Origin of the sequence: Oceanobacillus oncorhynchi, from assembly GCF_000821065.1 — a bacterium.
Lineage (GTDB): Bacteria > Bacillota > Bacilli > Bacillales > Amphibacillaceae > Oceanobacillus > Oceanobacillus oncorhynchi.
In genome coordinates this window covers 2,591,570-2,649,240 of the sequence record NZ_CDGG01000001.1, presented here as the reverse complement: position 1 = coordinate 2,649,240, position 57,671 = coordinate 2,591,570, and the positions used below count along the sequence as shown (strand labels likewise).

The 57,671-nt window shown below is 38.4% G+C and carries 60 protein-coding genes and 5 pseudogenes (2 of these 65 running past the window's edge); 28 read left to right on the top strand and 37 right to left on the bottom strand.

All coding sequences use genetic code 11. The annotated features are described in order from the left end of the window. Positions 1 to 1,760 carry the 5' portion of a heavy metal translocating P-type ATPase gene (locus tag BN997_RS12670; RefSeq protein ID WP_042532735.1) on the bottom strand. Its footprint begins 124 nt before the window's first position, so the window shows 1,760 of its 1,884 coding nt (coding positions 1-1,760); it begins with the start codon at positions 1,758 to 1,760; its stop codon lies off the left edge, out of view. Between the two features lie 223 nt (positions 1,761 to 1,983). Between BN997_RS12670 and BN997_RS12665 the strand changes: the two genes are divergently transcribed. After that, complete coding sequence (locus tag BN997_RS12665; RefSeq protein ID WP_042532734.1) at positions 1,984 to 2,175, top strand: DUF6366 family protein; 192 nt, start codon at positions 1,984 to 1,986, stop codon at positions 2,173 to 2,175. 588 nt (positions 2,176 to 2,763) lie between these two features. Here BN997_RS12665 and BN997_RS12655 read toward each other — a convergent pair. The 7 genes from BN997_RS12655 to BN997_RS12625 all read right to left on the bottom strand — a co-directional run bounded on the left by BN997_RS12655 (position 2,764) and on the right by BN997_RS12625 (position 7,485). After that, positions 2,764 to 3,312 carry a DUF2812 domain-containing protein gene (locus BN997_RS12655; RefSeq protein ID WP_052485004.1) on the bottom strand — a complete coding sequence of 183 codons (549 nt, stop codon included), beginning with the start codon at positions 3,310 to 3,312 and terminating at the stop codon, positions 2,764 to 2,766. Continuing rightward, the gene (locus BN997_RS12650) at positions 3,296 to 3,637 is read right to left on the bottom strand and encodes a PadR family transcriptional regulator (protein ID WP_042532730.1); all 342 of its coding nucleotides are present in this window, start codon (positions 3,635 to 3,637) and stop codon (positions 3,296 to 3,298) included. The genes BN997_RS12655 and BN997_RS12650 overlap by 17 nt, the downstream gene beginning before the upstream one ends. Positions 3,638 to 3,831: 194 nt before the next feature. Then, positions 3,832 to 4,509, bottom strand: coding sequence for a hypothetical protein (locus tag BN997_RS12645; protein ID WP_139089088.1), 678 nt, complete (start codon positions 4,507 to 4,509; stop codon positions 3,832 to 3,834). A gap of 218 nt (positions 4,510 to 4,727) precedes the next feature. Further along, positions 4,728 to 5,096, bottom strand: a complete 369-nt coding sequence (locus tag BN997_RS12640; RefSeq protein ID WP_276325315.1) for a ferredoxin--NADP reductase — start codon at positions 5,094 to 5,096, stop codon at positions 4,728 to 4,730. 56 nt (positions 5,097 to 5,152) lie between these two features. Then, a complete protein-coding gene (locus tag BN997_RS12635; protein ID WP_042532726.1) occupies positions 5,153 to 6,094 on the bottom strand; it encodes an LCP family protein in 942 nt (313 codons plus the stop codon). Positions 6,095 to 6,118: 24 nt separating this feature from the next. Then, on the bottom strand, positions 6,119 to 6,748 hold the full coding sequence (locus BN997_RS12630) for a DUF1232 domain-containing protein (protein WP_042532724.1): 630 nt from the start codon (positions 6,746 to 6,748) through the stop codon (positions 6,119 to 6,121). Between the two features lie 275 nt (positions 6,749 to 7,023). Continuing rightward, complete coding sequence (locus BN997_RS12625) at positions 7,024 to 7,485, bottom strand: GNAT family N-acetyltransferase (protein WP_042536088.1); 462 nt, start codon at positions 7,483 to 7,485, stop codon at positions 7,024 to 7,026. A gap of 184 nt (positions 7,486 to 7,669) precedes the next feature. On the opposite strand from BN997_RS12625, the gene BN997_RS12620 reads away from it, so the two are divergent. The 3 genes from BN997_RS12620 (at position 7,670) to BN997_RS12610 (ending at position 10,183) form a co-directional block, all read left to right on the top strand. Then, positions 7,670 to 8,182: a cupin domain-containing protein gene (locus BN997_RS12620; protein WP_042532722.1), complete on the top strand. Its 513-nt coding sequence runs from the start codon at positions 7,670 to 7,672 to the stop codon at positions 8,180 to 8,182. Between the two features lie 355 nt (positions 8,183 to 8,537). Then, positions 8,538 to 9,002 carry a hypothetical protein gene (locus tag BN997_RS12615; protein ID WP_042532720.1) on the top strand — a complete coding sequence of 155 codons (465 nt, stop codon included), beginning with the start codon at positions 8,538 to 8,540 and terminating at the stop codon, positions 9,000 to 9,002. A gap of 20 nt (positions 9,003 to 9,022) precedes the next feature. Next, a complete protein-coding gene (locus BN997_RS12610) occupies positions 9,023 to 10,183 on the top strand; it encodes a DUF418 domain-containing protein (protein ID WP_042532718.1) in 1,161 nt (386 codons plus the stop codon). A gap of 185 nt (positions 10,184 to 10,368) precedes the next feature. Here BN997_RS12610 and BN997_RS12605 read toward each other — a convergent pair whose 3' ends face one another. The 5 genes from BN997_RS12605 to BN997_RS12585 form a co-directional block, all read right to left on the bottom strand. Further along, positions 10,369 to 12,342 carry a TRAP transporter permease gene (locus BN997_RS12605; protein WP_042536086.1) on the bottom strand — a complete coding sequence of 658 codons (1,974 nt, stop codon included), beginning with the start codon at positions 12,340 to 12,342 and terminating at the stop codon, positions 10,369 to 10,371. A gap of 35 nt (positions 12,343 to 12,377) precedes the next feature. Further along, positions 12,378 to 12,887: a DUF1850 domain-containing protein gene (locus tag BN997_RS12600; protein WP_052485003.1), complete on the bottom strand. Its 510-nt coding sequence runs from the start codon at positions 12,885 to 12,887 to the stop codon at positions 12,378 to 12,380. Then, a complete protein-coding gene (locus BN997_RS12595; protein ID WP_042532716.1) occupies positions 12,841 to 13,815 on the bottom strand; it encodes a TAXI family TRAP transporter solute-binding subunit in 975 nt (324 codons plus the stop codon). Before BN997_RS12595 ends, BN997_RS12600 begins: the two co-directional genes overlap by 47 nt. Positions 13,816 to 13,936: 121 nt before the next feature. Beyond that, the gene (locus tag BN997_RS12590; protein ID WP_042532714.1) at positions 13,937 to 14,524 is read right to left on the bottom strand and encodes a hypothetical protein; all 588 of its coding nucleotides are present in this window, start codon (positions 14,522 to 14,524) and stop codon (positions 13,937 to 13,939) included. Positions 14,525 to 14,632: 108 nt separating this feature from the next. Next, positions 14,633 to 15,481 carry a helix-turn-helix transcriptional regulator gene (locus tag BN997_RS12585; protein ID WP_042536083.1) on the bottom strand — a complete coding sequence of 283 codons (849 nt, stop codon included), beginning with the start codon at positions 15,479 to 15,481 and terminating at the stop codon, positions 14,633 to 14,635. Between the two features lie 244 nt (positions 15,482 to 15,725). Between BN997_RS12585 and BN997_RS12580 the strand changes: the two genes are divergently transcribed. Beyond that, a complete protein-coding gene (locus BN997_RS12580; RefSeq protein WP_042532712.1) occupies positions 15,726 to 16,166 on the top strand; it encodes a cell wall hydrolase in 441 nt (146 codons plus the stop codon). A gap of 459 nt (positions 16,167 to 16,625) precedes the next feature. On the opposite strand, the gene BN997_RS12575 is transcribed toward BN997_RS12580, so the two are convergent. Then, complete coding sequence (locus tag BN997_RS12575) at positions 16,626 to 16,982, bottom strand: MmcQ/YjbR family DNA-binding protein (RefSeq protein WP_042532710.1); 357 nt, start codon at positions 16,980 to 16,982, stop codon at positions 16,626 to 16,628. A 157-nt stretch (positions 16,983 to 17,139) separates the two neighbouring features. Next, complete coding sequence (locus BN997_RS12570; protein ID WP_084612935.1) at positions 17,140 to 18,006, bottom strand: aldo/keto reductase; 867 nt, start codon at positions 18,004 to 18,006, stop codon at positions 17,140 to 17,142. 416 nt (positions 18,007 to 18,422) lie between these two features. Between BN997_RS12570 and BN997_RS12565 the strand changes: the two genes are divergently transcribed. The 4 genes from BN997_RS12565 (at position 18,423) to BN997_RS12550 (ending at position 22,172) form a co-directional block, all read left to right on the top strand. Beyond that, a complete protein-coding gene (locus BN997_RS12565) occupies positions 18,423 to 19,040 on the top strand; it encodes a DUF47 domain-containing protein (RefSeq protein WP_042532709.1) in 618 nt (205 codons plus the stop codon). 15 nt (positions 19,041 to 19,055) lie between these two features. Then, entirely contained in the window at positions 19,056 to 20,054 is a 999-nt protein-coding gene (locus BN997_RS12560; RefSeq protein WP_042532707.1) for an inorganic phosphate transporter, read from the top strand. A gap of 277 nt (positions 20,055 to 20,331) precedes the next feature. Continuing rightward, positions 20,332 to 21,537, top strand: a complete 1,206-nt coding sequence (locus BN997_RS12555; protein WP_042529866.1) for an ISL3 family transposase — start codon at positions 20,332 to 20,334, stop codon at positions 21,535 to 21,537. 257 nt (positions 21,538 to 21,794) lie between these two features. Then, a complete protein-coding gene (locus tag BN997_RS12550) occupies positions 21,795 to 22,172 on the top strand; it encodes an FAS1-like dehydratase domain-containing protein (protein WP_042532705.1) in 378 nt (125 codons plus the stop codon). Between the two features lie 151 nt (positions 22,173 to 22,323). Here BN997_RS12550 and BN997_RS12545 read toward each other — a convergent pair whose 3' ends face one another. Together BN997_RS12545 and BN997_RS12540 are read right to left on the bottom strand one after the other, a co-directional pair. Then, positions 22,324 to 23,028, bottom strand: a complete 705-nt coding sequence (locus BN997_RS12545) for an SDR family NAD(P)-dependent oxidoreductase (RefSeq protein ID WP_244882423.1) — start codon at positions 23,026 to 23,028, stop codon at positions 22,324 to 22,326. Positions 23,029 to 23,314: 286 nt separating this feature from the next. Beyond that, a complete protein-coding gene (locus tag BN997_RS12540) occupies positions 23,315 to 24,400 on the bottom strand; it encodes an NAD(P)H-dependent flavin oxidoreductase (protein WP_042536077.1) in 1,086 nt (361 codons plus the stop codon). 196 nt (positions 24,401 to 24,596) lie between these two features. Between BN997_RS12540 and BN997_RS12535 the strand changes: the two genes are divergently transcribed. Then, complete coding sequence (locus tag BN997_RS12535) at positions 24,597 to 25,469, top strand: LysR family transcriptional regulator (RefSeq protein ID WP_042532702.1); 873 nt, start codon at positions 24,597 to 24,599, stop codon at positions 25,467 to 25,469. Between the two features lie 46 nt (positions 25,470 to 25,515). On the opposite strand, the gene BN997_RS12530 is transcribed toward BN997_RS12535, so the two are convergent. From BN997_RS12530 to BN997_RS23530, 3 genes are all read right to left on the bottom strand, one after another. Beyond that, on the bottom strand, positions 25,516 to 26,112 hold the full coding sequence (locus BN997_RS12530) for a sugar O-acetyltransferase (protein ID WP_042532700.1): 597 nt from the start codon (positions 26,110 to 26,112) through the stop codon (positions 25,516 to 25,518). Between the two features lie 149 nt (positions 26,113 to 26,261). After that, on the bottom strand, positions 26,262 to 26,642 hold the full coding sequence (locus tag BN997_RS12525) for a VOC family protein (RefSeq protein ID WP_042532698.1): 381 nt from the start codon (positions 26,640 to 26,642) through the stop codon (positions 26,262 to 26,264). A 185-nt stretch (positions 26,643 to 26,827) separates the two neighbouring features. Then, entirely contained in the window at positions 26,828 to 27,058 is a 231-nt protein-coding gene (locus tag BN997_RS23530) for a DapH/DapD/GlmU-related protein (protein WP_052485002.1), read from the bottom strand. 389 nt (positions 27,059 to 27,447) lie between these two features. Between BN997_RS23530 and BN997_RS12515 the strand changes: the two genes are divergently transcribed. Continuing rightward, a complete protein-coding gene (locus BN997_RS12515) occupies positions 27,448 to 28,143 on the top strand; it encodes a hypothetical protein (RefSeq protein WP_042532696.1) in 696 nt (231 codons plus the stop codon). A 131-nt stretch (positions 28,144 to 28,274) separates the two neighbouring features. Here BN997_RS12515 and BN997_RS23240 read toward each other — a convergent pair whose 3' ends face one another. Both BN997_RS23240 and BN997_RS22945 read right to left on the bottom strand, forming a co-directional pair. Then, positions 28,275 to 28,547: a carboxymuconolactone decarboxylase family protein gene (locus BN997_RS23240; protein WP_042536075.1), complete on the bottom strand. Its 273-nt coding sequence runs from the start codon at positions 28,545 to 28,547 to the stop codon at positions 28,275 to 28,277. Then, positions 28,533 to 28,819, bottom strand: a pseudogene (locus BN997_RS22945) (cupin domain-containing protein); the annotation flags it as partial. The pseudogene BN997_RS22945 and the gene BN997_RS23240, both read right to left, overlap by 15 nt. A gap of 413 nt (positions 28,820 to 29,232) precedes the next feature. Between BN997_RS22945 and BN997_RS12505 the strand changes: the two are divergent. Further along, a complete protein-coding gene (locus BN997_RS12505; protein WP_052485001.1) occupies positions 29,233 to 30,342 on the top strand; it encodes a multidrug effflux MFS transporter in 1,110 nt (369 codons plus the stop codon). Between the two features lie 162 nt (positions 30,343 to 30,504). Here BN997_RS12505 and BN997_RS12500 read toward each other — a convergent pair whose 3' ends face one another. From BN997_RS12500 to aceB, 3 genes are all read right to left on the bottom strand, one after another. After that, the gene (locus BN997_RS12500) at positions 30,505 to 30,834 is read right to left on the bottom strand and encodes a hypothetical protein (protein ID WP_226894790.1); all 330 of its coding nucleotides are present in this window, start codon (positions 30,832 to 30,834) and stop codon (positions 30,505 to 30,507) included. Between the two features lie 384 nt (positions 30,835 to 31,218). Next, a complete protein-coding gene (gene aceA / locus BN997_RS12495) occupies positions 31,219 to 32,496 on the bottom strand; it encodes an isocitrate lyase (RefSeq protein ID WP_042532694.1) in 1,278 nt (425 codons plus the stop codon). Further along, the gene (gene aceB / locus BN997_RS12490) at positions 32,496 to 34,097 is read right to left on the bottom strand and encodes a malate synthase A (protein WP_042532692.1); all 1,602 of its coding nucleotides are present in this window, start codon (positions 34,095 to 34,097) and stop codon (positions 32,496 to 32,498) included. The genes aceA and aceB overlap by 1 nt, the downstream gene beginning before the upstream one ends. Before the next feature lie 1,205 nt (positions 34,098 to 35,302). Between aceB and BN997_RS12485 the strand changes: the two genes are divergently transcribed. After that, positions 35,303 to 35,887 carry an N-acetylmuramoyl-L-alanine amidase family protein gene (locus BN997_RS12485; RefSeq protein WP_042536071.1) on the top strand — a complete coding sequence of 195 codons (585 nt, stop codon included), beginning with the start codon at positions 35,303 to 35,305 and terminating at the stop codon, positions 35,885 to 35,887. Positions 35,888 to 36,187: 300 nt separating this feature from the next. On the opposite strand, the gene tnpC (BN997_RS12480) is transcribed toward BN997_RS12485, so the two are convergent. The 4 genes from tnpC (BN997_RS12480) to BN997_RS12470 all read right to left on the bottom strand — a co-directional run bounded on the left by tnpC (BN997_RS12480) (position 36,188) and on the right by BN997_RS12470 (position 39,406). Then, on the bottom strand, positions 36,188 to 37,744 hold the full coding sequence (tnpC, locus tag BN997_RS12480; protein ID WP_052484999.1) for an IS66 family transposase: 1,557 nt from the start codon (positions 37,742 to 37,744) through the stop codon (positions 36,188 to 36,190). Positions 37,745 to 37,841: 97 nt separating this feature from the next. Continuing rightward, a complete protein-coding gene (gene tnpB, locus BN997_RS12475) occupies positions 37,842 to 38,198 on the bottom strand; it encodes an IS66 family insertion sequence element accessory protein TnpB (protein ID WP_042528993.1) in 357 nt (118 codons plus the stop codon). Continuing rightward, positions 38,188 to 38,358: a hypothetical protein gene (locus BN997_RS23235; protein WP_175296996.1), complete on the bottom strand. Its 171-nt coding sequence runs from the start codon at positions 38,356 to 38,358 to the stop codon at positions 38,188 to 38,190. The genes tnpB (BN997_RS12475) and BN997_RS23235 overlap by 11 nt, the downstream gene beginning before the upstream one ends. 85 nt (positions 38,359 to 38,443) lie before the next feature. Next, a complete protein-coding gene (locus BN997_RS12470) occupies positions 38,444 to 39,406 on the bottom strand; it encodes a phosphotransferase (protein ID WP_042532690.1) in 963 nt (320 codons plus the stop codon). A 676-nt stretch (positions 39,407 to 40,082) separates the two neighbouring features. Here BN997_RS12470 and BN997_RS12465 point away from each other — a divergent pair. Beyond that, positions 40,083 to 41,160: pseudogene (locus BN997_RS12465) on the top strand (DNA alkylation repair protein). Positions 41,161 to 41,426: 266 nt separating this feature from the next. Here BN997_RS12465 and BN997_RS12460 read toward each other — a convergent pair. After that, positions 41,427 to 41,624 (bottom strand): cold-shock protein, encoded by a 198-nt coding sequence (locus BN997_RS12460; protein WP_042532689.1) that lies wholly within the window; start codon positions 41,622 to 41,624, stop codon positions 41,427 to 41,429. Between the two features lie 196 nt (positions 41,625 to 41,820). Then, positions 41,821 to 42,273: pseudogene (locus BN997_RS12455) on the bottom strand (IS4 family transposase); the annotation flags it as partial. A 4-nt stretch (positions 42,274 to 42,277) separates the two neighbouring features. Between BN997_RS12455 and BN997_RS23520 the strand changes: the two are divergent. Both BN997_RS23520 and BN997_RS23515 read left to right on the top strand, forming a co-directional pair. After that, positions 42,278 to 42,463 (top strand): annotated as a pseudogene (locus BN997_RS23520) (helix-turn-helix transcriptional regulator); the annotation flags it as partial. 32 nt (positions 42,464 to 42,495) lie between these two features. Next, a complete protein-coding gene (locus tag BN997_RS23515; protein ID WP_244882378.1) occupies positions 42,496 to 42,753 on the top strand; it encodes a WCX domain-containing protein in 258 nt (85 codons plus the stop codon). A gap of 219 nt (positions 42,754 to 42,972) precedes the next feature. Here the strand turns inward: BN997_RS23515 and BN997_RS12445 are convergent, their stop codons facing one another. From BN997_RS12445 to BN997_RS12435, 3 genes are read right to left on the bottom strand one after another with little or no spacing between them, the layout of a single operon-like run. Then, positions 42,973 to 43,536, bottom strand: coding sequence for an NAD(P)-binding domain-containing protein (locus BN997_RS12445; protein WP_175297042.1), 564 nt, complete (start codon positions 43,534 to 43,536; stop codon positions 42,973 to 42,975). 8 nt (positions 43,537 to 43,544) lie between these two features. Continuing rightward, positions 43,545 to 45,668, bottom strand: a complete 2,124-nt coding sequence (locus tag BN997_RS12440) for a heavy metal translocating P-type ATPase (RefSeq protein WP_042532687.1) — start codon at positions 45,666 to 45,668, stop codon at positions 43,545 to 43,547. After that, entirely contained in the window at positions 45,661 to 46,029 is a 369-nt protein-coding gene (locus BN997_RS12435; protein ID WP_042532685.1) for an ArsR/SmtB family transcription factor, read from the bottom strand. The genes BN997_RS12440 and BN997_RS12435 overlap by 8 nt, the downstream gene beginning before the upstream one ends. 659 nt (positions 46,030 to 46,688) lie before the next feature. Between BN997_RS12435 and BN997_RS22575 the strand changes: the two are divergent. The 5 genes and pseudogenes from BN997_RS22575 to BN997_RS12410 form a co-directional block, all read left to right on the top strand. Beyond that, positions 46,689 to 46,966: pseudogene (locus tag BN997_RS22575) on the top strand (ATP-binding protein); the annotation flags it as partial. A gap of 128 nt (positions 46,967 to 47,094) precedes the next feature. Then, complete coding sequence (locus tag BN997_RS22935; protein ID WP_175297041.1) at positions 47,095 to 47,553, top strand: DUF4183 domain-containing protein; 459 nt, start codon at positions 47,095 to 47,097, stop codon at positions 47,551 to 47,553. 145 nt (positions 47,554 to 47,698) lie between these two features. Beyond that, positions 47,699 to 48,082, top strand: a complete 384-nt coding sequence (locus BN997_RS12425) for a DUF4183 domain-containing protein (RefSeq protein ID WP_042536064.1) — start codon at positions 47,699 to 47,701, stop codon at positions 48,080 to 48,082. Between the two features lie 250 nt (positions 48,083 to 48,332). Then, entirely contained in the window at positions 48,333 to 48,647 is a 315-nt protein-coding gene (locus BN997_RS12420; protein WP_226894787.1) for a hypothetical protein, read from the top strand. A gap of 368 nt (positions 48,648 to 49,015) precedes the next feature. Then, positions 49,016 to 50,377, top strand: coding sequence for an IS1182 family transposase (locus BN997_RS12410; RefSeq protein ID WP_042532681.1), 1,362 nt, complete (start codon positions 49,016 to 49,018; stop codon positions 50,375 to 50,377). Positions 50,378 to 50,802: 425 nt separating this feature from the next. Here the strand turns inward: BN997_RS12410 and BN997_RS12405 are convergent, their stop codons facing one another. Then, complete coding sequence (locus BN997_RS12405; RefSeq protein WP_042532680.1) at positions 50,803 to 51,408, bottom strand: TetR/AcrR family transcriptional regulator; 606 nt, start codon at positions 51,406 to 51,408, stop codon at positions 50,803 to 50,805. A gap of 96 nt (positions 51,409 to 51,504) precedes the next feature. On the opposite strand from BN997_RS12405, the gene BN997_RS12400 reads away from it, so the two are divergent. The 7 genes from BN997_RS12400 to tnpC (BN997_RS12375) all read left to right on the top strand — a co-directional run bounded on the left by BN997_RS12400 (position 51,505) and on the right by tnpC (BN997_RS12375) (position 56,026). Next, positions 51,505 to 52,218, top strand: coding sequence for a GAP family protein (locus BN997_RS12400; protein WP_042532678.1), 714 nt, complete (start codon positions 51,505 to 51,507; stop codon positions 52,216 to 52,218). 24 nt (positions 52,219 to 52,242) lie between these two features. Then, complete coding sequence (locus BN997_RS12395) at positions 52,243 to 52,464, top strand: hypothetical protein (protein WP_042532676.1); 222 nt, start codon at positions 52,243 to 52,245, stop codon at positions 52,462 to 52,464. Positions 52,465 to 52,567: 103 nt separating this feature from the next. Then, the gene (locus tag BN997_RS12390; RefSeq protein ID WP_042532674.1) at positions 52,568 to 53,719 is read left to right on the top strand and encodes an acyltransferase family protein; all 1,152 of its coding nucleotides are present in this window, start codon (positions 52,568 to 52,570) and stop codon (positions 53,717 to 53,719) included. A 504-nt stretch (positions 53,720 to 54,223) separates the two neighbouring features. Continuing rightward, a complete protein-coding gene (locus BN997_RS23230; protein WP_175296996.1) occupies positions 54,224 to 54,394 on the top strand; it encodes a hypothetical protein in 171 nt (56 codons plus the stop codon). Continuing rightward, positions 54,384 to 54,740: an IS66 family insertion sequence element accessory protein TnpB gene (tnpB, locus tag BN997_RS12385; protein ID WP_042528993.1), complete on the top strand. Its 357-nt coding sequence runs from the start codon at positions 54,384 to 54,386 to the stop codon at positions 54,738 to 54,740. Before BN997_RS23230 ends, tnpB (BN997_RS12385) begins: the two co-directional genes overlap by 11 nt. A 97-nt stretch (positions 54,741 to 54,837) precedes the next feature. Beyond that, positions 54,838 to 55,350 carry an IS66 family transposase zinc-finger binding domain-containing protein gene (locus BN997_RS12380; RefSeq protein ID WP_042532672.1) on the top strand — a complete coding sequence of 171 codons (513 nt, stop codon included), beginning with the start codon at positions 54,838 to 54,840 and terminating at the stop codon, positions 55,348 to 55,350. Next, positions 55,319 to 56,026, top strand: coding sequence for an IS66 family transposase (gene tnpC, locus BN997_RS12375; RefSeq protein WP_139089084.1), 708 nt, complete (start codon positions 55,319 to 55,321; stop codon positions 56,024 to 56,026). The genes BN997_RS12380 and tnpC (BN997_RS12375) overlap by 32 nt, the downstream gene beginning before the upstream one ends. 242 nt (positions 56,027 to 56,268) lie before the next feature. On the opposite strand, the gene BN997_RS12370 is transcribed toward tnpC (BN997_RS12375), so the two are convergent. After that, a complete protein-coding gene (locus BN997_RS12370) occupies positions 56,269 to 56,919 on the bottom strand; it encodes a Vat family streptogramin A O-acetyltransferase (protein WP_042532670.1) in 651 nt (216 codons plus the stop codon). A 20-nt stretch (positions 56,920 to 56,939) separates the two neighbouring features. After that, a protein-coding gene (locus BN997_RS12365) for a Vgb family protein (RefSeq protein ID WP_042532668.1) crosses the window boundary here: on the bottom strand, positions 56,940 to 57,671 show its 3' portion. It continues 159 nt past the right edge of the window; the window shows 732 of its 891 coding nt (coding positions 160-891); the start codon falls outside the window, past its right edge; its stop codon occupies positions 56,940 to 56,942.

Below are 57,671 nucleotides of genomic sequence, written 5' to 3'. Positions count from 1 at the left end.
ACAGCAAGAGAAAAAATAATATTCTGTTTTACAATGGCATTCATTTTTTTCGAAATCCGAATCGCGTTAACCATTTTTGCTAAATTATTTTTCATCAGCACAACGTTTGCTGTCTCCAAAGCAATATCGCTTCCTGCGCCCATCGCCACACCAATGTTAGCTGTCGCCAGGGCCGGCGCATCATTTACACCGTCGCCAATCATTGCTGTCTGCTGGTTGTGCGCTCTCAGCTGCTTTAAATAATTTACCTTATCCTCCGGCAAGCAATTGGCATGGAATTCTGTAATTCCAGCTTCCTGAGCAATGCTTGCTGCAGTTGCTTGATTATCACCTGTCAGCATAATCGTTCTTAAACCAAGCTTATTCAGCTCTTGTATTGCTTCAACAGCATCTTGCCGGAGAGTATCCTTCAGCAAAAATACAGCAATAATCTCCGCATCTTTTCGCACAAATATATTGGTCGTCGCTTGTTCTTGTGGAGTAAAGACTTGCAGGAACTGATCTGCGTCCTGCTTTCCAACCAATTCTGCATTACCAATCCACCAAGACACTCCATCCAATTCAGCTGACAGCCCTTTTCCGTTATGGTGCTTGACAGCTGCAGATAACTCTCTTAGACCTCCCCGGGATACGCTCGCCCATTGTTTCATAGCCTGAGCCAGCGGATGAATGGATTCACTTTCCATCGTATAAATAACATTTGCCAAGGATTCGCTATTCTCTCCTTGCTTTATAAAATAATCAACGACGGCAGGTTCTCCTTTGGTCAACGTCCCTGTCTTATCAAAAGCAACCGCATCTAATTTAGCTAAAGATTCTACATACACACCACCTTTGAACAGAATCCCCTGACGCGCCCCATTGGAAATTGCGGATAAAGTCGCCGGAATAATCGAAGCAACTAACGCACATGGCGAAGCGACAACCAATAGAATCATGGCGCGGTAGATGGTATCAGTCCAGGACCAGCCAAATAAAAAATGTGGAAGAAACATCATCACAGCAACAGTAACCAATACAACGTTGACATATACCCCTTCAAATTTCTCAATAAATTGCTGAGAGGGAGATCGTTCTTCATGCGCATCTTGAACCAGCTCGATAATTTTTTGAAACATGGTCTCTGTCGGTAACGTATTTATTTCAATTTGCAGACTGCTGCCAAGATTAACTGTGCCAGCATAGGCCTCATCGCTTACTGTTTTAGTAATAGGAATCGATTCTCCGGATAATGCACTCTCATCTACGGTTGTATCTCCTTTGACAATAATTCCATCTGCCGGGATTCTCTCCCCTGATTTTACAGTAATGCAATCACCCGGTTTTAATTCACTAATGCTTATTATCTCACCATTTAGCAGGGTAGCAGTTTCCGGCTGCAGCTTCATCAGGCTTTTCAATTCATTCTTATTTTTATTTTCCGTATAGCTTTCCAAAGCACCGGATAAAGAAAAGATGAAAATCAAGATAGCTCCTTCTGCCCAGTAGCCGATGGAAGCTGCTCCAATAGCTGCAATAATCATCAGCAGCTCTACATTTAATTTTTTGGTTTTATATGTCTCTGTGATTCCTTCCTTCGCTTTTGCAAAACCGCCAATTAAAAAAGCAGCAATCAATAAAGTAATCCATAAGGCGTGACTAATATGGCCGGATAATATCCAGGCAGTCAAAATAAGTATTCCGCTTATTGCTGCGGCAATGATTTCTCCATGTATTTTGAGATACAATAAGAAAGTACCACTGCTATTTGTTCCCGTCATTTTACACTCCCCCTTTTAACACCATACAAATCTCTGATATTGATTATCATTTTCATTTATTTATAATTAATGTTATATTATAATTATTATAAATAGTATATCATACTTTTCATTGGATTGTTTGTAGAAATGGTGACAATTTTTATTTAGGATATGCTATAGTCACAGGTAAGAGACTTATTTCAATGGTTAGAGGAAATATTATCAAAGGTGGGGTTCGTTTATGCGTAATGACAAAGAAACTCCCGAAGAAACCAGAGAAAGACTCCGGCAAGAGGAATTTAAAAAATCATCAAGCAGTATTCATGGTGGAGGCCTGTCCGATTTAGTTGGCGGGTTAGGATGGAAAGGTACAGGTATTTTAATTCTGCTTCTAATTATTGCCGGTGTTATTGTATTACTATTTGTAAAGTAGACAGCGGATTTAAGTTGCATGGCTTTAGAAGATAGTTGTTATTATTTATAACTCAACTTTCGCACCTAAGAATAAGCAAATATATTTTGCTATTTCAGGGTGAACATGTTCTCCATTACCATGCTTGCATTTTGGTGAAATATCCGGCCTTTTTGGAATTGGTGATGGTGCTTAGCTCCGCTCCGGCCAACCACGCCGCTTTCCGACGTACAAATGTTTTCGATGGGGTGAGTAATCGCAACCCCATCGAAAACATTTGTTGCAACGTCTGCACTAGTACGTCCTGTACGTCGGAAAGCAAAATGGTCCGCCTCAGCGGTGCTTTACACTTCACCTTTTATTCTTTGTCAAGGGGTTATCGAAGGAACGATCACCCCCCCTGTTTCTATAGAAATGAAGTTACTTTTTAATGTGCGGAAGTTGAGTTTATAATTTCCAGCGATTTAAGTTATAAGCGTTTAAAAAAGTGCCTAAGTCAAACTCTCAGGCACTTTTTATAAGAACATAAAGTCATTGATTTATCACTTTTTCCTACTAATAAAAAGACAATAATCCCTGACAAATAGGCGGTTTAAATCAATCCTATTTTTATTCTCTAAATTGTCGCTCTTCTGCCAGTTCTTTTTTTCGTTTATTTATTTGGATCAATCCATATAAGAACAAGCATAGAATTAAAACGAATATAACCGTTGTAATCATTGATAAAATATAAGGAGTAGAATTATTTATCATCAACACAGTTGAAAAAATTAAAATCGTTATAATCGAAATAAATCCAGCAAGAAGACGCTGAAACATCCTCTTTAAGTGTACAATCCTTGAATCCAAATCAGAAAAGATATTAAATTCTCCTAGTTCAGCGTTTTTACGAAAATAAATCCAGTTAGAAAACTCTCCAATTTTCTCCGCTCCGGTTTCTTCCATAAAATCAATGTAATCTTTGCGTTCTTTTTTCGTTAATTTTGGATCGAGTAATTCCAATCGATAAATGTATTTATTGGGAGTGCTTTTTATAAAACGATAATTGGGTACACTTACTTTTACCAACTCCCAACCATCTGAAGCCATTTCGTTTAACCATTGCTCTTCTTCGGCAAATTTCCAGACAGTGAAAAGCTTTTTAACTTTTTTCTCCATTGTCCTTTTCCTCCATTTCTACTATTTTCTTTCCGTTATTAATCAGCTCTTGCAGTCTTAACAGTTCCATCTCCACCATTTTCTTCCCTTGGGCGGTAATGAGATACTCTTTTTTTCGATTATTAACATTTTTAGGAAGAGCCTCAATCCAGCCCTTGTCTAACAGGTTATTCAAAGCACCATATAGCGTACCCGCTGCGAGAGTCACTCTTCCCGCTGACATCATTTCTACTTTTTGCATAATCCCGTAACCATGAAGCGGCTTATATAGAGAAAGCAGCGTGTAATAAACCGCTTCTGTTAAAGCTATCTGCTCATTCTGCATCTTATTATCTCCTCATCTTTTTATATTTGTTCACGTTATATCGACTGACGATATAATTTAGTATATCGTAACCCGATATAACTGTCAACGATATAAAAAACCTCGTTTGAAAGGTTCATCAATGCGACAAACCTTCCAAACGAGGTTTTTCAATTCCAAACATATTATTTTTTGAGAAGTTGTATAAAAACACCTTAGAATTTCCCAGCTCGATTGGACTGCTTCTCATTCAAATCGCGATAGAACCGCTCCTTACGAGAAGGGTAGCGTCCATTCCCCCGGCGTTCTCTGGATTTTTTCATTTGTGCCTGGATATACATCATCAGTGGCAGAACACCAAGTGCATATCTCCCATAACGCCCCACTTCAAAATCTGGTAAAACCGACTCAACCACAACAGGAAATACAGTAAATACCAAACCAATCATAGCAACTAAAATAATTTCAGCATGGAACCTTCTGCTGACACGCGTAACCTTCCGCCCCATCGCCAAAATAAACGAAATAATATATACAGCCACCAGGCAAAAGCCAGCATAAAGCATCGTAAAAAATGCTGCGTCTCTCGCATTATCACCAATCAAAAAGTTTATCGGCTCTCCTTGGTATAAGATTCCCTCTTCGCTTCCATTAAACGTAAAGAACACGATCACCATATAGCCGACCATAAAGAACATAAAGAAAGTTAGACCTAAAATAACAATACTCCACAGAATCAGAAAAAGTCTGCGAATAAAACGAAAGATAAGGCCGGAACCAGGTATTTTGCTAAAAACATAAACAATAAGTAAAAGAATCAAAAAGCCGCCAACTACAAATAGCGTAGAAAGAATTTCATCTGTAATCATCATCTGCTCCTTCATTTTTCTCATAGAGAGAAGTTGCTATTATCATATACAGACTTCGCGTTAGCTGGCAATAGGTTTTTCTAATCAATTCATCATCGTTATAATAAGCCCAGCCTTCCTTCATTTATCCTATCGTTACTTTGGAAATCACATGAAACACCCCTGAAAACAGATTAAAAATCTAATTTCAGGGGTGTTTTCTCTTTATTATTTCAAAGAAATTCATTCTAGAATATAACCTTTTAGTACCCTGCAAACTCCTCAGACCGGATATTATCTTCATTGACACCGGCATCTACAAGCATTTTCTGCATGGCTTCTACCATATCGCCGGGTCCGGATAAATAATATATCGGCTTATTAATATCGGAAACATACCGCTTAAGCAGCTCGGCATCGATATGCCCTCTTTCTCCGCTCCATTCATCCGCATCCGACCTTGTCATGACTGGGACAAAGGTGAAATGACGATTTCTTTTTTCCATATCTTCAAAATCAGATAAAAACGGTGCATCCTCCGGTGTTTTATTCGAATACAGCAATGTAAGGTCATGGTCTGTTTTCTGATTGGTAGCCTCTGCGATCATGCTTCGAATCGGGGTGATACCGATACCGCCAATGAGAAATACTGCCGGCGTTGATTCCGTTTTATGCAGGGTACAAATTTTTATTCCCTATCTGCTGATAAAAATTCTTCAAGAGCTTGTTTATTTTGTTCTGCATCGATTTCTAACACAGCTCCAACGTCGGTCCGGACGTTTTGATAGGAATTATCTACAGGAATTCTTAATGTTTCCATCGGGTGTTCACTGCCGCTAATCAGTCCTTTTCCTATTGTAAGAATGGTTTTACTATCTACATTCGTATCAATGTATGGATCAGCAACGCCTAAAAGCTTTGGCAATTTCATCAGACCGTGGATACTTACCGCTTCATCTTTCAGCTTGCCTATTATTTCCTGCTGCCGCTGCACTCTTCCGTAGTCTCCATCTGCATCCTTCCGAAAGCGCACATAGCCAAGCAGTTCGTCTCCATGTAAGACTTGTCGCCCTGGTTCAAGTGTCATTCCGATATCCTCTGACATTTGATGCGGGATATCCACTTCAATACCATCAGGAGCGATAATATCTGCGATTTTGGAAAAGCCTTCGAAATCGACCACTGCATAATAGTGTAAATCGATATCAAAAGTTTGCTTCAGCGTTTGTCTGAGCAGTTCGGGACCATCAAATGCAAATGCAGCATTAATCTTCTGCATGCCATATCCAGGTATCTCTACGTATGTATCACGCATAATGGAAGCTAGTTTTATATCATGGGTTTCCTGATTATAGTTGGCAATCATAATTGTATCCGAGAGCCCGCGCTCTTCTCCACGGGTATCACTGCCTATCATTAAAACATTTATTTCTCCAAATTGCGGTTCTGATCCTTCAAATGGAATAAAGGTTGTACCATCGTCCTTGTATTGACCTTCACTTGCTTCGGATAATCCTTGATAATATTGCGTAATGATATAGGCTCCTGCCGCAATGATGCAGACGAAAACAAGTAACAGAACACGCCGTATCCATTTCCGCTTTCCAGATTTTCTTTCACGTCTTTTCATATTGAATGCTCCTTGTATATTCTTTTAGTTAGAAAGTTTTTTTAAAGCAATTTGTACTGCGATAGCATCATCCATATATCCAATAGGGAAAATATAATCAGGAACTACATCGAACGGTGTAATAAAATATAATAATACACCTCCCATGACAGCTAAAGTAAAGGGATCCCTCTTATATTGTGCAAATTGTGCATAAAAATCCTTGAGTTGATTAATAAATGGACCAATGCTGCCTACTTCATCAAGCTTTTTCTTAAACTGATTATGAATAATTTGTTTTCCTTCCTCTGTTTGGGCATTTTGTTCATACCTGTCTAATTGCTGCTCAACGGCAGTTGTACTTAAATGATTATTGTAAAGATCCGATGCCTTTAGTATTTGCTGAATTTCTTCTATGGATGTATGCATATCTGAAATCTCACGCGCTTCATCAGCGTGTATGGAATAACCGGCAGCGTGCAGAAGTTCTATAAGCGGTATATCAAAACAAGAAGCAAACTTTTTTAAGTGCTGGATGTTTGCTTTTCGTTTTCCATTGATAATACGTGAAATGGTCCCTTTATCAATACCGGTCTGCTCACTGCATTTTCTTACCGTCATTGATTTAGCATGTAATAGCATTTTTAATTTATTACCAAAATTATCTGCAGACATATATGCTATCCCTTCATTTATAGTGATGTTTGATGGTTAGCGTCACTTGAGTTAAGACAATTACAAAAGTATCAGTGACGGCTGTATCGTTTAAAATATCGCCAGTCAGATAAGCTAATAATCTATTAAACAATATATCCAAACGTTGACAAAATGTCAACAACCAAATAAACATTACAGCCCTTTAAACTTCGGGAAGATATTTATGCCGTCGATAAAAAATAAGGTGCAATCCTTGTTATAACAGAATTGCACCTTATTTTACTCTGTGTTGATTACTTTTCCATTTTAAAAATTAATTTCATTCCTTCATGGCTTGCAGAAAAACCTAATCTTTCGTAAAAACGATGCGCATCATTGCGCTGTTTATCTGTTGTCAGCTGCACTAGCCCGCATTTTTCCGCTTTTGCGATAGCAATCGCTTCTTTAAACAAAGCTTCCCCTACCCTTTTTCCGCGATACTTCTTATCCACCCGCACGCCCTCAATTTGCGCCCGCTTCATCCCTAATCTTGCTAATCCAGGAATAATGGTCAATTGAATACAGCCGATAACCTCCTCTTCTTCCAAAGCTAAAATAACCTGATTTCCGATTTGAGCCTCTATTGCATCAAAAGATTGATCATATTCCTCAGGCAAAGGATCTTCATACCTTTCACGTCCGGAACCTAATTCATCGTCAGCTAATAAGCGGACGATGGCAGGTAAGTCTTCTTTTTGAGCTTTTCGAAAATGCATTTGACTGTCTCCTTTCATGCAGCAGCTTCCTCATTTTAATTTGTAATACCCTTCCACCAAGCTTGTTCTTCTTTTCCATGTATCTATTATTTATTATAGAAGAAATTATTTTACATTCACATGTTTTATTTCTTCGTTGCAGGGAAAGAAAGCAACAAAAGCTTTTTGAAGGAGGGGAAGAATCATGAAACATCCGGAAGATGTGGAGATAAAATTCTTGCAATTCAAAGATGACGGCTCAATTCCAAACAATCCGACCTATCCGCTGCTTTTATACAGAGATGTAATAACTTCAACGGACGATGTAAAAGCAATTTTAACAAAAAATAACTGGCTGGGCGCATGGCGTGGAGGTGTTGCTTCTTTTCATCATTATCATAGTAATACACATGAAGTTCTTGCCGTAGTCAGCGGATCCGCTCAGCTTCAGCTTGGCGGGGAACAGGGAGAACAGATACAGGTTGAACAAGGCGATACAGCCATTCTTCCAGCCGGGGTTGGTCACAAACTGCTGGAAGGCAGTACAGATTTTGCTGTAATTGGCGCCTATCCGAATGGGAAAAGTTATGATTTTTGTTATGGAAAGGCTGAAGAGCGCCCCGAAAACTTGGCGAATATCAAGAACGTTCCATTACCTGATACCGATCCATTGTTTGGCGAACGTGGTCTCCTGTTTTCATATTGGGCGGATGAATAAAGCAGATGCTTCATCGTGTTTTAAAAAGCATTCTACGAATAAAATACAGAATATTTCCCTCACAAAGAAACCATGTTGATGACAGCCTTATCAAATGGTTTCTTTTTGTTAATGAAAAGATGATAACCAATACAAAATATAAAGCCAGCAACCTCTCTTCTACATACGCTTAAATTGACCTGCCTATTCCCTGAAATCCATCCTGCTGCCTCTTGAAGGCAGGATTTTTTGTCAGCTAATAGATTGATAGCTTACTTGACAAAGAAAGTCCTAAATGATAAATTTTGATTAAACAACCAAAAATATAATCAATCAACCAAATTACATGTTGATTACTTAATAAAGGAGTTTAAAAATGGACAATAAAACTGATGAATTTCATCATCTCCCCCGCTGGTTCCAGCGTATCATACCGTTGCTAAGTATTATTTTATCGATACTTTCATTTTCCTATGTGATGCACCTATACAGTTTAGAATCCTTGGTATTCGCCCAATGGATTCGTTTCATTATCTTTTCTCTTATAAGTGTGGTATTTATACTGGCTGCTATTATTTATTTTTTTAATGGAGCATTGGCTTGGAAATGGTTTATTGGCGGTTTTGGTCTGCTGCCAATCTTGCTTTTACTGCAGCTTATTATATTTCTGCTGACGATAGTCAGAACAGCTGTCGATGCAATCTTTCAAGGAAGGCTTCCTGAACCGGTCCGCACGTTTATTGACAATTATCCAAGCAAATTTGATGTTGTTATATTAGCTGTGCTTTTTATAGCTGGAGTGATATGGATGATTAATAAGCTAAGGAATAAAAAAGGCTGAAGAAATGAGGAGGAGGATTCATGGCTGATTTAGAAACAACTCAAACAAAGCGTGCACTTTCTTTGGATCTTGCACGAGGCTTCATGCTTTTTCTGATAATCCTTTCACATATCCCATTGTTTTTATATACCATCGAACCAGGCGTCATCACCAAAGTTTCCGGCAGTACAGCATTCGATCATTTCTTAAATTTTCTAATGGAAATCACCGTGGATAATCGGGCACGTCCATTATTTGCTATCCTGTTCGGCTATGGTCTCGTCATGATTTACCGTAAGCAATCAGAAAGAAAAGGTACAGCAGAAGCAAAGCGATTGATTAAGAGACGCTGCTGGTATTTGATATTATTTGGCGCTATCCTCGCCGGGGTTGCAGGCGGTCAGGATATCTTGATGACCTATGGTATTGCAGGTCTTTTGTTAGTCTCCTGCTTGAAAAAGGATAACAAAAAGATTAAAAAATATGTGCTTATCTCTACGGTTATCTGTATCATATACATTCCATTGTTTTGGGGTGGTGTCCTGACAGAAAACCAGTCGTACGGATTACCGGTAGAGCTAACTGGTCAGGAAACATATGCAGGTACGATACTGGAGCGTCTGGTTTCTATCCCGATTATTCCATTATTTACGCATATTACCTTCCCTGTTATCCCTTCCGTCCTAATTGGAATGTGGCTGGGGAATATAAATATATTAATTAAACCGCAGCATCATCTTAAGCTGTTAAAACAATTAAGCGTCATCGGGGTTACCATTTCACTTGCCGGCGCCATCCCGCTTGTGCTGATTAACGATGTTTGGTTTCCAAGTCTTTTCACCGCCGGGATTGTATATGGCATCCATATTCTCACTGGTTTTGCCGGCGGCTTAAGTTATGCAGCACTGTTTGGATGGTTAGGAGCCCGCATGAAACAGCGCGGCGGCCTCGTAAAAGCAATTGCTGCAATGGGCAAACGTTCCTTAACATTTTTCGTGCTGCACGAGGTTTTAATAGTGATCCTGTTGTCCCCCATTGCTTTTAATCTAGGGGCATCCTTAACTGTCACCACGTCGTTATTGATCGGTACCGTGATGTGGATGGTTACGCTGTCGATTGCGTATTGGATGGAACGTCGTCAAATAGCCGGGCCTTTAGAAAATTATCTGCGGTATTTAATTTATAATAAGCAGCGATCTTAAAGAAGAAGGCTAGAGAGGTTTCTGCTCCAGCCTTCTTCTTTCTTTGGCAGTTAAGTAAGTATAAACTTTCTTACTGCATAAGTGTAACTATGGTTGTCACCTAAAGGCTTGGTGCCAACCAAGTTTTCTAATATTCCACAAGCAGCAAGAACTGCATCACGACTCCTTCTAATCTTATTTGTTCCTTAAGAAACAGCTGCCGGCGTTTCTTTTTTACTCTTAATATAGTTTAAAACAAAAATCAAAATAATAATGGGGTATCCAATGATATCCGTCATGAACTCTGGTACGATCAAAAGCAACGAACTAATCCCAAGCACCAGCCTGGTTAAGACATTTAGATTCGTATGAATAAATCCTTCAACGGCAGCGCTGATAGCTACTACTGCTATGGCAGAGCTTACAGCAACCATTATAATTTGAGGGATCGCTGCAAAAGGAAACTCTGTGGCATTCGCAGGCAAGCCCGATGGATCAATCAAAAGCATGGCCGGTTCATAAACAAATATGAATGGGACGATGAATCCCGCTATGGCTAACCTAAGCGATATAAAGCCTGTTTTCATCGGGCTCCCGCCTGCCAGACCGGATGCCGCAAAAGAAGCCAACGCAACGGGCGGCGTGATGTTGGCAAAGATACCAAAATAGAATACAAACAAATGTGCAATAAGAACCGGAATACCGAACTCCGCCAAAGCAGGCGCAGCCATGGTAGCCGTAATAATATAGGCTGGAATGGACGGCAGACCCATCCCTAAAACAATCGACGCAAGCATCGTCAGGAGTAACGTGAACATCAATGAACCGGCACCAAGACTCGTTATAGCCGAAGATAATGTGGCCCCAAAACCAGTTAAGTTAACTACTCCGATAACGATGCCGACGACCCCGCAGGCAACGATTGTCGATAACGCTTGTCTGGTCCCGGTTTCCAATGCCTGCAGAATATCTTTGAAATGCATTCTTGTATGTTTTCTAAACCAGGATACAACAACGGTAATCATGATGGTGTAAAAGGCCGCATAAGAAACAGGCACATTAGCAAATAGCATCATAATCAAACTGATGAGCGGTATCAATAAATGCCAGCCTTCCTTCAACACCTTCTTTACCTGAGGAAGATCCGCTTTCGGCAAGCCTCTTAGATTTGCACGTCCGGCGCGGTAATGAACCTGCATGATACTGCTTAAAAAAAATAAAAATGCGGGGATAATTGCGGAAAGAGCGATTGTTCCATATGATATTCCTGTGGTTTCTGCCATAATAAATGCGCTCGCTCCCATAATAGGAGGTAAAATTTGGCCGCCGATCGAGGAGCTGGCTTCTACAGCACCTGCGAAATTTTTATCATAGCCTATTCGTTTCATTAAAGGAATTGTAAAGGCACCAGTGCTTACAACGTTTCCAACGGCTGAGCCGTTGACTGATCCCATAAAAGCACTTGAAATAACAGCTACCTTTGCCGGTCCGCCCTGCTTATGACCAGCAAGTGCCAGAGCCAAATCATTAAAAAATTTCCCCATTCCGGATTTCGCTAAAAAAGCGCCAAACAAAATGAATAAGAAAATGAATTGCACAGACGCACCGATTGCCGTAGAAAATAGCCCTTCAGTTTTTGTGTATAATTGCCCGAAAATATCCGCTAAATCAAAAGGCCTTGTTAATAGCATTCTCGGCAGCCAATCCTGATGGCTAAAGAAAGGGTAGGCTAGAAATAGCAGAGCCAATATAGGTAAAACCCAGCCGGTAACCCGCCGTGCAGCTTCAAACACTAAAACAACTGTCAGTATCGCCATCAAAATATCGGCAGTGTTCGCAACGCCGCCGCGTACCGTTACAATATCCTGATAGACGGTAAACAAATAAATACAGGAAGCGATTGTTAATCCAAAAAGCATCCAATCGTAAAAAGGAATTTTCCTGCGGTCTTGGGCTTTAAATGTTGGGTAAAGCAGAAAGACCATTCCTAAGCCAAACATTAAATGAAAATTACGCTGCAGGAGCGTGGGGAGCGGGTTAAATGTAATATACAAATGAAATATTGCATAGCTGATCGCCAGAATGCTGAAAAACCAGACAATCGACTTATTGTTCCATTTCCGTACATTGGATTCCAAATCATATTTTTCGAGTACCTTCTTTACCTTGTCCTGTGACATCTCAGAATCTGCGGCAGCGTGCAGCTTATCATTTTTCAAAAATAATCACCCCTTATGTATTCCCAGACAGGTAATTTTCGTGTTGTAATCATGACATTTTCATATTGGTCAAAATGGTGATATAAAGGTATTTCACGATCACCAATAAACAGCGTAGTTTGTACAAATTCAGAAATGGTTACATTTAAATCCTCATAATCTATATCAAGCTCCATTTGAATAAATCCATTTTCTGTCATTGTTTTCTTGGCTTGAAAGGGAGTTCCGGCACCAAATGTTTTAAAAAACGTATCGCTTAAAATGATTTTCTCATCTTTCCTCTGATATCTTTCAAACCATTCCTCTTTTTCAATCGAATGAATCCATCCTAAAACAAACGCTTCCTCTTTGATAAAAAAAGAAGTATCCTCTCCCGCTACTTCTATGACAGGAATACGATAGAAAAGAGGAAAAAGGAGCAAGATAAGCAACGAGCTCCCTATCCAAATTCTTTTTTTCTTATTGCTCATTAAAATATTTTTCAGCTCCCGGGTGTAACGGCGCAATAAGCCCCTCCTGAGCATTTTCTATTGAAATATCCTCTGCTGCTTGATGGGAATTACTTAAGGTATCCAGGCTTTCAAAGAATGTTTTCGTTAATTTATACACATCCTCCTCGCTAAAATCACTGCGCACAACCAGCGCATTGGGTACAGCTGCAGTTGGAACAGCCTCCTCGTTACCATACGTGCCAGCCGGAATTTCAAAGTCTATAAAGTAGGGATGTTCCTCTGCGATTTCTGTAATATTATCTGCATCGATGGTTACTAAATTAATATCCGTCGTTTCCGATAATTCTAATAAAGAAGCATTAGGCAAACCGCTTGTTAAAAAAGCCGCATCAATCCGCCCTGAAGATAAGCCATCCGCTGCCTCAGCATAGCCAAGGTAATCTGCCTGCAAATCGTCATAAGAAATGTCGTGTCCCTCCAATAACGCACGGGCATTCAGTTCTACTCCCGATCCCTGATCACCGACAGCAACGCGTTTTCCAGCTAAATCTTCTATTGTTTCAATCCCAGCATCTGCCCTGGCAACAATCTGAACCACATTCGGATATAAATTCGCAATCTGGGAAATACCCTCTAAGGGTTCTGAGAAGCTCGCTTCCCCATTTAACGCCTGACTCAACGCATCACTCATCACAAAAGCCATTTCCACTTTTTCCTCTGCCATCAGGTTTAAATTCTCAGCCGATGCTCCAGTTGTCTGTGTTCTTGAGTTTACATCGTACGTATTCGTGTAAATATCCGCTAAGGTAGTCGCTATAATATTGTAAGGACCAGACGCTCCGCCTGTAGCAATCGTTACGATATTGCTGTCCAAGCTCTCGCTCTCACTTTCTTCATCATCTCCATTGCTTCCACAAGCCGCAAGCAGCAGCCCAGCTAGTACAATAAATGAGATTAATAACCCCAGCTTCTTATGTTTCATCATTTTCTCCCCCTTTTCCCCTGCTCTCTTACATTTATAATCCTCCCATTTTTAAAATAGAACTTTTCTCAGGTATATTGACTATTTATTTTTGTCATGTAAAAACAAAGACGGCTCTCTATCAAGAGGAAGCCGCCTTTGTTGATTTATGAATGTTTTTTTGTCTATTTTTATTGAATTCATATTTCATGCTAAAAAATGTTAATGCTGCATTCACAAGTATATTCAAAAGTACTAACAAGATCGGTAAGTCGATATTTGGTGCAAAAATGGTATGAGCCAATGTAATAATCACTCCACTAAGAATGAAATAAGAACTGAACCCAAACACTTGAAAAATGAAGTTTTTACTCTTAACGGTATATATCCCCAAAGGAATCAATAAAACAATACTTAGATAAGAGCTTATCGCCAGCCAGCTCACTGCCTCAATGGAATGATTCGCGAGCAAGGAAGGCCATATATTTAGCAGCGTTTTTAATCCAAATATATAGAAGCTCATATAAAATAACAGCCCTGCTATGTTCAGAAAAATACGTTCCATCAGTAGATACCAAAAGCTATGTCTCTCATGTTTGGTTTCATATATAAGTTCATAAATAACCCCCAATAATAATCCTCCTGCTATGACATATAATTGCACCATTGGCAGGTTCCCTTTAAACATTTCGAGAAAGAATTTGGCAACCTCTATGAGCTCACCCAACATTGGATTCACCTCCCGCTTTTGTTATAGCTAAGCAGCCTCCCTTGATATATTGAGATTCCGTTTGCTTACTAACTCTTATACGAAAGCTAAATGAAATCAGCGCTTCTATTATATTTCTTCTTCAAATGATAAATTTATTGGTTCGTCCTGCAGTTCACCCTGTATCTCCAGATTCGTTGTGGGCGTATTTGCATCTACTTCTTCAAATGTAAATTGATCTGACCATACCGTTCCCTGACCGGCTAAATTGATGCCAAACGAAATAACCGCACTTTTTTCCGGTACATCTAACACAATCGAATAACGATTCCAGTTTGTCGTCCCTTTAATAGGGCGATTACTCATATTATCAAATTGAACGACATCCTCCGTCGTGTCATCTACCCGCATCCACATCCCAGCGTAGGTTTCTACATCTTTCGTGCGGATAAAACTCGACAACCGAATGCGTTTTCCTATAAAACGGTCTGCTTTAAATGCCTGCATCATCGTGGCGAAATGCGTTGAATCGAGTACGGTCTTGGATGTTAAGTAACCAGAAGCTTTGCCTTGGTGAACAATTTCATGATCCACACCCATTTCATAACTAAACGGATCTGACCCGCTCAAAAACCAGCCCTTTATTTTTGTTTCCATGTACGATTCCTCCTTGTTTTTTATCACATCAGACATCAGCCTGCGATATTGGCCAGGGGGCAGCTTATATATTTTTTTAAAAGCTCTTGTAAAGGATTCTTGTGATTCAAATTGATAGTAAAATGCAATATCCAAAATTCGTTCCTTTGAGTAGAGTAAAGCAGCAGAGGCATTTGCCAGCCTGCGCATCCGAATATACTCCGTAATCGTCATACCTGCCGATTTTTGAAATATACGGTGGAAGTGGAATTTCGAAAAATTGGATTGCCGCGCGATGTCTTCTATTGTAAGCGGCTCGTGCAGATGCTCCTCGATATACATAATGGATTTTTTTACAACGAATTTATAGTTATTCAACGTAAGCTCCCCTCCTTATCTAAATATAGAATATCAAAATCCACGATTTGCTTTTTGATATATTTTGCGGTGTGCTTGTTTTCCTTCTTTCTAATTACTTTCACTCGTATAGCAGATGTTTTTCCACCTGTATTCATGTACTTCAAAATTATAGCTGACATGGTCATGAATGCAGCCTTTCCTTCATATTATATCTAGAGGTGAGATAATGGGAAGAATAGCTTACCGAGAAGCAGATGTTGACGTAATGGCGAGGATGATGAGAGCAGAAGCGGAAGGCGAAGGAAAACAAGGCATGCTATATGTTGGAAATGTCATTGTGAATCGCGTTGTAGCAGATTGCAGTGATTTTGTTGACTTGCGAACTGTTGACGATGTCATTTTCCATGTTCAAGGAGGAAATTATTCATTTGAAGCTGTTCAAAAAGGAAATATGTTTTATCAAAGAGCAAGAAATTTTGAAAAAAGATTAGCAAGACAGAATCTGGATTTTTGGAGGGAACACCCGGCGAAGTATGCTCTTTGGTACTTTAATCCGTATGCCCCATGCCCTCCAACATGGTATGATCAGCCTTTTTCCGGTCAATTTAAGCAGCATTGCTTTTATGAACCGGCGCCTGGAACCTGTGACAGTGTTTATATGAGATGATGCGTTTTCTTTTGGATACCTTTTGTAATGCTGATGAGAGAAATGATTTTTCACAATCAGGTTATTAGAACCTAGCCAATGAAAAATGGCTCTATTAAATGAATTATGATGTATGAGAAAAAGGGACTGTTGGACAATGGTTACTTCATTGTGCAACAGTCCCTTTTTTAAAGAATTAAAATTTTTAATAGTACCTATTCAAAAAGCAGGATAAAAAGGATCTAGAATTTCGAGGTGACGCAGCTTTGAATACTAAAGTATACATAAATGGTAAATGAGGAACGAAAAAGCAAGTCAACGGACTTCCACAGGAGGCAGTAACTTCTACGTTGCCCGCATGGTGTGGGCGTTTTTAGCAGAAGATTCTCTTTCTTAAGTGTCATTTTCACCGAGCTTTTTAAACATCCTCCAATACCAACTCTAGTCGTGTATTAATTGTAAAGTGACTAAAAGTATTATTTAGGTAGTTAATTCATAGCTTTCTGCAATCAAATCTCGGATATCGTCTAAATCCTTTGTATAATCTAGAACAATGCTGACCCAATTATTTTTATCCATGTGATAAGCAGGATATATATTTTCATTTTTTCTTAATGAACCTATAAATTCTTTTCTAGCTTTTACATTTAATATATCAATTTTTCTATCGCTTTTTATTCCTAACTTATCTTCTGTGATATCCATAATTAAGCCAAACCATTTTTCATTATTTTTATGCCTTAAAGCTGCAAAATTTAGAGATTTTTCCCAGGGATAATCCGGTTTAACATCATATCTTTCTTTAACATATTCAAAAATATCTTTTCTTTTTAACATTGATAATCTCCCTATACGCTGGTTTATCTACTTATTTATGGATTGCTTTATCCAATAATTTGTTCCCTTTTCTGGGTAACATCAAACCTGCATAAGCGTTATCAATAAATTTACGATTTGGATAAGAAAAGCTATTTAAGTGAGGAGCTGTATTCTTTTATTTCAATTTCCCGCCAAACACAGGCATGTCACTCGCATCTCCATAATCTTTAATGCGCTCGACATTTTTCAAGAATTCCATATCCTCATCAGAAATGGTAAAGTCTACATCGGCATTATTTTTCATATGCTCCGGATTAGCTGTTTTAGGCAATGGCAGCAAGCCAAGCTGTAACGTATAGCGGATACTTAATTGCGGAATGGAAACATCATATTTTTCAGCAATAGCTGCAACTTCCTCATTTTTAAATAATTCTCCATGGGCAATTGGTGAATATGCCTCGACAAGTATGCCTTGTTCCTGCGTATATGCAATCAAATCAAATGGTGTATTGCTGATATGGGCTAAAATCTGGTTAACTATTGGTTTGACATTGCAATGATAAAGAATATTATCCAAACCCTCTTTTTGAAAATTAGATACCCCGATGGCACGAAGTTTTCCTGCTTCATATGCTTCTTCAAGAGCACGCCAAGCTTCGCGATTCCCTTCAAAGAAACGCTCTTCTCCGTCAAACTCCATCCATGGCTGCGGACTATGGATAATCATCATGTCAATATAATCAAGATTTAACTTCTCCAGGGATTGGTTAATCGATGAAACAGCTTCTTCATAGGATTTTACTTCTGCAGCAAGTTTTGTGGTAATAAATAAATCTTCTCGATTCACACCACAATTTATAATTCCTTGACTGATGCTACTTTCATTTCCATATGCCTGAGCCCTATCAATATGGCGATAACCAAGTTTCACAGCCTCTATCACTGCCTGAGCGGCATCATCATTATCAATAAACCACGTTCCAAGACCTATTTTAGGAATTTCAATCTTATTTGACAGCTGATACGTTTCATTTAAAATCATTTGAACATCTCCTCGTATTTATAAAACGAATAGACTTTATTTTATAGCTTACCCGCTTTGAAAATGATTATAGTACCTATAGTTAACTATAGGTCAATCGTTTTTTATTATAATTGGATAAAACCTGTCTTTACATATCCTTCGTTCAGCACTTCCCGGAATAGAAATACATTGTTATTTCCTCTCCTCATCTATCCTCCAAGGATAATAGCAGAAAATTGCGGAAATTCAATATGAAAAATATTTGGATATTCTTTAACAGAAAGCTACAAAATATCAAATGAAAGTGTATAATGTACTTCGTGACGAAAATGGACAAAATCGGACAGTTATTTTTTATTTTCTATAAATCACTGGTAAAATATATAGGAAACAAGGATACGAAGTTTCTTTTTGTTTAATGGAGGTTAAGAAATATGTTCAAGAAAAAACCAGATAAATTTTCCCTTTATCTCGTTGATTTTGCAAAGCATTTACATGAAACGGCAGATTATTTTGTTCATTTCAAGGTAAAAGACTCGGAGACACTGAAACAATTTTCCGATACGATAAAAAAACATGAATCCGTCGCGGATGATAAGGTTCATGAAATCATTAAAGAGTTAAATCAGGCTTTTATTACGCCGATTGAGCGCGAGGATATTCTTCAGCTTGTCAATAATCTGGATGACATCATGGATGGGATTGAAGAGTTCTCCTCCAGAATGGATATTTATCATATTTTATCTTCAGATGATTATATTGACCAATTTACAAATTATATATTGAAATGCGCCGAAGAAATTTTGACGTCCATGGAATTAATTGCTGACTATCAATTAAAAGATGTAGAAGCGCATGCCATTCGGATTAAGGAATATGAAAGTAACTGCGACGAGTTATATCGTGAATCCTTAAGGAACTTATTCCAAACCGAAAAGGATGCTATTAAAGTCATTCAGTATAAAGAAATTTATGAAATTCTGGAAGAGATTGCAGACTATTGTCAAAATGCAGCAAGTACACTTCAAAGCATCATCATGAAAAACGCGTAAAAGAGTGGTTAAAAAATGGATTTTCTTACTGTAATTATCGTATTGATTGTAATTTTTGCTCTTCTCTTCGACTTTATAAACGGGTTTCACGATACAGCAAACGCCATTGCAACATCGGTATCAACAAAAGCCTTGACACCCAGAAGAGCAATTATATTGGCCGCTGTAATGAATTTTGTCGGAGCATTAACCTTTACCGGTGTTGCTCAAACGATTACGAGCGGCATTACGGACCCATTTGAATTGGATAATGGGTTAGTCGTTATTTTAGCCGCTTTGATTGCGGCAATCATCTGGAATCTGGTGACATGGTATGCAGGAATTCCGAGCAGCTCCTCTCACGCAATTATCGGAGCTATTACGGGAGCGGTTATTGTATCAGCAGGAGTTCATGCCATCCATTTTCAAGGATTTCTATCTATTCTTGAAGGGCTGCTCTCCTCGCCAGTGATTGCCTTTATCATCGGATATATTATATACAGTATTATTAAAGTTATTTTTAAAAACAGCAATTTAGCAAAAACCAATAAACGATTTCGGCTCGTACAAATTTTAACCGCATCGGTACAATCCTTTGCCCATGGTACGAATGACGCTCAAAAATCAATGGGGATTATTACGATGGCATTGATTGTCGGGGGGATGCATCCAACGACAGATATCCCCTTTTGGGTACAAGCTTCATGTGCTACAGCAATGGCGCTTGGAACTTCTGTCGGCGGATGGCGAATTATTAAAACAGTTGGCGGAAAAATTATGAAAATCCGTCCGGTAAATGGGGTTGCAGCTGACCTTACTGGTGCTGGTGTCATCTTTGGAGCAACACTCATTCATTTACCTGTAAGTACCACCCATGTTATTTCATCCGGTATCCTCGGGGTTGGAGCCTCGCATCGGCCTAAGGGAGTTAATTGGGGAGTAGCCAAACGGATGGTTGTCACCTGGGTGATTACATTGCCAATAACCGCTGCGCTTGGCGGGGCTATTTATTATATTTTAGATTTGTTTATTTGAAAATGGTTTAGCTGCTGTTACAACAAATCATGAAAAGCTTGGTATCTCTGCTGTAGGTTTAGCAGAAAGGCTTTATACACTTAGATAATCTGGTCTTTCCTTAATTAGGGAAGGCTTTTTTATTGTTGATGTTAGTATGTTTTAATTAGGCTCTATACTGAATGTGGTGGTGTCCTCCGTTCCATCGCCAGATGGAACGGAGGCAAAAAAATACACTCCTTTTCCTCTCTCTGATAACCTTGAGTTGTCGAGACAAAAGGAATGGGAGAGGAAAAGAGTGCAACATCATTTTATCACAGAGTTATTAGGAATTAAAGATACACATGTAGATGTGTGGGATATCAGAGAAGAAGAAAGTTATTTGATTGCGGAATTATTCACGAAACAGCGTATGCAGAAATGTCCTTGTTGCGGGAAAAGAACGAAACGGATACACAGTTACCGCTGGCAAAGCATCCAAGGACCAGTGTTAACGACAAAAGAAGTTCATATATCTCTGCGAAAGAGACGTTATATTTGTATGTCGTGTCACCACACATTTTATGAGCGTCTCCAAATGATCCATCGGTATCAACGGTGTACGGCGAGTGTGCAAACGGCAGCGATGATGCATGCCGCTGTAAGTTCCTTTCGTACAGCGGCGCTGGTAACGGGAGTAACAGTGAATCGTGTGTTACGGTGGTTTGATCAGAAGGAACTGCCCACCAGCAAAGTGTTACCGCGAGTCATTGCGATCGATGAGTTTAAAGGCGACGCAGATGGAGAGAGGTTTCAATTGAATGTGGTCGATGTGGAGAACCGAAGAATTATCGATATCTTGCCAGATCGAAAAGTGGAGACCATTGAAGCGTACTTAAATTCCTGCGATACAGGTAAAGTGGAAATGGTAGTAATGGATTTATCTCAAGCGTTTAAACAAGCGATTCGAAAAGCGCTGGGAAACCCATTGATTATCGCTGACCGTTTTCACTTTATGCGTCAGGCCTACTGGGCTTTGGATGAGGTCCGCCGTGAAGTTCAAAAGCAATTGCCCAAGAAAGATCGAATTCGAATGAAACGCTCCAAAAAACTTCTGTGGAAATCATGGACAACCTGTTCGGATGATCAGAAGAAGAAAGTCCAGGAATTATTAAAGATAGATCTCCGTTTAAAGGAAGCCTATGATTTAAAGCATGAACTGGATACGTGGTTTAAGGAAAGTGATGCGCACAATGCCACAGCGGGATTAGAAGCATGTCTGGAAAAGTTGAATGCATCCAGATTAGAAGGATTTCATCGTGTCGCACGTACATTTAAAAGATGGCAACAAGAAATTCTGCATTCTTTTATGTATCCTTTTAATAATGGCTACATAGAAGGCGTTAATAATACGATTAAAGTATTAAAAAGATTATCTTATGGAATTAAACAGTTTGATCGAATGAGAAAGAAAATTCTATGGCAACAAGAGGTAAAGCTTGTGTTAAAGCAAGCTTATAAATAAAGAGGTGGAGGAATGATATTCCACCACCACATTTGACATAGAACCTTTAATTAACAACAAGGTGAATGCATGTTTCAATGGATTCATCTTATGTCGTTTTAAAAAAACGCCCTGCCATAAATAAGCTGAGAGGAAGAATAGCGAGTTATATCATACCAGCACACATGATGAATAGCTTAAAGAAGTAAACTACTATAAAATAAAAATATATTTCTAAAATATTTACTATTGACAACTAAACCGGAGGAATAGAAATCATGTCATTAAAAGCTGGAGACACCATTACATTTGAACGAACTTTTACATTAAAGGATGTTGAATTATTCACAGCACTTTCAGGTGATGCAGGTGTTCATCACCAAACTCCTGATGAACAAGGAAGACTCGTTATTCAAGGGCTGTTGACTGCCACACTGCCGACCAAAATCGGCGGAGATAATAACGTGCTTGCCCGTAATGCAAATTTTGAATTTCTACGGCCTGTCTTAACCGGAGACACGATCACTTGTGAAGTATTCATTGAAGAATATAAAGAAACAAAAAAGAATCGAAAAACAATTGATACGACCTTCTTATGTAAAAACCAACACGGCAAAAACGTATTAAAAGGAAGCTTTTCCGGGATAATACGTTAAATTTTGTCAGATCTTTATATTGGGAAAATGAAAAAGGAGCAGAGGAATACCTCCCCCTAAAGCAGGCCTGAAAACTACTACAGGGGGAGTAAATCGTAAAAATAATGTGTTTAAAATCGCTTCATTACAATATATTTCAAAAGAGAAAAAATTAAGGCAAACTCAGCTTGGTTGTTCTGCCTCCATCTACTGTATAAACCTGTCCTGTGATAAAGCCTGCTTCATCAGCAGCGAGAAATGCTACCAGCGCTGCTACCTCCTCCGGTTTTCCGGTCCGTCCCACAGGATGAATTTTTCCGAGATCGCGTTTGAATGCTTCAGCATCTGGTGAATTTTCGATAAGATTAATGTTCAAATCGGTGTCAATCCATCCAGGCGCAACAGCATTGCAACGTATTCCTTCATGTCCATGATCAACTGCTATGGAACGAGTTAACCCTAAAATTCCCGACTTTGTGACAGCATAGGCTGCATGCCCGGGATTTGCAGCCAGCCCCTCCACCGAACTGGTATTGACAATACTGCCTTGTGTCTTGCGCAGATAAGGCAAAGCGGCACGAGTCAATAGAAACGGTGCAGTCAGATTCAAATCGATGTTGCGCTGCCAGTCCTCTAAGGTCATTTCTTCAATTCCTGCTTCCATCATCATGCCAGCATTATTAATCAAAACATCCAGCTTTCCAGCACGGTCAATGACCTCCGCTACAACGCGCTCAGGTGTCTGTGGATCGGAGAAATCAGCAGGAATCCAGTCGAACATCTTATCCTCGCCGCGCTGCGCAGTGATGACAGTCGCCCCCTCTTCATGCAGGCGACGCGCGATGGCTTGCCCGATTCCCGAACGCCCCCCTGTCACCAATGCTACTTTACCTTCAAAACGATTCATTTGGTTTGTCATTATCCTATTCCCCCTTTGCCTAATCATGTTACACATTTGGATGGACGCTGTAAAACACGGGGATTATGGGGGAGCTAGGTCATATATAAGGCAATCTATTTTTGCCTCTATTGAGTCAAGTGATATTAAGGCTGCAATATTATTGTATCGACAGCCCCTGCTTTACATATCTTGCATATTAAAAAGGGACAGCCTAATAATTCAGCTGACCCCATCATACAAAAACGAATCAATAACACGATTTTTATATATTTACATTTAATTTTTTAGCTTCTGCAACCATATTTTCAATTAATGCTTCAACCGTTTGGCTCTTAGCTAACCTGGTACTTTGCCCGGACCAAAGAGACATGAAATCTGGATTATTCTCTGCAAAGGCAGCTTTTCTAATATCCTGCGTCAGTGTATTTTGAACAGGAAAATCCGGCAAATATACTTCATGATTTTGCATTTCTAAGATAAAATGATTTTTAACTCCCCGCGCCCATTTACCAGAAAATGACCGGGTGTAGACCGTTTGATCCTCACTAATGCTCAGAACGGCTTCCTTGTGGACCGGATGTGCTCCGCTTTCGACACAAGTCAGGAAGGCCGTCCCCATTTGCACTCCCTGTGCACCTAAACACATCGAGGCTGCTAATCCTCTCCCATCCATGATTCCTCCAGCAGCAACGACAGGTATCGTTATTGCATCCGTCACTTGTGGAAGCAGGGACATTAAACCGACAGAATCAGAGCTTTCCTGTTCCTGATTAAGAAACCCTCCTCGGTGACCTCCAGCTTCACTTCCCTGGACCACGACCATATCCATTCCTGCCGCTTCATTTTGAACTGCCTCCATAACCGTTGTAGCCGTTCCCATCAGCGTTATATTATGTTGTTTTAATTCTGCAATCACTTCCTGGGATGGAATGCCAAAGGTAAAGGAGCAAATAGGAACCTGTTCTTCGATGACAACCTGAATCTGTTCTTTAAATGCTTCCAAAACTTCATTATAATCAGCAATTCCAAAGTTATCCTTATCAGGTAAATGTAATTGCTGACGAATTGTGGTTAAAGCCTGATTTGCCGCTTTCATACTATCTTCTGAAACATCGAATGGTTGAGGGACAAACAAATTAATTCCAAACGGCTTTGAGGTCAGCTTCTGAATTTCCTTGATTTGATCCCGTATTTGCGTTGGAGCCATGTACCCTGCCCCAACCATCCCCAAACCGCCTGCATTCGAAGTCTCGGCTACTAATTTTGAAGTAGTCACCCCCCCAGCCATTGGTGCCTGTATAATCGGATACGCTATCTTTAAACATTTTGTCATTTCATTACGTAGCATCATTTCCCGCCTCCCTATTCTTTTCCTTTACGCCTCTATTCTTCTTATCATGCAGCATTTCATTGTGGACTATATGGTTTTCGATTAAATAATGATATATAAATTATACAATTTTTTTGGTATATTGAATAATACGTAATTATGATATTGGATATCAATACATTAGATAGCAAAGAAAACCGGGGGAGGGACTTATATGGATTTGCATTTATTAAACATTTTTCGTACGGTTGCGAGGCTGGGGAGTATTTCACAGGCTGCAAAAGAGCTCCAATATGCACAATCAAACATTACCATGAAAATTCAGCAATTGGAGAAAAGCCTGCAAAGCCCCCTTTTTTATAGATATAATCGCGGGATGACATTGACGGACAAAGGAAGCTTGCTTTTAGCATACAGCGAAAAAATATTCCATCTGATAGAAGAGACAGAAGCGGCGATGAAGGATGACCAGACACCCGGCGGATCGTTAATTATCGGGTCAATGGAAACAACTGCGGCCGTGCGTTTACCGCCTTTTCTTTCAACGTATCATCAGACTTTTCCCAAAGTGGATTTAACCTTAAAAACAGGTCCTACCGAACAAAATATCCAGGGTGTGCTTCAGCATCAGATCGACGGTGCATTTATTGCCGCACCTGTTGAGCACCCTGCTCTCATCCAAAAGGAAGTATTCGAAGAGGAAATGGTTCTGATAACCGATACGAAGCATCCGGATATCTCTTCCATCGAAGATATTCAAACCGATACCATACTCGTCTTCCGTTCAGGGTGTGCTTACCGGGAAAAGCTTGAACATTGGCTGCATCAGGAGGGGTTGATTCCTGCTAAAATTATGGAGCTCGGAATAATGGAGGCAATTATTGGGTGTGTATCGGCCGGACTTGGCCTAAGCATGCTTCCGTTAAGTGTTGTTTCTAAACATATACAAGAGGGAAGCCTGAAACAACATTCCATCCCTCATCCATACGAGAAAGTGAAAACCGTATTTATTTATAGAAAAGACAGGTATATTCCGGCATCTTTGACGGCATTTATCAACCTACTTCCAGAGAAGGTAAAGACTTAATCAAGAAAAAACCGGACGCCCTGGCCGGTTTTTTCTTTTCCCATTCTTATGTCAGAACACTTTCCGAGACTTTTTCCTCCGCTTCATCTTTCACAATTTTGATAACCCTGGCCGGATTCCCGCCAACGACTACATTATCCGGTACATCCTTCACAACAACCGCACCGAATGCAATAACCGCATTATCTCCGACAGCTACTCCCGGATTAATGACTGCACTTCCCCCGATCCACACATTGTTTCCAATCGTAATCGGCTTTGCGTATTCTTTTCCTGAATTACGCTCGGCAGGATCAATAGGATGGGTCGCGGTATAAATTTGAACGCCGGGCGCAAGCATGCAATTATCCCCAAATCGAACTTCACATACATCCAAAATCGTACAGTCGAAGTTGGCAAAGAAGTTTTCTCCTACATAGGTGTTACTGCCGTAATCAAATCTGATATTCGGCTCCATATAAACATTTTCTCCAGTGGAACCAAGCAGTTCCTTCAATAATTTCGAGCGTTTTTCTTCTTCTGTTTCCAGCGTTTGATTATATAGCCGAACCTTTCCTCTCGCTTCTTGACGCTCTTTTAATAAAACGGGGTCCTCCGGATCATACATTTCTCCAGCTAACATTTTTTCTTTTTCTGTTTTCATTTCCATAAGCTCCTTCATACTTTGTATCAAATTCATACCATCTATGTTTTCTAATATGCTTGCTGGATTCCCGGCAATTAAAATATTATCGGGCACTTCCTTTATGACGACGGAATCCGAAGCAACCCTATATCCATCGGCTTCTCCTATTACACAGTCAATTCTATCAAGTTACCTTCCGGGTCCTCAAAGACACTTTCATAATACCCGTCCCCAGTCACACGCGGACCATTTACAAGCGGGTAGCCATCCTTTTTTAATCTGTCAGTTATTTGGTCAACGAGCTCTTTACTGCCCAGTGAAAGAGCAATATGAGCCCATCCTAACAGCTCAGCAGAAGCGGATTGTTCAATATCTGATCTGCGCATGATTTCTAAGCGTGCAGATGTATCAAATATTAGAAAATAGGATTCAAAGCCCTTCTTTTCATTATGATACTTCTCACCTGCAACCGCTTGAAAATACGTTTCATAAAATTCCTTCATCTTTTCTAAATCCTTCACCCAAATTGCCACGTGTTCTATTTTCATATTTTTTCTCTCCCTTCGGATGGCAGAAATCTAGTCCGAGATTTTATAATCCATTTAAATAAGTATGCACCTGCTGGATATTGCTTTTTTCGTCACAAGTGCACTGAGTTAGTATCATTAAATCCATAATAACAGAATTCGTTCCTCTGCTCTTCCATTCACTACAACAATTATTATGAATACCTTTATTCTATACTTGCTTGATACGCTTCGTACATTGCCTCCCAATCATTTTTATCTTTTTCTGTAATTTCTCTATGAACGCTACAGGGATTCCCCAAAGCAACAACATTTTTTGGTATGCTTTTTGTCACGACAGATCCGGAACCTATCACACTTCCTTCACCAATAGTTACCCCTGGATTGATTACAACATCCCCCGCTATCCAAACATCATCTTCAATCGTAACGGGCAAGGCATATTCTAGACCAGTATTCCTTCCCTCTCTATTAATGGGATGCAGTGCAGTGTAAATGCTGACTCTCGGACCAATCGCAACATTAGTGCCAATATGAATCTTATTTAAGTCTAAAAAATACAGTTAAAATTGCAGAAAAAATTATCTCCTACATAAAGTGAAACTTCCTTCAGCGGGCTTGAACCTCGATTATCCACCCCAACATAAAGCATTTTAAAGGATTTATAAAATTAATTTCACATCAATACAAATTGTAAAATAAAGGGAATTTTTCTTTAACTATTTCCTGACCCTTTTAATTAGGTACATAGAAATAACCAATCCTCCATGGTATGGTAATATATGATATTATTTATCCACCATAATGAAGGAGGAGGTGTTACGTAATGAAAAAGTATGTATTGATTATGATGATTTTATTTGTAAGCGCATTATTATTAATGGCATGTGGCGGAGAAAACGATGAAAGTGAAGCTTCCGATACCAACACCGCTGGCAATCAGGAAGATGATAGTGAAAATCAAGAAGCGGGCGCAAATCTTCCGGAAGAAGTAATCCGTGACGCCGATGCTGACCCAATCGAACTGGAAGATCAAATGGGACTTGAAATGGGAGACAAAGGCTATGTCATCACACAGTCGGAAAACCTTCCGCTTGCTGTAACGTTAAACAGTGTGGAAAAAACACAGGATCTTGGAGCAGAAACGAAAGACGGAGATGAATTTTATCTGATCGGTGATTTCACATTCGAGAATCTGGGAGATAGTAATATAAAAATTGAAAAACCAGATGCAGCTTTAGGAGCAGATGAATCCGTCTTCCTGAATGACGAACTGACAAAAGGAGATCGGCTCGGAATGGGTGCTTGGTATCTCGATGACCACAATAATATCGACTCTGACAATCCAACAAACGCTGCCTCCTTAGATCCGGGGGAAGAAGCAAATCATAAGATTGCTATTTCTATGCGTGAGGGTGCAGATGACTATATTATTTTCTTTGGTCTTTATACTTCAAATAACAGAGATTATCAGAATAAAGCTGCATGGACAGTCCAGTCTGACCAGTTAGATGAAAATTAATCAGACAAAAAGACTCCCTTTATATGAAAAGAGAGGATTCATCCTATCTCTTCATATTAAAGGGAGCCAATTGCGAGCAATTCTATATTTAAGATTTTCATCATTTTTTTGATTATATGCTAGTCTTCCACTTAAGCTTCATCAAAAATTTCTTTTGCTAAATTAAAGGCAGACCAAGCTTTTGGCCACCCTGTATAAAATGCAACATGCGTAATCAATTCCACGATTTCTTCTTTGGTTACGCCATTTTGTTTTGCCATTTTTAAATGTGCTTCTAATTGCGGTACACCTTGGGTCATTAAGCTTGCACAAGTAATCATGCTGCGGTCACGCGGAGACAATTCGGACTCTCTAGACCATACTTCACCAAATAAAACATCATCATTCAAATGCGTTACGACCACATCACCAGGCTTTAAGAATTGTGCCGTTTTTCCTTCTTCCTGATACCATCCTTCGCCGCCAGTTACCAGCAATAATTGATATCCATCATGATGGATATGCCAATTGTTACGGCATCCAGGTTCAAATGTGACATTACCGACACCTACATTGATTTTCGGATCGGCAACTAAGCTTTGCAAATAGCTTTGGCCTACAAAATATTACGCAAATGCATCATTTTTTTCTCCTGCTGGAAAATCACGCCATTTTTAACTTCTTCATTCTTTGCCATTCTTTATTCCTCCCATTTCGGATATGGATCTAAGAAATTTCTGCTTCCTCTTGTTACGTTTTTCTCCTTCCAAGTTATCTATTCTATAACTGAATAAACACCTGGAAATACTGTATCTATACTTATTATCCTTTACAGTTACTATTTTACTGCTGCGTATCTATATCGTCTAATGCCTATTAAATTTGTGAATATGCTTATAAGGCATCACCTCTTCTATTTTAGGTATTATACACCTGCGCCATTCTTTGTTAATCTAAACTGTAAAAAGTAAAAGAGAAACTAATGAATAGGGTGATTGAATTACATGGAATCCGCAAACAGCATTTCTAAAAATACCATTTCAAATTCCAGAAAAATAGCTATAAGTACCCTATTAGGTATTTTAGCGGCATTTGGTTCGTTGACGGTCTATGTACCTGCCGAGTTTTCCAACGATTGCTAATGCGTTTGGAACAAGCGCTTCGAATGTCCAGTTAAGCTTGACCTTTTGTTTATTAGGTCTTGCAGCCGGACAAATTGTTTTTGGTCCATTAAGTGATAAGCGCGGGAGAAAAATGCCTCTTATTTCTGCATTGATTCTGTATGTATTTGCTTCTGTCTTATGCATCTTCGCACCCTCCATCTGGCTTTTCATTGCTGCTAGATTTTTTGAAGGGTTGACTGCTTCAGCAGGAGTCGTCATTTCCAGAGCAATCGTCCGGGATATCTATTCTGGTAAGGATTTAACCAAACTATATGGATTAATCACCCTTTTTGTTGGAGTCGGGCCTATTTTAGCTCCCATTTTCGGCGGAGCAGTTCTCAACTTCACAAATTGGCAGGGCATTTTTCTATTGCTTGGCTTTCTGACGTTGGCCATATTGGCATTTATCTTTATCGTTCTGCCCGAAATAAATCCAGCCTCCAATCGGGTCGATGGAAATATCAAAGAAACCTTGATTACGTTTGGCAAATTAACAAAGAATAAACGATTTTTAGGCTACGGGCTGACCCAAGGGTTAATCATGGCAGGTGTCTTTGCTAATGTTTCTGGTACGCCGTTTATTTATCAATCCATTTACGGAGTATCACCGCAAATGTTCAGCTTCTTGTTTGCTTTAAATGGCGCCGGAATTATTCTCGGCACCAGAATCATCGGTCGGATTACTAAAAAAATAGAAGAAGATAAACTCTTATACATCGGACTGTGCATCTCTACTTTATTTAGCATTATTTTATTTTTCATGACCTGGATACAAGCACCTTTACCTTTGACTGTTATTCCTTTATTTTTGGTTGTTTTCTGTACTGGGATCAGCACGCCTTTAACTTTTTCTTTAGCCATGCGCAATCAGAAAAAGCATGCAGGGAGCGCATCAGCTTTCTTAGGAATTCTGCCTTATCTATTAGGCGGCATCGCGATTCCCTTTGTAGGAATTTCTGGAGAAAGCACAGCCGTTCCAATGGGGGTCACCATGGTAATTGCCAATCTCGGAGGGTTGTTAAGTTATCTTTTATTCGTACGTAAAAATCCTTTGTGAAAAGGCATTCCAAACGAATGAGTCTGGAATGCCTTTTTCAGCTGTTCTTATCGTTCACTTCTCTTCCGATTTCATCCATTTTACAACGAGGGATATCTTCGCCAAATTTCATACAAGACTTCTGCAGGAAATACTCTCTTCACAGCAGGACCATTTTTTTACTTAACTAGACTGATTTCCTTCCCAATAAGGAGCTTCATACCCATATGGGCTATAACGAGGAAAATTATCAATCGCCATACCTGTGATTACTCCGCCCAAAAAGGGTAAACCATATTGGAAAACCGGATTTCCATAATACGGACCTCCAAAACCTGGGCCAATAAAACCAGGTCCATAAAAACCCGGGCCGAATCCCGGAACAAATCCTGGGCCGAAAAATCCCGGGCCCCAGGGCCTTGGCCCTCCAAAAAAGAGTCGGGAATCCATCATTCCATATTGATTATTTTGTTGTACAGAAGGCATATTCATCTCATCCATATTCATGCTCATTCCTTTCTCTTTTCACATCCACTTTTAATGTATGCGTTCACCTAGAAAATGAATGGGCTTGACTTGCTGTTTTATTTACGATTGCTATTTAAATAGAAAGACTATAAACAAAGGGAAACTTTCCTATGCGGTGGAAGCACCAAAATGGTCACTATTCGGAGGAATCTTAGGAGTCGTATATTTAACAGCTTTTCAAAACAAGTAAAACGAGCATGCAATAAGTTCCTTTTTGTTTCTATCATTTTGGGGGTCGTCCTGACTGGAAAATATTTTATAATGTAAAATGGGAAAGAAGTATAAATGATTTTAAAAAAGAGGAATTTCGCATTAAAACTCGATGCGAAATTCCTCTTTTTGGGGATTACTTTCTGTTCTATGTTTCAATCATCTCGTAAACTGCTCCGCCTCGGTTGAGCCCCTCAAGGCAGTCGTAGATGCAGACCCACCAGAGATAACCTGTGCCACTTCATCAAAATAGCCAGTACCTACTTCACGCTGATGCCGTGTTGCGCTGTACCCATACTTCTCACTCGCAAATTCATTCTGCTGCAATTCAGAGTATGCCGCCATGCCTTCATCCTTGTATCTTCTCGCTAGCTCAAACATGCTATGATTCAAAGCATGGAAGCCTGCTAATGTAACAAATTGAAATTTATAACCCATTTTTCCAAGCTCTCTTTGGAAATTGGCAATCTGTTCATCAGAAAGTTTTTGTTTCCAGTTAAAGGATGGCGAACAATTATACGCTAATAATTTATTGGGGTAATTTTTATGAATTTCATCTGCAAATCGCTGTGCTTCCTCAAGATTAGGCTCTGATGTTTCACACCATATCATGTCAGCGTATGGAGCGTAGGCTAATCCACGTGCAATTGCTTGATCAAGACCTGACCTCGTTCTATAAAATCCTTCCGAAGTCCGTTCTCCAGTAATAAATTCTGCATCATAAGGGTCAATATCACTTGTAATCATATCAGCAGCATTCGCATCTGTTCGTGCGATAATCACAGTTGGTGTCCCCATAACATCTGCTGCAAATCGAGCTGCAATTAAATTATTTACAGCAGTTTGGGTAGGCAATAAAACCTTCCCACCTAGATGACCACATTTTTTCTCTGAAGATAACTGATCCTCAAAATGTACTCCGGAGGCCCCTGCTTCAATCATTGCTTTCATTAATTCAAACACATTTAACTGACCGCCGAATCCTGCTTCTGCATCAGCTACAATCGGAGCAAACCAATCTATCTCTTTATTCCCTTCTGAATAATGAATTTGATCAGCACGCTGTAATGCTTGATTAATTCTTTTCACAACATTTGGAACACTATTTACTGGATAGAGACTTTGATCTGGATACATCTGCCCTGCCATATTTGCATCAGCAGCAACCTGCCAACCACTTAAGTAGATTGCTTTCAAACCTGCTTTAACCTGTTGTACAGCCTGGTTTCCAGTTAAAGCCCCTAAAGCGTTTACATAATCTTCCTGGTTTATTAAGTTCCATAATTTCTTCGCCCCGCGCATCGCTAACGTATATTCGAAATCAATTGATCCTCTCAGACGAATTACCTCTTCCGCAGTATATGGTCGCTCAATTCCTACCCAACGACGATCTTTTTCCCATTGCTCCTGTAATTTTTCCGTACGTTCGTTTGTCATTAATTATTTCCTCCCTTTATCAATTCTTCATATGCTGGTACTGTCAAAAATTCAGCAAAAGTGTCTTGCTTGATTAACTCTTTAAATATTCCAGCTGCCTGCTCAAAATTTCCGTGCTGGAAAGCCTTTTTTCCAATTTGACTTTCAATTTTCTGTAACTCTTCTTTTATTAATTGCTCAACAAACTCTATTGTTACTTTCCGTCCGTCAGAAAGCACCCCCTTTGGATAGCGCACCCATTGCCACACTTGAGCTCTGGATATTTCTGCTGTTGCTGCATCCTCCATCAAATTATTAATTGGGACAGCCCCTCTTCCTGATAACCATGCCGCTGTATATCGGATCCCCACATTAATATTCGTTCGCAGCCCTTCTTCTGTAATTTCCCCAGTTGGTAATTCTAAGAGATCTTGAGCAGTTACCTTTACGTCCTCACGCTTCCTGCTTATTTGATTTGGGGTGGGCATCAGATTATCAAAAATATCTTTAACAAGCTCTACCATCCCCGGGTGTGCAACCCATGTCCCATCATGTCCATCTGTTGCTTCACGCTCTTTATCCCTCCTGACCTTGTCAAATGCAATCTGATTTGCAGCTGGATCGTTTCTTACTGGTATTTGTGCTGCCATCCCGCCAATCGCCATTGCATTACGCTTATGACAGGTTTGAATTGCAAGTAAAGAGTAACTCCTCATAAATGGCGCTTCCATAGTTACTGCTGACCTGTCAGATAAAATACGCTCCGGATCTTGATGGAACTTCTTAATATAACTGAATATATAATCCCATCGTCCACAATTCAGGCCAGCCGCATGTTCACGGATTTCGTATAATATTTCATTCATTTCAAATGCTGCTGTAATCGTTTCAATTAATACAGTTGCCTTTATTGTGCCTTGAGGAATCCCAAGCTCATTTTGTGAAAACACAAAGATATCGTTCCAAAGGCGTGCTTCCAAATGATTTTCCACTTTCGGCAAGTAAAAATATGGCCCTGTCCCTCTTGATAATAATTCCTTAGTATTATGAAAGAAATATAGTCCAAAATCTACCAAGCTAGCTGACATTGGCTCACCGTTTACTTGCATATGCTTTTCGTCTAAATGCCATCCCCTCGGGCGAACCATTAATACAGCTGTTTCATCCTGTAATGAATACCTCTTGCCATTCTCAGCTTCAAAATCAATTTCTCTCCTTATTGCATCTTTTAAGTTAAGTTGACCATCCATTATATTTTCCCAAGTAGGTGAAGTGGCATCTTCAAAATCTGCCATAAAACCTTTAGCTCCAGAATTCAATGCGTTAATAATCATTTTTCGATCAACTGGACCTGTAATTTCTACTCTTCTATCCTGCAAGTCTTTAGGCAATTGTCCGATTGTCCAATTTCCTTCGCGGATATGCTTTTTATCCTCTAAAAACTGTAGCTGTTTTCCTTCATTTATTTCTTTTTGTAGCTGCTGTCGATACTCTAATAGCTTTTTTCGCTGATTATTAAAATTACTGTGCAGCTTCCCCAAGAATTTCAAAGCTTCAGGTGTAAGAATTTCTGGAAATTCCTTTTCATAAAAGATTTGTACCGTCGCTTGATTCATTAGCATACCTTTTACTCCTCCTCTATCCTATTACATAACAACAAAAACAAAAACCTATTGTACTATAACAGTATATTGAAAATTTACTCTTCCCTTTTTGACAAACAATAATCACATTCCATTATAAAGCTTTCAGAATCAATTTGTTTGCCACATTCAGGACATGAACATTTCTCATGCATTATCATTGATAGCCCCTCCTTTTATATAACAAAATTAATTATTTCGTTTTGTTATATAACAGTATATTTGATTCAGAAAATAATGCAATACCTTTTTTATAAAAATTTGAAAATTTGTTATTGAAAAATTTTAGAGAGGAGGCTAAATCGTTGATATTAAAGTAGATTCTTATTTTATGCATTGGTATATCCTTGTAAAATCTTTTTATATTATTTCCATTCACTAACAAATCTGCTTGCTTAATTTTCTGCCAGAACTATTATCTATGTGAACTTCAATGCTTAAGGAGTATTCTTGTATATATTTGGTGAAATTTTTGCTCAAAGGGCACTAGACATCAACTAATGCTTACTGGTTGTTGGGCGTATTCGAGATTCGCATCCTAAAGTTTATATATGCCTGCACCCGCAAAAAAAAAACAATTAGACATATCCCATATAATTGCCTTTCATCCAATCAAACGATTAGCTTTCGTTTCGGTAATAATATATTTAATTCTTCCTTAATCCTATATTAGATTAAAGGAATACTGAAAATATATACTTTAGAATTTGATATGCCTATTTTAATAACAATGAAATTGGGAAAGAATCTCAATAAAAACAATGTAAAACCAATTTTATATTATCATCTAATGGCATTCCAATTCAAAAATGCACTGTTTCCTAAGCGGTTACTCACTTTTCCAAAGCTGTAAACACCTATCGAAACAACATTTATAATCTTAGTACCGACGATGTAAAGCGATGATATCCAGATTAAACATTACAGCAGCAGTCAATATATGATTATTACTTTTTAACCTGGATTCCCGAAAAAAAAACACTAATTTACAAATTTTAAATATATGGAAATATATTTTTCCAATCTATCAACATATCGATCTATCGACAAATTTTTTAATAGATTCTAAAATGGTTGAATAACTATAAAGAAGGAGGAATAACATTATTTTTTCAAAACAAGTAAAACGAAGCTTAAAAAATTTTCTGTTTCTTTCTATCATTTTGGGAATTGCCCTAGCAGGTATGACTATTTCCCATCATGCAGTGGAAGCAGCAAACACGCGCATTTATATCGATCCAGGACATGGCGGATCTGACCCAGGAGCATCAGCAAACGGACTACAGGAAAAGGATGTAACGTTGGATATCGCATTGAGAACCAGAGACATTTTAAATGAACAGTATAGTGGTCACACGATTAAACTTTCACGGACGTCCGACGTTACCAAATCATTAAATGCGAGAACAGATGAAGCAAATAATTGGGGAGCTAACTTTTTGGTTTCCATACATATCAATGCAGGTAATTCTACAGGCTATGAATCTTTTACATGGAACGGAAGCTATGAAAATAAGGAGAGAACCAACGCCATAAGAAAAACAATCCATAATGAAACAGTGGAACAAACAGGCTTCACCGATCGCGGAAAAAAAGAAGCCAATTTACATGTCTTACGCGAATCGAGTGCACCAGCTATTTTAACGGAAAATGGGTTTATCGATAATGCAGCAGATGCGGACAAGCTGAAAAGTGCTGCATCTATAGAAAAAATAGCACAAGGGCATGCGGATGGAATAGCCAAAGCGCTTGGGTTGCCTGCGAAATAAGGTTTTGTTCGTTTTCGAAATCTTAAGCAGGGTTAGAGCAAGTGGAAAAAATCAAATATGTTTGATGGAAAACGTACCGCTATCTACAGGGAAGATGGCGGTACGTTTTTTCTGTTCTTCAAGTATAGGTTATACACTTTATAGTATGGATACCGTCTTAAGACATGAAGGGGAAAACTTTACGTTCAAAGTTAATTATTTCCTCATGTTTGTATTTAAAGTAAGCGGGAAATAATATGACGCCATGACAAATAGCCCTAAAAGGAGTAAACTTTTTGTAAAGAAGCTCCATTAGGGCTATTATGCTTGTTTTATATTTTTTGAAAGTGGCTTCACCTTGGCTTGGATATAAGGACTCCATGGAAAATAGTTTTCCCATTGTTCCGAGTCTTGAAAAATATTAAGCTGGGGAAGTTCCGTAAATAAAACGGTTAAGTATTCAAACGGATCAATTCCATTTTCTTTAGCTGTTTGGATAACACTGTATCCAATGGTATTCGCATGAGCTCCAGCTACGCTGGTTGAAAAATACCAGTTTTTACGTCCGACGGTGACAGGCCGAATGGAACGTTCTGCGAGATTATTACTAATGAAAAGGCGTCCGTCTGTTAAAAAGCGTTGAAGGGAATCCCTTAACTTTTGTGTATAATCCACAGCTTTTTGTAAAGGACCTTTCATTGTAACGAGAGCGTCCAGCCATCCCCAAAACTCCTTCAGTAACGGCTTGCTTTCCAGCTGGCGTTGCTGCAGGCGTTCCTCTGGAGATAAATCTTTCCATTGCCTTTCCAGCTTGAAAAGCTGGTCACAGTAATGGACGCCGACAGCGCCTTGTCCATTTGAATCATTGGTCTCTAAAAACTTTCTCCGAACATGCGCCCAGCACGTTTGAAGCTGCACATCTTCTAATTTTTGATAGACGGAATATCCATCACAATGAAGAAGTCCTTGAAATCCTTTGAGAAAGGTTTCTGCTACTTCAAACCGGCGCGTCTCGGAAGAATGGTAGAGAATAATGGGATGTTCGGCGGCTTCCGCTGTTCGAAATAACCATATCCTCGCATCGGCTGTAGCTGACTTTTCGTCTGCCCGGCGTAAAATTTGATAGGTCGTTTCATCAGCGGAGAGCACAGGTTCTAGAAGTAATTTTTCTCTCATTTGTTGGTACAATGGCTCCAGCCATTCTTCGGAACTTCGAATCGCCCAGTTTGCCAACGTTCGCCGGGAAACCTTCAATCCATATCTTGCCCATTCTTTTTCCTGACGATGATAAGGAATACTCATCTCCAGCTTTTGATAGAGATTACAGGCTAACACGCTCGGTCCAGCTAAACTTTTAGCTAAGGCTGGTTCCGGTGCTTTTTGTCGGAGAATGTGATTTTGACCGGTTTTCTTACAGGCTAAGCATTCATAAGCATGTTCATAATGTACATGTTTTACTAAATGAGCTGGGATAAACTCTAACTCCGTTCGAGCTTCTCGCTTCCCAAGATGTTTTAATGGGCTGGCACAGCACGAACAGACCTGGCTATCGGACGGAAGAGTGTGTTCTTCCACCACGATAGGCAAGTCTCTTGTGATATCGGCCCGCTGCCCTTGATATTTTTTTCGCTGATAAGAGATGGTCTCTATTTCAACGGCTTTGTCTGCAGGTTGCTCTGCCTCGCTAAAAGGGGAATTATTGTCTTCTTCGAAGAAGGAGAGTTGACCTTGAGGATTCTTTTCGGATGATGTTCCAAATAGTCGACGATTCATATTGGTCAGCTGGTTAATCAGCTGTTCAATTTGTTTTGCTTGTTTTTCATTTTGAATTGTCAAATGTTCGATTTGTTTCATCAGCTTCTTTTCCAATTCTGTCAACGTATTCACCCCCTGTGTCCAAATAATTTCTTTTATCGTACCACACTTTATCAAAAAGGGAAGAAAAAATTTTTAAAAAAATTTCTCTCCCCCATGATTAAGTGAGGACACCTAATTTGGCAGGTTGAATTTTTTGTTTTTGATAGATGGAAAAACCGTCAAACAGCCACTCGATTTGTTTTGGTGTCAGTTTTTCAACGTCGGTTTGCGAACGCGGCCAAGTTAACTTTCCCTGATCGTATCGCTTATAAAGTAAATAAAAACCTTCTCCATCAAACCAGAGAGCTTTAAATCGATCCGTCCTTCTCCCGCAGAATAGGAAAACAGATTCATCTAAAATATCTAATTGAAATTGACTGGTGATTACGGAAGCCAGACCATCAATGCCTTTGCGAAGATCTGTATAGCCACAGACTAAATAACAATTTTTCATCTGGGAGAAGTCAACCAGCATGGTGGCACACCTCCTTTATCAAGGCAACTGCCAAAGATTCCTGACAACCTTCAAAAATTGTTAGCTGTAGAGAATGACAAGAAACTTCCGCTACTGGATTTACAGGCGTAGAGGAAGTTGATGCTGGGATCGTTACGGGAACAATCGGGTTTTCCTTCATGAAAACACTACCTCCTATTACTTGTTAAATCCAAGTATAGAGGTAGTTCCGTTATAATAGAATGCGGTCTATTATTTCCCGCTTACTATTTAAACGCCATATTATCTGTATCTTTGAGAATAAAATTTAGGAAAAAGAGACAAAAATAAGATTGCCGGTACTTAGGCTCAAACGTTAAATGGAAAATAGCAAAAAGACTCGTTAATCCTTCATCAAAATCCCCTGCGATATACCTCTTATAATAGGAATAATTATGGTGTACATCTAATTCGTTCCAAATAAATTTGAAAAAATCATAGAAGAAAACATATTTGCCTGCAGTTTCCCAGTCGATATACCATAAAGTTTTTTCCCCTGCTTCATCAGTTAAAAGAATGTTATCAGACCACAAATCGCCGTGTAAGTTGATAAACGGCAAATTTAGAGAAAGCAATTCTGGGGAAACTTTTTCTATTATTTTCTCAAACTGATGGATATGCTTCCCATTTGAACTTGTGTTCAATAAGCGGTTCAACGTTTGATAATCAACCTTTGAATGAAGCGTTAGATAATTGAAATAACTACGATAATCATCATATATTTTTTTCAAAATGAAAGCTTCATCGTTATCTGTTTTATCTTCAAAATGAACGAATTCTTCCATCAACATGTTGTGCTTGGCGTCTTGATTGATTAATGAGGGGATACGGAAGAAAGGTGAAAAATAAGTATAGTTTGCGATTTTCATTTGATAACTTTCTTTATTGGTACAAATGACAAGTACCTCATCATCTGAAAAAATTTTGATATCGCCATTAATACAGAACCATAAGATACTTCCATTGAAATACTTCAGCCTGGAATCTTCTATTTCCAGTGAAAGTTGATCCTCTTTTTTTGTATTTTTAAGGTTATTAACCATAGGATGAGCAGTTTTTGTTGTATTAAAAACAGTTCTAAGATCTTTATCCAACGTATACAGCCCGTTCTCTAAGTAAGCACTCCATTCTATTACTTGGTCTTTTTTCGCCTGGACTTCTTTAATGTATTTTTTAAATTCTTTTGTCATCCGCTACCTCCTAACCTTTCATACTCAGATTCATTGTAATACAGCTCTCTCAGTCATTTCATCAAAACAATTTCTTATTTTATTGTATAAATAGACCATTTGACTTTTATACCTATTTCCTGTCTCTGTTGCGCAACAATTACGCCCGATTCTTGCTGCTCTCACTAGCTTTTGTTAAATATTCAGATTTTATCGCTTTTAGCTTTTAAAAACTCCTCAAAATCCAGATTTTTATCCACTTCTTGTTCAGGTGTTTCATCAATAATTTTAAGTAACCCATTCTTAGCTGTATTCATCACCACTTTCATGAATATTTTATTTTATCTCTTCTTGTTTCATTACACTATTATATATTCATGTTTCCAACATTGGTATATAGTCGCGGTTATTTGTTTCATCATTTGAACATTTATAGTTATACAGACAATGAATGGCTGCAACTCCTTGAAAGTAAGGAAGTTTTACAGCCTTTTGTAATTATTTATATCAATATATAAAGGAATACACTTCAAGCATGAGGTTGTATCTTTGCTTTTATCATATATTAAGCTATAATATCCACATACTAGCATGTGAAAAGGAGTAAATCAGCTTGACTATAAAGGCAGTTATTCCTTTGTTATCCCGTTAATTGCGGAGTACTCTCGGCTACACACCATTTGAGAAGGAGAAGCATATAGCAGAATTACTAAAAAACAAGTATAATTACGAGTCCGTTCACGAGCTGGCTTTAAGTATTCGATCTGTATATCATTCGTTTCAGATTGATGATTTTGTCAACGACATTATGGACGAAAGATGGAATGAATTAGGATTGAAAGCACGTATGCGGCAAATTGCAATAAATTTAGGAAAGTATTTGCCAGCCGATTATGAACAGGCGCTTGATATCCTTGATGAAGTCATTGCGGGTTATCCTGCAGGATTTAACGACTTTTCTTTCATGTATTTACCAGATTTTATTGAAGTCTATGGGCAGGATGAACGCCATTGGGATCTGTCAATTGCTGCGTTAGAAAGATATACCTCATCCCCTCTTCTGAATTTGCCGTGAGACCTTTTATCATAAACCATGAAGAGCGTATGATGTCCCAGATGGCTGCCTGGGCCAGGCATGACAATGAGCATGTCCGGCGGCTTGCCAGTGAGGGTTGCCGCCCTCAACTGCCATGGGGACAAGCATTAATCAGTTTCAAAAAAGACCCATCGCCAGTTCTTGGTATTTTAGAACAGCTTAAAGCTGATCCATCACTGTATGTCCGTAAAAGCGTGGCCAATAACCTAAACGATATTTCCAAAATCCTGACCTGGTTGTAGAAATTGCCAAGGATTGGTACGGTCAAAACGAGCATACGGATTGGATTGTAAAGCACGGGTGCAGGACACTTCTTAAAAAGGGCAACAGGGATGTATTGACCATCTTTGGATTTGCAGATGCCGATTACGTGGATGTTGACGCCTTTACGTTAGATGCTACGTCTATTTCCATTGGCGGGAATATGGTCTTTTCTTTTAAGATTGAGGCAAAAAAAGCAACCAAGGTTCGGCTGGAATATGGCATTGATTATGTAAAAGCAAACGGGAAGCGAAACCGTAAAATATTCCAAATATCCGAGCTTTCTTTAAAGAAAAACGAAACGAAGACTTACACAAAAAAACATTCTTTTGCAAATCTAAGCACAAGGAAGCATTATACAGGCATCCATTCGGTTACGCTTATTGTGAACGGCGGAGCAGTATACGCTGGATTTTGAAGTGTTAACTGCTAAATAGGCTAATCTTGGATTCCGTTTGAGCGGCTTTATCATTTTCAATATGTACTGCTTCTATTCAGGTTACTTCACTTTTTATAAAAATATAATAAAAGGCTATAAATCCTTGTAAAGAAAAGGTTTATAGCCCTTTATTATCATTCAATATCTCGACAATACAAAATAGCGCAATACCGTTGATATCATGCGGTCTGTAAAAAATAAAAAGCCTTTCTATGAAAGAAAGACTTTTTATCAATTATAAATTATTACTTAACAACGTTAGTTGCTTGTGGTCCACGGTTACCTTCTTCGATGTCGAAAGTAACTGCTTGACCTTCTTCTAATGTTTTAAAACCTTCGCCTTGAATTGCTGAGAAGTGTACGAATACGTCGTCTCCACCTTCAACTTCGATAAATCCAAAACCTTTATCTGCGTTAAACCATTTTACTGAACCTGTGTTCATATGAAATTCCTCCATTGTGCATAATGCACACATTTATTACTTTGGTTGTTCTGATAATAATTCAAGACGATGATATAAATTGTAAAGTTATGACATAAATCCTGTATTGCTAGCACGAACAATTAAGTTATTTATAATATAACACATGTCACTCAAAAAAGATACCATTCTATATATTTTTTTTAAAGACGGTCTTAAAATGCGTGATTTTGACGTGCTGTTTCAACCATTTGAAAAATAATTCTATCTGCCAGCGTGATCGATAAATGTTGCTTATTTCCTCCGGGTCTAAATCAAACCGATTGGTAATTAATCGTAATGGATTTCCTTTCGTATCCATTACTTCGAGGAGGCGAAACACATTTTCACAACGTTTTTGCGTGGACCCGATATAAACCATCTGGTCGGACAGCACGTTAGAGTCAGAAGGAACAGAAAAAGCGTATACTTTCCGGGTGACAGAATTTTTCTTGAGTCTGGATACGAAAAAGTAACCATCGTCTGTCATTCGGTCAAAGCGCTCGTAATCCATATAGCCACGATCAAAGACATACATGGCTTGCTTATCATCCACCAGTACTTCCAATTGATTGCGGTCATGTTCCTTCGCTGGTGTTATCGCAGCTTTTTCCGGATAAACCGTATCCTTGTTCATGTTTGAATATGCCGACCGTCATGGAAACAGCACGGAACGAGAAGCTGAAGCCTGTCAAATTGTATTAAAGGGTAATCATTGGTATTTTCAAGGCTACTGTTATAAAAGAAATGATTTTCGTCTGTTCAAATTAGCTCGTATATCAAACCTAAAATTAGAAGAGATCTTCTTTACGCCACGAGATTATCAAAACCACTATTGGATTTCACTGATATTTTGGCAACGATACAAACAAAAATCAAACTTCGTATTCATAAATCTATCATGGATAGAGCACTTGATTATTGTAAATATGAAGATTTTTCACCAGACGGTGATGAGTACTACATTGTTACTTTCCCTTTTGTAGAAAATGACTATTATTACAATATCCTTTTAAGTTTTGGTGATAAATGTGAATGTTTAGAGCCTTTACATATCCGAACAGAATTGAAACGGAAAATACATGTTCTAGCTAATTTATATGAAAATTAAATCAAGCATTTCAATTTTATCCTTATATTGTTCTAGTTAGTTAAATCTGTTTACTTTTATCAAGGTAAAATAGTGACATTTAAAACTATACATGATACGTACATATAACATTTTTCCCACAAAGGAATATGGCTTTGCTCGACCAATTCGGAATGTTTCCAACCACCAAAAAAGACTTCGCCCAGCAATATTTTGAGGAACACGTTTCATTGGTTTGCTTTATGACAGTGTAACTTGGTGTGTCTTACTCAATTCCGACGCAATTTGAACACCTGTATTACCAGCACCTACGATTAAAACATTCCCATTAGGTATTTGAGATGGATTCTGATATTTGGAAGCATGAATTTCAAAACCTGCTGTCCCATCATGAACCTTTGGAACACAAGGATTGTGAAAAGCACCAGTAGCAATAACTACTTGTTTAGCTGTATATATTTTATTTGGAGTGGTGACTAAAAACTGTTTCCTCTCATTCTGAGTTAGTCTGATAACTTTCTCACGATGAACGGGTAATTCATTCTGTATTTTAAACGCAGCTAAATAATCTGCAATTTCATTCTTATCTGGAAATCCTTTGGGATCGCCCTTCAGATGAAACCCATGCAATTGACTGTAACTTCCAGGAGTAAATAAACGTAATGAATCATAACGTTTTCGCCAAGACATGCCAGTTTGCTCATTCTCATCAAGAATAACGAAAGGAATGTTTTTCTGTTTTAATGAAAACCCCAAAGCTAAACCAGCTTGCCCACCGCCGATTATGATAACGTCATATGTCATGGAATAACTCATTTCTTAATTCTCAATAATCGTAAACTGTTTAATGTCACAAGCAAGGTCGCTCCCATATCTGCAAATATCGCTATCCATAAGGTTAACCAACCAGGAACAACTAATAGTAAAGCAACAGCTTTAATTCCTAAAGAGAAGGTAATATTCTGCTTGATAATCATCAATGCTTTCCGGCTTAATTGAATGGTATATGGTAACTTATTCAATTCATCTGACATAAGAGCAATATCTGCTGTTTCTAGTGCTGTATCAGTTCCTGCACCGCCCATAGCTACTCCGACCGTAGAAGCAGCCAGTGCTGGAGCGTCATTCACACCATCACCAACCATGGCTACTTGTTGATGTTTTTCTCGAAGTTCTTTAATAAAGGTCAACTTATCTTCTGGCAATAAACCAGCTTCGACATCCACAACCCCAACTTGTTGTCCAATCGCATGTGCAGTTCGTTGATTATCACCTGTTAGCATGACTGTTTCGACTCCAAGATGATTTAATTGGCTGATAACCTCTTTAGATGATTCTCTTATTTCATCTGCGACAGCAATGAATGCAAGAATCTCTGTTTCTGTTCCTAACACCATGACTGTTTTTCCAGCTGTTTGTAAAGAGGTAATCTTTTCTTTTTGGTCATTTTCTATTTGGTTATGCAGCTCTTCAAAAAGACTTGGACTTCCTACATAATATGTTTCATGATTTATCTTAGCTTTAATGCCTTTTCCTGTAATGGATTGAAATTCTTCCATAGCTATATCATTGTAATATAAACCTTTTTCTTCCGCCTTTCTTATAATAGCGGAAGCGAGAGGGTGTTGTGATCCTTTTTCAATTGCTGCGGTAATGGTGATTAATTCGTCTTCACTTCGGCTATACGTTACAACATTTGTGACAGTAGGAACCCCTCTTGTAAGTGTTCCTGTTTTATCAAAAGCGATAACTTTAAGGTTTCCAGTCTCTTCTAAATAGACACCGCCTTTAATCAATACCCCATTTTTTGCTGCATTCCCTATGGCAGTAACTACAGCTACTGGAGTAGAAACGACAAGAGCACAAGGACAACCAACTACGAGTGCAGCCAGGCCTTGATAAACCCATGTATTCCAATCTCCACCAATAAATAAAGGAGGAATAACAGCTATTAATATAGCTAAAATAACAATAGCTGGTGTATAATATTTAGCAAATTTATCGACAAATGCTTGAGAGGGTGCACGCTCTGCTTGTGCTTCTTCTACAAGATGAATGATTTTTGAAAGTGTAGTATCTTCCACTCGTTTGGTTACGCTAATTTCAAGTAAGCCTTCTTCATTTAATGTTCCAGCAAATACTTCATCATCTACTGTTTTCGTAACAGGAACACTTTCACCTGTAATAGCAGCTTGATTTAAAGTGGAAGTTCCTTTGAGAACAGTACCATCCATCGCTAATTTCTGACCAGGCTTTACAATCATCATATCGTCAATTTCAATGTCATCTACATGGATACTCATTTCTTGATTTCCCCGACGGATTAATGCTTCTTTTGGTGCGATATCCATTAACGATTCAATCGATTGACGGGCTTTATCCATGGAATAGCGTTCCAATGCTTCACTGATAGCGAACAGGATAACAACCGTCGCACCTTCCATCCATTCGCCAATAATAGCTGCACCGATAATCGCAATGGTCATAAGCGTATTCATATCAAATTGTAATCTACTCAGATTTCTAAGCCCTTTAATAAAAAGCGTGTAACCGCCAATTAAAATAGACAGTGCATACCCGATTGTTGGTAAAAAATTTTCTTCTCCTAATTGTTTTCCTAAAAACCAGCTAACCAAAAGCAATATGGCTGAAATATAAACCTTTATATTTTCTTTTTGTTTCCAAAAAGGTTCATGATCTACCTTTTGTTCTTTTTCATCTCGAACCTTTAAATTTTCAAAGGATCCTGCTTTTTCAAGCTCTTCAATGGTTATTTGTCCCTTTACATATACTTTTGAAGCTCCAAAATTAACTTCGGCGTCTTCCACCCCTTGTATTTTCTTGACATTATTTTCAAAAGTTTTTGCACACCCGGCACAACTAAATCCTTGAACACGATATGCTTTTACATTTTGTTTAGTTAGTGATTCAGACATTTGCTTTTTCTTCTTTCTGATGGATTAATGTAATCGAAATTAATTGCTTAATATGTTCATCGTCCAATGAATAAAAAGCAAGTTTTCCTTCTTTTCGGTACTTCACAATTTTTTGTTTATGCAGTGTCCGCAAGTGGTGGGAGGCAGTTGCCACAGAAGAGCCTATGATATTCGCAATGTCACATACACACAACTCATCGTCTATACATAAGGCATAAGAAATTTTTGTTCTATTTTCATCTGCAAGTACTTTGAACAATTGAGAAACATGAGATAAGTCTTCTCTTTGTAATTCTTCTTGTATACGATTGACTTTTTCCTCGTCATAACAATACACTTCACACATATCTTTTTTAACCAAAGTAATCACTCCACCTTCATTCAAATACTCATTTGAATATATAGTATCTTATTCACGAATTTCATTCAAGTATATATTTGAATAAAGAGGTGAAATACTTTAATGGAATTTTGGTTTTTAAAAAGAAAAAACGACCTTCTGGCGGAGAACATTCTCTACCTAAGGTTGTTAAGATATTTTAATAATAACTCTAATTTTTCACGTATTAAAACTTAAAAAGCTGTCTATTCGTCCACTTCATTGACTTTATCACCAAAAAAAGAGCCACGCTTTTATACAGTAACCCTACTTCCCTGCCTATTCCTTTTGCGGGATTTTGGCGGGGAATCTATTGATTTTTAATCATTTCTTCCATTTTATGTCTCCCTAAAATACTGCCAAATTAACGTTTTCACTTCAAATCATACTAGTGAATTATTCTCACTCAATTGTCGGTGAGCTACCTAGAACCCTTGCCATCACTATTTTCAGCTAAATTTTTCTCTATGGCAAGTTTTTGGCAAAGAACCAATTCCATCTTAATGTATTGATTTCCATTGAAATCCACATAAGTTTCCTTAGAAAGATTAAACTGAATATTCACTGGCATTTTTTCAGCAAGTGACTCATCATTTCTACTCCATTAATACGCATAATGTTTTATAGTTATTTCTGGCGAGCTCTCTAGGCTGATTAAACAGCTTGATAGACTGGATTTACTTATATTAGACATTCCTCTCCTTAAAAAAGGTGCAGAGTTATTGTTTCAGGTAATCTCTATGTGTTGTGAAAATAAAAGTGGTGATTACTACTAACCTTCCATTTGGGCAATGGAATCATGTTTTAGGAAATCCAATATTAACTGAAGCGGTGATTGGCCGGCTTATTCATCATTCACATTTACTCCTTTTTTAACCGTGAAAGTTTCCGTTACAAAGAATCATTCATACAGCAATAATTCGGGACAGCAAGGGACATACATTTTTACTTGCCAAATACAGCCAGCTGCACAGTCAAATCACCTTCTTTTTAAATAAGATATAAAACAACACATCAAAATTTCACGTAGGAGGGGGTGAAATACCGTTGAATGAAAGCTATTATCATAGTAGAAAGCTACGCGGCAGGGATTCTTGTTCAAATTGCCACTGCCATCATTGCAGTAAAGAGCGCAAAAAAATTCATGAGGGAAATAAAAATAACACATCCAATACAAATACCTTTAATCCTATATTTAATCCATCCATTACAGTCAATATATCCCCTGAATATACACCAACCCCCATAGGAGTGGAGACGGTCCAATACCTTACCCTTGCCGAAGAAGGGAAAAAGGTTTATACGAATAAAGATGCATTAAAGCAATATGGAAGCAGTGATATACTTGATCCGGACAATGTTTCCACTCTTAATTTATTTGTCAATGGAGTGTTGCAACCCCCGTCCATTTACACTGTCGAGGAAGGTATTCTTCACTTAGAGTCCAGTGACCTCCCTCCAAAGGATGCCCCAATTACGCTTCTGTTTGTCACGGTTAAAGGATAATATTACCTTGCTATGTAATAAATATGCCTTTTTTAATGAGGCATTTTGTTAACTTTCAATACGAACTAATTCGTCTGACCAAGCATTTCCAACTCCTCTTCATAGAATAAAATGTGGTTGATATAAAATGGAGGTGAAAATGAATATGGCACTTCAATTAATGAAAATCGCTATTAGCGGTACAATTGACACAGATGTTAATCCTGAGTCCGCAAAATTCTTTTACATCACAACAGAAGATACAGCAGCAGGAAGTACCTTATCTATTGATGCTGCAAGTTTCCTGGGGGATGATGGTGAAGCGGTAACGACACTTCCAGAACTTGCAGAAGATAATAGTTATTTCACTGTGGAAATTAACGGTGTTGAGCAAATGCAAGGCATATCAACATATACACCAGGTGCTACAGGGACTGGCTCATTAGACATTGCTGTTCCTGCTGGCGGAGGGTCCATTCCAGCAAACCAAACTGTTATCCTGCAAGTTGTTAATTTCGCAGCAACATCCTCAGGGACATTTGACACCTAGAATATAAGTACTCCTTTGTGCCCGCCAGATACTGGCAGGGCACAAAGAAATTTATCTATTTTCATCATAAATACCTCATATAAGAAAAGGTCTGTTTAGATTACCGCACTTTTTTGGAAGTTTGAATACATTATACTGTCATGCTTTTTAATTTCCATTAAAGAGTACGAGGGGGATTAGTTATGAGTATTGAATTCTTTACATTGGGTCCGACAGCTATTCAAATATATGAGGCAGGAGAGCAAAACGAATGGTTTATGGACAGGCTACGTCAAATGCAAATGGGATAGCTACACTTTATTTCACAGACAATGGATTAGCAGATGGAAATCCATTATTAGATACGATTGATTATGCGGTATCGAGCGTATATTCAACAAATGCTACGATAAATGCAAGACCAAGAGTGCAAATGCGTGAGAAGAACATTACGGGAAAATATGTTTCGGCCAATGTTACAAATATTAGTGGTGTAACCGTTCTAGGCATAAGTGTATTGGGTTCGGAAAATCCAGTGAGCGGGATTGTTGTGGATTTTATGATTTTGGGTAGTTTTCATAACTAAGATAGACCTTCTCTGAATACAAAAGTATCAGTAAATGTACTTGTTCGAGTATCATATCATGGGGTGTTTTATTTTGTTCCATTAATTTTGGATAGTATAAACAACAGATAGTGAGTAAATTGAAATCATGAAGTAATACAGCAATGATTCTACCTATAGATGATTGGAAATATAATGCCGGCAAAAACGAGTAATAAAGAGCATAATAATGATTGTTCAAACTATAATATTTAACATATGAGTGAATTTCATAATTCAAAGCCCTTGTGTCCCAAGCTTTTTGAAACATAAAAAAAGAAGTACCTCCCCAAATCTTGTATAATGGTAGTTACCCAGAAAACCATAAAAAGACTGGAGGAGTACTTCTTATGACCATTATACGACAACCGAGTCTATTTGTCATCCAAGAATTATATGACATGGAACCTACCCAAAAATATGAAGCGATTATTTCAGCGATTGATCTGGATCGTATTTATCATGCGATTAATAAGCAATCCCGCCTGGGAGCGCCTGTTGAGCTAAATTATGCGGGGATGATTATTTCCTTTTTTATACGCTATATTGAGCGTATCCCAACCATCAAAGACTTAATCAAGCGTCTAAATGATGACTTTGTCTTTAAAATGAACTGCGGATTTCTTGTTTCCGATTCTACACCATCAGAAGCTGCTTATTCCCGCTTGGTAACGAAATTGAGTGAATCAGATATTTTAGAAAAATCCTTCGAAAGCGTAACGCTGGCAGCCGTCACCGAAGGGTTTATTGTCGATGAAGTCATTGCCATTGATGCAACCCATTTTGAAGCACGAGATAAGGCTCCTGCCAAAAAAGGAGAAAAATCAGAAACTACGCCAAAAAAGCGCGGACGCAAATCCAAAGAAGAACGCGAACAGTACCTTAAAGACCAAGCGGAAAAGGAAGCAAACCTGCCATTGTATGAAAAGAAAATCGAAGCACAGTTAGACGTTCCGTTAGACATCTTGCGTGCAGAAGTGCCAATAGCCCCCAAATGGGGTGTGAAAAAGAATGCAGATGGTAAAAATGAATACTGGTTTGGCTATAAAGCCCACCTCGCAGTTGGTGCATCCAGCCAATATATTCTGCAATCTTTGTTTTCATCTGGCAGCTTAAATGATGGGAAAGCCGCTATTGCCCTATTGAAGGGAATGGATCAACGACTTCCGCTTACGTCTGCTTCTTACCAGACATTGGATGCGGGTTATGATTTTGAACCGATTTATGAACAGATTCACCGCATGGGTCAACAGTCTGTCATTGCCTATAATAAGCGCAATGAAGGCGAAATGATCGGGTTTGATAAGAATTTTGTCCCAACCTGTTTGCGAGAACATTCCTATAAATATGACAGCTTTGATCCAAAATATGAAACATTGAAATATACCAGACCAAAGGAATGCAGCGACTGTCCCCTTGCGAATGAAGGTATCTGTCAAAAAGTGTATAAAATCAAGATAACTACCGATTTAAGAAGGTATACCGCACCAGCACGAGGATCAAAAGCTTGGAAAAATATTTTCAAACAACGGACAGCAGTAGAACGTGTTAATGCTTATCTGAAAGAGTTCTATCAGCTAAACAATGTTCGTTATCGCACTGGAAAGCGTGCAAAAGTTCATTTTGACATGGTCGCTTTGATTTATAATGCTTCCAAATTAGCTGCGGATCGCATCCAAGCAGAGCTTATTCAACAACAACAAGCTGCATAATTTTTGTTTTTTAAAATACACTTTCGAAAATTCTGCTCGTCTTTGTATTTTTAAAAAGAGCAATTAATATTGTGAATCAGAATGATTAATCGTAAATTTATTTTTGCAGAAAAAACATATAGTATCCAACATATTTTCACACTTCCTATCAGATTTTTATTGAAAAGTAACTATTTTTTAAACCTATGATTAAAAATGTGAATTTTTCATCTAATTTACTGCCATTCTAAAATAATTTATTTTTAACTTAGTTACAAGCTTATCCGTGAACTGTATTTTTACTAAAAATATGACGGCTATGCCTGTAATGGAAGGAAAAGCTGTAATATACTAAAGCCTACTTCATGCAACTGTTCAACAAAATGCCCCTTTGAAGTGCATCTCGTTATAACACAAACGGACTATAACTTCAGATACATGATCAACTAACTCAATTGACTTTCATTGCAGAGTGTTTCTAAATGGTAACGGATTACTTCCTTTACCTTTTCTGGAGAATAGACATCAGGTCTTAACAGAGCATGAATGGACAATCCATCAATTAATGCCGCTAGCCTACTCTTTTCTAATTTTACATTAGTTGAATCAGATAGAATCCCTTGTAGAGCTAATATCTCGATCATTGAACTTGCTAATTCATACATACCGTTAGTCATTTCATCTTTTTTTTCTTTTAAAGTATCACTTGTAAGTGACTGAAGTGCAAGGATCCACCAAACACTCGTTTCGATTTTCTTTTCTTCATCAATTGGTATAAGCTCTAATAAAACTTCCGCAACCGCCTGCAATGGATTGTCTGACCAACTTTTACTTTGAGAACGTTTTTTCCCTTCTTCCAGATAATAATCCATGATAAATAATAACATTTCATCCTTAGTTGAAAAATAATGTCTTAACGCTCCAGCAGACATACCTGCTTCAATAGCAACTCTTCTTATAGATGCTTTTTCGATTCCCTCTTTCTTAATAATACTCCAAGCGGCCTCAGCAATTGACTTCCTCTTTTTTTCATGATTAACAATCCTTGCCATAAAAAATCACTTCCCTTTCTTAACACAGTGTGTTATTATAATTTTAACACACTGTGTTATTTAAATTATAACATATAAAAAGGAGGGACTCTATATTTGATCGAAAGTATTGAAGCATTGATGCCTTCTTCATCAATAGACACATCGATAGCTTTGCTAATTATTTCTATTTGCGCATTAATTGATATATTAAGTCCTGGTGTACTTGCTGTAACAGCTTATTTATTATTGACACAGCCTAATCAATTATCTTCTCGCTTGCTTGTTTTTTTGTTTATTACGCAGTTTGGCTACTTCGTAGTGGGCTTATTCCTATACTTTGGTGGAGATTCACTATTGAAAGGAATCGGAAAATTATCTGAATTTGACTTTATCAATTGGTTTTATCTCCTTTTTGGAGCAGTTATGGCTCTAATTAGCTTCTGTAAACCAAATGATACTACAAAAAAACGTTTAATTTCATTTATACCCCAAAAAACAACGATGAAATGGATGATCATGTTAGGTATCATTGTTTTTCTAATTGAATTTGTAACTGCCTTGCCTTACTTTTATTCAATTTTGTTAATGAATCACCTAACAATTGAGCCTTCCTCTTCTATCTTTATTATAATTGGCTACAATCTTGTAATGGTGCTTCCTTCTCTTCTTTTGTTAGGGGTAAATATTATGTTTAAAGAGAGACTGCAACAATTTCTAAATAAAATTAGATCAAAATTAAATGAAGCTCCGATTTCCTCACTGTTGGTAGCGATAGGAGTAGTAGGTGCGGTTTTTTTCAATATCGGTCTTAGAGGCATATTAAATTAAAAAATTATTAATGAGGTGTTCATCATGAAAGAAATAATCAGTGGACTTGGTCTACTTTTTGTTATACAGGGAGTAGGCGGATTAATCAATCATTTGACTAATGGTGGAAAAAGTTGGTTTTTGGTAAATTATATTGATGCGTTTCAGGGATTTGAAATTGTTATGGACATTATATTTATTGTAGTTGGCGGAATCATAGGTTTAGCCTCTTGGAAAATAGATGGATCAACTAAAAGAGAAAATTAAAATATAAAGCAAATAGTACGGCTTATACATAGCCGTCCAGTTTGGCGGATGCTCCGTTGAGATATATTTTTAAATATTCATAGAGGGGAACATAAGAATTATTATGAATTCAAGACATATAGGGAGCTCGTCTCTCCAAAAGGAAGGTCGGTTATACTTTATCGATAACCTAAGGGCAGCTCTTACAATGTTAGTAGTGCTACATCATTTAGTGTATTTTTCCATCTATAACGAGGTATTATCACAAGGATCTATTGGGGCTGTTATGGGCCTTCTATTCCTTGCTTTTAATCAGACTTTTTTCATGGGGACGTTTTTTCTTATTTCCGGATATTTTGTTCCTTCATCTTTTGAACGTAATGGAGCAACCCGATTTATCAAAGATAGATTCATCCGGTTCCTAGTCCCGTTTATCTTCTACGTTCTCATTCTTAGCCAAGTTCAATCAATTGAAGTCTATATGCTTAACCAGGAGCCATTTACATGGCAAACCTATTTTTCACATTTAACTTACGGGCCGATGTGGTACGTCGAGCTACTTTTCGTATTCGTTTGTTTATACGCAGTCTGGGCGAAATTTATGAGTAAAAATAAGCTATCAGTAGTTCGTCAGAGTAAGCCACCCACCTACACAATGCTTGCCATCTTTGTCATGATATTAGCAGTATCGTATTTCATCATAAGACTGTGGGTCCCTGCTCTCGACTTGCCAGGCGGATCTCCCAAGGTTCGAGCATTCGTTGGACTATTTACAGCAAGCGGCTATGATCTCCCACAATATGTCGGGCTATTCATTTTAGGCATCATCGCTTATCAACGCAATTGGTTTCGAAATACCCCTGATTCTATGGGGAGGGCAGGTTTTGGAATTGCAATTGGAGCATCGATTCATCTCCTTCCCTTAGTCTTGATATTTGGGGTAGACGAATTACAGTTTTCTGGCGGCTGGAACTGGGCATCTTTGGTTTATTCTCTGTGGGAAGCTCTATTTTGTGTTGGCGTCATTCTCGGATTAATCATATTCTTTCGCAAAAGAGTTTCTCGTCAAGGAAAAAGTTGGAGCTTCTTGTCAGCCCATTCCTTCGTGATTTATATCATTCATATACCGATTATCGCTATTGTTATGGCTGGATTGAAGGTCATCCACTTTCCACCATCCTTCATGTTTCTAGCTATGATTCTGATCACGATACCACTTTGCTTCTTGTTAAGTTATATAATTAGGCAGATTCCCTTTGTGTCAAAGATTATTTAGGGATGGTGAGTTTTAAAGAAAAAAGAGGATACGACGATAACCATACCTGCCCTTATGCTTCTCAAAAATAGAACTAATGAGCCTTTTTCACTTTGAATTTTTATCTGAGTGCTTAAAGAAGTATTAATTTTATAATAATAAGTGTTACGTGGAATACCGGCAATTTTGAGTAATGCCTTCACAGGATAATCGTGCCTTAGCTCATATACTACTTTTACTTTTTGTTTTGTCGTAATTTGTTTTCTTCTTGAACTAAGGCTTTCAACTTTTTAAATAGAATTTTCCATTTAATAATATGTATAAATTCTTACTCCCACCTGGCTTATGTTCAGTTGGGCTTTTTTGTATTTAATGAATAATTTTTCTTAAAATATTGCTCTTTTTTTTGGCATTTCATAAAAAAACTTGTTGAAGGTTAGTAAGCGGGAAATAATAGACCGCATTCTATTATAACGGAACTACCTCTATACTTGGATTTAACAAGTAATAGGAGGTAGTGTTTTCATGAAGGAAAACCCGATTGTTCCCGTAACGATCCCAGCATCAACTTCCTCTACGCCTGTAAATCCAGTAGCGGAAGTTTCTTGTCATTCTCTACAGCTAACAATTTTTGAAGGTTGTCAGGAATCTTTGGCAGTTGCCTTGATAAAGGAGGTGTGCCACCATGCTGGTTGACTTCTCCCAGATGAAAAATTGTTATTTAGTCTGTGGCTATACAGATCTTCGCAAAGGCATTGATGGTCTGGCTTCCGTAATCACCAGTCAATTTCAATTAGATATTTTAGATGAATCTGTTTTCCTATTCTGCGGGAGAAGGACGGATCGATTTAAAGCTCTCTGGTTTGATGGAGAAGGTTTTTATTTACTTTATAAGCGATACGATCAGGGAAAGTTAACTTGGCCGCGTTCGCAAACCGACGTTGAAAAACTGACACCAAAACAAATCGAGTGGCTGTTTGACGGTTTTTCCATCTATCAAAAACAAAAAATTCAACCTGCCAAATTAGGTGTCCTCACTTAATCATGGGGGAGAGAAATTTTTTTAAAAATTTTTTCTTCCCTTTTTGATAAAGTGTGGTACGATAAAAGAAATTATTTGGACACAGGGGGTGAATACGTTGACAGAATTGGAAAAGAAGCTGATGAAACAAATCGAACATTTGACAATTCAAAATGAAAAACAAGCAAAACAAATTGAACAGCTGATTAACCAGCTGACCAATATGAATCGTCGACTATTTGGAACATCATCCGAAAAGAATCCTCAAGGTCAACTCTCCTTCTTCGAAGAAGACAATAATTCCCCTTTTAGCGAGGCAGAGCAACCTGCAGACAAAGCCGTTGAAATAGAGACCATCTCTTATCAGCGAAAAAAATATCAAGGGCAGCGGGCCGATATCACAAGAGACTTGCCTATCGTGGTGGAAGAACACACTCTTCCGTCCGATAGCCAGGTCTGTTCGTGCTGTGCCAGCCCATTAAAACATCTTGGGAAGCGAGAAGCTCGAACGGAGTTAGAGTTTATCCCAGCTCATTTAGTAAAACATGTACATTATGAACATGCTTATGAATGCTTAGCCTGTAAGAAAACCGGTCAAAATCACATTCTCCGACAAAAAGCACCGGTTTGAAGTAGCAGAAACCTTTCTCAAAGGATTTCAAGGACTTCTTCATTGTGATGGATATTCCGTCTATCAAAAATTAGAAGATGTGCAGCTTCAAACGTGCTGGGCGCATGTTCGGAGAAAGTTTTTAGAGACCAATGATTCAAATGGACAAGGCGCTGTCGGCGTCCATTACTGTGACCAGCTTTTCAAGCTGGAAAGGCAATGGAAAGATTTATCTCCAGAGGAACGCCTGCAGCAACGCCAGCTGGAAAGCAAGCCGTTACTGAAGGAGTTTTGGGGATGGCTGGACGCTCTCGTTACAATGAAAGGTCCTTTACAAAAAGCTGTGGATTATACACAAAAGTTAAGGGATTCCCTTCAACGCTTTTTAACAGACGGACGCCTTTTCATTAGTAATAATCTCGCAGAACGTTCCATTCGGCCTGTCACCGTCGGACGTAAAAACTGGTATTTTTCAACCAGCGTAGCTGGAGCTCATGCGAATACCATTGGATACAGTGTTATCCAAACAGCTAAAGAAAATGGAATTGATCCGTTTGAATACTTAACCGTTTTATTTACGGAACTTCCCCAGCTTAATATTTTTCAAGACTCGGAACAATGGGAAAACTATTTTCCATGGAGTCCTTATATCCAAGCCAAGGTGAAGCCACTTTCAAAACATATAAAACGAGCATAATAGCCCTAATGGAGCTTCTTTACAAAAAGTTTACTCCTTTTAGGGCTATTTGTCATGGCGTCATATTATTTCCCGCTTACTTGTTAAGTTATAATAAAGTTGTTTTACTTTTGAAGATAAGAAGCCGCATTTTTCAAAGAAGAAATGCGGCAGATAAAAAAATAATTCTTAAATTTTGACCGTGATCATCAATGCGTAAGATCCATTTAGCGAAGATTTTTTTTATTGAGTTGAAGGTTTCCTTATTTCTTCCTCAAATTTAGTCGAAGCTTTTCTACATCACCATCTAGAATGTAATCAATATTTGCATTTATTTGCTTGATGTCTAGATCCCACCACCTTACTTCCATTAGTTCTGCAATCTTTTCTTCAGAAAATCTTTTCTTAATGTATCGTGAAGGGTTACCACCGACAACTGTATAAGGTTCTACGTCTTTCACTAAAACCGACTTTGCTGCAATAATAGCTCCGTCTCCTATCTTTATCCCTGGCATGATTGTTACGTCCCTTCCAATCCAAACATCGTTCCCAATTTCTGTGTTTCCCTTGTAAGGTAAATCTTCCAATGTAGGGGCATATTTCTCCCAACCGTTTCCGAAAAGATTGAAAGGGTATGTTGAACCATTCATTCTATGATTAGCTCCGTTCATTATAAATGTGGTACCTGGTCCAATTGAACAAAACTTCCCTATCAATAACTTATCTCCAATGGCCTCATAGTGATAAAGAACTTGGTCTTCAAAGTTTTCACCATCATTACTGTCATAATAAGAATAATCCCCCACTACAATATTAGGCTTTGTTAGAGACGGTTTAATAAACTGAACATGCTTATTACTTTTAATAGGATGTATCTCTTCTGGATTAGGTCCTAATTGGTTTTGTGATTTCATATACAATGTTCCCTCCAGTTTTATTTACCCAATTTAAGTCTGCCAATTTTGTTACATTGTAACGCAAACCATATGAAACCATCTTTATCATAGGCAATACCATGTGGCTCTGCATTTTCTGTTTGGATCTGATATTCAAAAATCGATCGATCATTTGTCATCCTGCCTATTTGATTGGAAGCCCATTCAGTAAACCATAACTCATGGCCTTCCCCCGCAATGATCGCATGTGGACGTGCATTTGTAGTTGGAAGTTTATACTCGCTGACTTCTCCAGCAGTCGTGATTCTCCCTATTTTATTACCCATTATTTCGACAAACCAGAGTGCACCATCGTTACCACTGGTGATGCCTACCGGCCCTGCTTTTTGTGTCGGAAGAGGGTATTCTGTTAATTCCCCAGTATCAGTCATTTTACCAATCATATTATTTTGATTTTCAGTGAACCAAAGTGCATGATCAGAACCTAAAGTAATAATTGAAGGAAAAGAACCCTTAGTCGGAAGAGCATACTCATACATATCACCATCAATTGTCAATTTCCCTATTCGGTTTCCATTCAATTGCGTAAACCATATGTCACCATTTAAGCCTTCAGTTATACCATAAGGTGCGGAGTTTTTATGTGGCAGGGGATATTCTGCAAAAACACCTGATGGTGTGAGCTTTCCTATTTTATTGGCAGCATACTCTGTAAACCATATGTCACCACTGGAAGATACAATTAAACACATCACTTGAGCATCATTAGT

Excerpts from the sequence above, each read along its gene's own strand:
- BN997_RS12440 (WP_042532687.1), bottom strand. The coding sequence starts at position 45,668 with ATGTCTGAATCACTAACTAAACAAAATGTAAAAGCATATCGTGTTCAA.
- BN997_RS12535 (WP_042532702.1), top strand. The coding sequence starts at position 24,597 with ATGGATTTGCATTTATTAAACATTTTTCGTACGGTTGCGAGGCTGGGG.
- tnpB (WP_042528993.1), bottom strand. The coding sequence starts at position 38,198 with ATGCTGGTTGACTTCTCCCAGATGAAAAATTGTTATTTAGTCTGTGGC.
- BN997_RS12405 (WP_042532680.1), bottom strand. The coding sequence starts at position 51,408 with ATGGCAAGGATTGTTAATCATGAAAAAAAGAGGAAGTCAATTGCTGAG.
- BN997_RS12580 (WP_042532712.1), top strand. The coding sequence starts at position 15,726 with ATGGGAAGAATAGCTTACCGAGAAGCAGATGTTGACGTAATGGCGAGG.
- BN997_RS23230 (WP_175296996.1), top strand. The coding sequence starts at position 54,224 with ATGAAGGAAAACCCGATTGTTCCCGTAACGATCCCAGCATCAACTTCC.
- BN997_RS12595 (WP_042532716.1), bottom strand. The coding sequence starts at position 13,815 with ATGAAACATAAGAAGCTGGGGTTATTAATCTCATTTATTGTACTAGCT.
- BN997_RS12505 (WP_052485001.1), top strand. The coding sequence starts at position 29,233 with ATGTACCTGCCGAGTTTTCCAACGATTGCTAATGCGTTTGGAACAAGC.
- BN997_RS12645 (WP_139089088.1), bottom strand. The coding sequence starts at position 4,509 with ATGAGAAAAATGAAGGAGCAGATGATGATTACAGATGAAATTCTTTCT.
- BN997_RS12665 (WP_042532734.1), top strand. The coding sequence starts at position 1,984 with ATGCGTAATGACAAAGAAACTCCCGAAGAAACCAGAGAAAGACTCCGG.
- BN997_RS23235 (WP_175296996.1), bottom strand. The coding sequence starts at position 38,358 with ATGAAGGAAAACCCGATTGTTCCCGTAACGATCCCAGCATCAACTTCC.
- BN997_RS12395 (WP_042532676.1), top strand. The coding sequence starts at position 52,243 with ATGAAAGAAATAATCAGTGGACTTGGTCTACTTTTTGTTATACAGGGA.
- BN997_RS12540 (WP_042536077.1), bottom strand. The coding sequence starts at position 24,400 with ATGCTACGTAATGAAATGACAAAATGTTTAAAGATAGCGTATCCGATT.
- BN997_RS12650 (WP_042532730.1), bottom strand. The coding sequence starts at position 3,637 with ATGCAGAATGAGCAGATAGCTTTAACAGAAGCGGTTTATTACACGCTG.
- BN997_RS12425 (WP_042536064.1), top strand. The coding sequence starts at position 47,699 with ATGGCACTTCAATTAATGAAAATCGCTATTAGCGGTACAATTGACACA.
- BN997_RS12410 (WP_042532681.1), top strand. The coding sequence starts at position 49,016 with ATGACCATTATACGACAACCGAGTCTATTTGTCATCCAAGAATTATAT.
- BN997_RS12635 (WP_042532726.1), bottom strand. The coding sequence starts at position 6,094 with ATGAAAAGACGTGAAAGAAAATCTGGAAAGCGGAAATGGATACGGCGT.
- aceB (WP_042532692.1), bottom strand. The coding sequence starts at position 34,097 with ATGCTAATGAATCAAGCGACGGTACAAATCTTTTATGAAAAGGAATTT.
- BN997_RS12420 (WP_226894787.1), top strand. The coding sequence starts at position 48,333 with ATGGTTTATGGACAGGCTACGTCAAATGCAAATGGGATAGCTACACTT.
- BN997_RS12575 (WP_042532710.1), bottom strand. The coding sequence starts at position 16,982 with ATGTTAAAAAGAAAAGATATTTTTGAATATGTTAAAGAAAGATATGAT.
- BN997_RS12390 (WP_042532674.1), top strand. The coding sequence starts at position 52,568 with ATGAATTCAAGACATATAGGGAGCTCGTCTCTCCAAAAGGAAGGTCGG.
- BN997_RS12525 (WP_042532698.1), bottom strand. The coding sequence starts at position 26,642 with ATGAAAATAGAACACGTGGCAATTTGGGTGAAGGATTTAGAAAAGATG.
- BN997_RS12445 (WP_175297042.1), bottom strand. The coding sequence starts at position 43,536 with ATGACATATGACGTTATCATAATCGGCGGTGGGCAAGCTGGTTTAGCT.
- BN997_RS12625 (WP_042536088.1), bottom strand. The coding sequence starts at position 7,485 with ATGCATTTTCGAAAAGCTCAAAAAGAAGACTTACCTGCCATCGTCCGC.
- aceA (WP_042532694.1), bottom strand. The coding sequence starts at position 32,496 with ATGACAAACGAACGTACGGAAAAATTACAGGAGCAATGGGAAAAAGAT.
- BN997_RS12550 (WP_042532705.1), top strand. The coding sequence starts at position 21,795 with ATGTCATTAAAAGCTGGAGACACCATTACATTTGAACGAACTTTTACA.
- BN997_RS12605 (WP_042536086.1), bottom strand. The coding sequence starts at position 12,342 with ATGTCACAGGACAAGGTAAAGAAGGTACTCGAAAAATATGATTTGGAA.
- BN997_RS12470 (WP_042532690.1), bottom strand. The coding sequence starts at position 39,406 with ATGACAAAAGAATTTAAAAAATACATTAAAGAAGTCCAGGCGAAAAAA.
- BN997_RS12530 (WP_042532700.1), bottom strand. The coding sequence starts at position 26,112 with ATGAAAACAGAAAAAGAAAAAATGTTAGCTGGAGAAATGTATGATCCG.
- BN997_RS12370 (WP_042532670.1), bottom strand. The coding sequence starts at position 56,919 with ATGAAATCACAAAACCAATTAGGACCTAATCCAGAAGAGATACATCCT.
- tnpB (WP_042528993.1), top strand. The coding sequence starts at position 54,384 with ATGCTGGTTGACTTCTCCCAGATGAAAAATTGTTATTTAGTCTGTGGC.
- BN997_RS12620 (WP_042532722.1), top strand. The coding sequence starts at position 7,670 with ATGAAACATCCGGAAGATGTGGAGATAAAATTCTTGCAATTCAAAGAT.
- BN997_RS12655 (WP_052485004.1), bottom strand. The coding sequence starts at position 3,312 with ATGGAGAAAAAAGTTAAAAAGCTTTTCACTGTCTGGAAATTTGCCGAA.
- BN997_RS12565 (WP_042532709.1), top strand. The coding sequence starts at position 18,423 with ATGTTCAAGAAAAAACCAGATAAATTTTCCCTTTATCTCGTTGATTTT.
- BN997_RS12460 (WP_042532689.1), bottom strand. The coding sequence starts at position 41,624 with ATGAACACAGGTTCAGTAAAATGGTTTAACGCAGATAAAGGTTTTGGA.
- BN997_RS12615 (WP_042532720.1), top strand. The coding sequence starts at position 8,538 with ATGGACAATAAAACTGATGAATTTCATCATCTCCCCCGCTGGTTCCAG.
- BN997_RS12515 (WP_042532696.1), top strand. The coding sequence starts at position 27,448 with ATGAAAAAGTATGTATTGATTATGATGATTTTATTTGTAAGCGCATTA.
- BN997_RS12560 (WP_042532707.1), top strand. The coding sequence starts at position 19,056 with ATGGATTTTCTTACTGTAATTATCGTATTGATTGTAATTTTTGCTCTT.
- BN997_RS12630 (WP_042532724.1), bottom strand. The coding sequence starts at position 6,748 with ATGTCTGCAGATAATTTTGGTAATAAATTAAAAATGCTATTACATGCT.
- BN997_RS12485 (WP_042536071.1), top strand. The coding sequence starts at position 35,303 with ATGACTATTTCCCATCATGCAGTGGAAGCAGCAAACACGCGCATTTAT.
- BN997_RS12590 (WP_042532714.1), bottom strand. The coding sequence starts at position 14,524 with ATGTTGGGTGAGCTCATAGAGGTTGCCAAATTCTTTCTCGAAATGTTT.
- BN997_RS12585 (WP_042536083.1), bottom strand. The coding sequence starts at position 15,481 with ATGTATATCGAGGAGCATCTGCACGAGCCGCTTACAATAGAAGACATC.
- BN997_RS12570 (WP_084612935.1), bottom strand. The coding sequence starts at position 18,006 with ATGATTTTAAATGAAACGTATCAGCTGTCAAATAAGATTGAAATTCCT.
- BN997_RS12500 (WP_226894790.1), bottom strand. The coding sequence starts at position 30,834 with ATGAGCATGAATATGGATGAGATGAATATGCCTTCTGTACAACAAAAT.
- BN997_RS12610 (WP_042532718.1), top strand. The coding sequence starts at position 9,023 with ATGGCTGATTTAGAAACAACTCAAACAAAGCGTGCACTTTCTTTGGAT.